A 56,861-nucleotide genomic window follows, 5' to 3' on the forward strand; every position below is an offset into this window, starting at 1 on the left:
AGAACAACTTCCACGGACGCACCATCAGCATCATCAGCTTCTCCACGGAAGCCCAGTACAAGGATGGCTTTGGGCCCTTTACTCCCGGCTTTAAAATCGTGCCCTACGATGACGTGGAGGCGGTCAAACAGGCCATCACTCCCAACACCTGCGCCGTGTTTATGGAACCCATTCAGGCCGAAGCGGGCATTTTGATCCCGCATGCCGGTTACCTCAAGCAGGTGGCCGAGCTGTGCCAGCAAAACAACGTGCTGTTTATCGCCGATGAAATTCAGACGGGTCTGGGGCGTACCGGCAAAATGTTTGCCTTCCAGCACGAGGGCATTCAGCCCGATGTGATCGTGGTGGGCAAGGCCCTCTCCGGTGGCTTCTATCCGGTGTCTGCAGTGATGGCCAACGATGAAGTGATGGGCGTGTTCAACCCCGGCGATCACGGCAGTACTTATGGCGGAAACCCCCTGGGGTGCGCCGTGGCCCGCACCGCGCTGGATGTCATTCGGGAGGAGAATCTGGTGGAGCGTTCCGCCACCCTGGGCGAAAAATTCCTGAACCAGCTGAAAACCATTCACAGCCCTCACATCAAGGAAGTTCGGGGTCGGGGCCTGCTGATTGGCATCGAGTTGACCACCAAGGCCCGCCCCTTCTGCGAAGCCCTGAAAGCCGAAGGCGTGTTGTGCAAGGAAACCCACGATTTCGTCATCCGCTTTGCCCCGCCGCTGGTGGTCAGCGAAGCCGATCTGAACTGGGCCTTCGAGCGCATCAAGAAGGTGATTGAAAGTTTTGCATAATTTTGATTTCTTATGCCCCAAAAATCGGCCCCTAACATTGGACTAGACCGCCCGCATGACCCATTCCTGTCAAGGACACCACCATCATCACCCCGATGATGAGAAAAACCCGCCCCACGGCCCTGATCACAGCCACAAGGCCCCGGATCAGGCCCATGGCCCTCATGCGCATGATCGTCATGGACACGAACATCACGGACACCACGATCATGGGCACCATCACGGGCACAGCCACCATTTGGGGGTGATCCTGTCCGAGCGGCACTTTAAGATTCTGCGCTGGGTGTTTGCGCTCACCTTTTTGTACCTGATGGTGGAAGTGGCGGGCGGCATCCTGTCCGGCAGTCTGGCCCTGCTGGCCGATGGGTTTCATATGTTCGCCGACTCGGCGGCCATTGGCCTGTCCCTGTTCGCGGCCTGGTTGTCCCATCGTCCGGCCCCCCGGCATCGTACCTTTGGCTACCAGCGGGTGGAAATTCTGGCCGCCTTCGCCAACGCCCTGCTGCTGGTGGGCATGGGACTGTTTATTTTATGGGAGGGCTACGAGCGTTTCTCACATCCGGAACCCATCAAGGCCAGCCTGATGCTGTGGGTGGCGCTGGGTGGCTTGATCGTCAACATGATTTCGGCCAAGTTGCTGCACGCCGATCACGATCACAACCTGAACATCAAGGGCGCTTACCTCCATGTGCTGGGCGATTTACTGGGCTCGGTGGGGGCCATGATTGCCGGTGGGCTGATTTGGGCCTTTGACTGGCGTTGGGCCGATCCGGTGATGAGCTGCCTGATTGCCCTGCTGATTTTGTTCAGCGCCTGGGGTCTGCTGCGGGATTCGGTCAATGTGCTGCTGGAGAGCTGCCCCAGTCACATCGATATTGAGGAAGTGCGCACGGCGATTCTGTCGTTTGAGGGCGTGCAGTCCGTCCATAATTTGCACGTGTGGAACATCAACATGCAGCGCATGCTGCTGGCCGCTCACATCGAAGTCTCGGCGGACGCCTACAGCGGGGAGACTCTCAATCGGGTGCAAAACGCCCTGAAGGAGCAATTCGGCCTGTCCCATGTCACCCTGCAACTGGAAGTGATTCCGGCCTCAGCGGCCTAACACCGAACTAGCCTGCGGGAACGGACGCAATTTTCAGGCTGGAGAAACTTTTTTAATACAGCGTTGATTAAAGCGTCTATTTTTTGTCGTTTGCCCATAATTTTCAGGACCGTTTTTTGTATGAATACCCTCAGTAGCCCCCTTACCTTTTCCTCCGCGCTCCGGTTTGGTCGAAAGGATCACGGGGCTTTGGTTCCCCCGGACGCTTCCCCCCGCCGTGCGGAGAATCGGCGATCCCGCTTAAACGAACCGGAGACGGAAGGGCTGGCTCGCAACCTGTTTGAGGATCGTTTTGTCCACATGCCCGCGGATAGAAATGCGGCTGAAGGGAACACCGCTCCTGACGCGCGGGCGACCTTGCGGGCCCGGCTGGAAGCGCTGGTGCGTAACGCGAGCATTCCGAATGGGGTGGTAATCCTGAACGACACAGGAACGGGCGTCGTCTCCCCGGCCTATGAGCTGTGCTAGGCTAGGCTCGTTCCTATCGACCCTCCGTCGGCAATTGTGTTAAGCAAAGGACAGACTTTCGACATGCAAGCACTCGGCAATATGGCAGCACGGCCCGTGGCCCTGCGGTTTGGGCGACGGGATCATAGCCAGCCTGCCCATTCTGGCGATGAGCCAGCCAGCGGTCCCCCGGCTTTGACTATCTCTCCTTCTACCCTCCCGCCTTCCACCCTCCCGCCTTCGCCCCCGCCCTACCCGCCGGACGAACCCCCCGGGACCAATCAAGGCGTGCCCTTGAACTTTTTTTATCAGCATCCCGACACCGGTGAATTTCACCATTCCCACGGGCTGGTGGCCTTACTGGAACTGGCCCGGGCGGGCGAGCGCCCCATGCCCATGGACGCCACTCCGTCCGAATCGTCAGAGTACGAGGAAGGGGAATTGCCGGACTCTCCTGACACGGCGGTGACCAGCAGGCCCATTCCGTCCCGCCCGGTACCATCCAGCATGGAACCAGACGCCGGTTTTTCGCTGCCGTTCATTCCCCTTTCCCGGCGGCGAACGGCTCATTCGAACCCTGAACGCCCCGCAGTTGACGGAGATCAATCGACCGGCGTTCCTTCATCCTCCCCTACGGGCGGGGGTGCTGCAAGCGGTCAGGACGCCGGGTATCCCCCTGCCTTTTATGAGCTGGCCTGAGGCACACAACGAGCTTCTGCGCTGGGGATGGCCTTGACGCTGGTTTCCGTGTTACCCATGGGGCTGCCTCTTCTAACGTTATTACCCGGGACGCTTTTTCCGGCTCGCTGCCTTGCTGGCTACTCAGTGGCCGCTTTGCCTTGAGTGTCCCGCAGGTAGCCGTAAAGGGCGTGAACGTCCTCATCGCTCAGGGCCTCCGGCCCAAAGGCAGGCATCATGGGAGAAAAGGGCTTGCGGAGCAGGGTTTTGAAATCGCTTTCCGCGGCCAATGTTCTGGAATTCAGGACGACGGCATTGGGGCTGGGCGTTTGGCCCATGCCCTGGTGGCAACTGGCGCAGTGGGTGATGAAAAGTTGCTGGCCGCGGGAGCCCGCTTGGGGGGCGGCGCTTGATGCGCTGCTCGGGGTGGCCGAGGGGGAGGCGGCCGGGAGCTGGCCACAGCCGCCCAGTGTGAAAATGGTTATCAGCAGCACCGGCAAAATGAAGGTATTCATCACGTCTGGGTCTCCCGTTCTTGGCACAGTTTGGCAGGTTGACCCAGCATAGTACAGCCGGTGCGGGGATGCAAACGGGCCGGTGGACTACACTCTCAGGAGCCGGGGCCAGCTCGACTGCAGCCGGTTTGAGTCTCCCCGTTTGAATTGCCTGAGCCTTGGCATATAATAATTGAAGGATGACATGGCGGAGAGATTGAGAGGTAAACTGGTATGCCCATGCTGATCGGAATTTTGGTGGCCATGGCGGTGATGTACCAGTTGTATTTTCGCTTTGATACATGGTCCAGTGAGGATAAGCCCGGGGTGCGCTATGAGCATGATAATCTGACCGGGGAAACCCGCATGTTGCAGCCGGGAGCGAAGGTCAACGTGTTTGCCCGCATTCTGGGCTCCGGCGGGCGAAGTGAAGGTACCTCAGAGCGGTTTTTGGAGCCGCTGGACGACGATTTGCGGGATGCGGACACCTCGGCCCAATCGGTATCGGTGGAAAAGAAGGCCTCCGAGAGTCCCCGCATTGATTTGAAAAATCCGGTTCAACTTGAAAAAGTGGCCCGTCCGGTGCCCATTCCAAGGGAAGTGGTGGTGGCCAGCTCCGCCCCGCCAGTGCCCGGGGGAAACCCTTCTGCTGAGCGGGAGGAGAATCCTTTCGCCGTGAGACAAGTGGATCTGGATCAGGACGGGGTCAGCGAGGAAATTATTCAGAACGCCAAGCAGTCCGATGGGCTGCTGGATATTTCCATTGTCAAAAACGGTCGGGAAATTTTCTTTGGGCGAGGGCGTCAAATCGCCTTGCTGCCCACCCGCAACCGGGGCTGGGCCGATATTGCCCTGAAGGCGGGGTCTGAGACCTTGCAGGTTTTTCGCTACGATGTGCGGGCCTCTGCCTACAAGTCCCTGGACAATCTCTAGCGAACACTTTTTGGGGTGAAGCCGCCTCACCCATTATTCAATCGGCAGAAAAGGAGCTTGGTCATGCCCGGTCATCCCAATACCACTCAGGCCCTCAGTCCGGCTGAAATTGAAGCCGCCCTGCAAACGTTGCCCCACTGGCAATATCATCAGAATGCCTTGCAGCGGGTATACGTGGGGGCCAATTACCTGCAGGCGCTGGAGACCCTGAACGCCGTGGCCCGCCATGCCGAGGCCGCCGATCATCACCCCGATTTGCAACTGAACTGGAAAACTCTGGTCATTCGCTACTGGACGCATACCCTCAATGGGGTCAGCGCCCTGGATGTGGCCCTGGCGCATCAGGTGGAGGCCTTGCTGTCGGTGCCGAACGCGGATTCGGGACACTAACCAGCGCTTTGGGTTGGGGCCGGATGTTGATGCTTCCGGTCGGATACGCCCCGCTTTTTGGGAATCCGCTTCGGGCAGGCTTGTCCTGATGGACAATGATGGGAAGGGCCTCGCTGTTATATAATAGGCTTTGTCCGCTTGCTTCGGCTGGCTTGTCCTGTTAGAGAGGCTGCTTTTGATGATGATGTTCTTTGTACGAACGCCCGCTGTGACCAAGCGTCTGCTGTGTCTGGCCCTGTTGGCCGCCATGATGGGGGTGCCCCTGCTTTCCACTTCGGGTGGGGCTTTTGCCCAGCCTGCGGTGCCGCCTTCCTACACCCCGCCGGATGATTACAGCAGCACCGGCAATCTGGATGAATACGCCCAGTTTTCCCAGCAGGGCAGTGATGCCTTCAACAAGGGCCAGCTGACGCAGGCCATTGAAGCCTTTGAACGGGCCCTGACCGTGGCCCCCGAGCCCAGCCTCCCAGTGGTTTACAACAATCTGGCCGTGGTCTACATCAAGCGGGGCAACTATTTCCACGACAAGTTGCGGCAGGATCAAAACGCCCTGAATGATTTTCGCAAGGCCTATTTTTACCTTAATTCCGCATGGCCGGAGGGGGCCGAGCGCAAGCCCCTGCACGAAAAAAACCGGCAAGTGGCCAAAGAGAATCTAAACATCGCCTATCGCAATCTGGGCATTAACGGCTCGGATAAAAACAAGCATTTGGAAATGGCCAAGCAACTGCGCCTACAGGGTAAATTCCCGGAAGCCATTGTGGAATACGAGCTGACCCTGGAAGTGGACAAGAAGGATGCGGTGGCGGCCAAGGCGCTGGGCGACTTGTTTACGGTGGTCAACCTGCCGGAAAAATCCAAAAAATATTACGCGCTGGTGGTGAATGATGTGGCCAGTCCCGGCGGGGCCAAGGCCGTGGCAGGCATCTCTCAGGCCGATACGCTGGTGCAACTGGGCAACGCCCAGTATAAAACCGGAGAAATCGACAAGGCCGTGGTCAACTTTGACAAGGCCCTGACCATCGATCCCACCAATGTCAGCGCCCTGAACATGCTGGAAAAAATCTGGCAGAACGAGATTAAATTCAACCCCAACAGTGTGTTGGGTCACGCCAACCTGGGCAGTGTTTTCCAGAAAAAGAAGCAGTTCGAGCAGGCCTATCAGCAGTACAACGCCGCCGAGCATTTCGCGGAGATGGATCGCAACACCCCGTTTGAAGTCAAAAAAATGATTCGGCTGAACATGGGCACCCTGTTTCAGCAGCAAAAGGATTATCAAAAGGCCTTAAGCGCCTACAACACCGTGTTACAGGTGGACCCCCGCAATTTGCTGGCCAGCTTTTACAAGGCCACTGTCTTTCAGGAATCCGGCAATGTGGACGGGGCCATTCAGGGCTACAACCAGGTGCTGACCATCGATCCCAACTACGCACCGGCTCAGGAAAAACTGCTGGCCCTCATCAAGCAACAAAGCGATCCGGCCCGTTTGGCCGCAGGCCTCAAACAATACGCCGATCGTTTCCCCGGGAACGCCACCGTGCAAGCGCAAATTGGGGAAGAGTTTCATAACCGCAAGGACTTGGACAACGCCGCGTTTTTCTATCAGCGGGCTTTAAAGCTGGATCCCAAGCTGGCGGGCACCTGGGCCAATTTAGGGGCCATTTATCAAACGCAGGGCAAGCCTGATCTCAGCGCCGATGCCTTCCAAAAAGCACAGGCTCTGGACCCGGCCAACGAAACGTTTAAGCAACTGGCCCAATCGGCCCGACAAGGGTTGGGATACGAGGCCTATCAACAGGCCGTGCAACTGCAGCAGCAGGGCAAGTCCAAAGAGGCCCTGCCGCTGTTCCAAAAGGCCCTGAGCTTTGATGATACCCCGGAGATCCACGCCGCCTATGGTATCAGTTTGCAATCCGCGGGCGAGCTGGACGCCGCCATTGCCGAGTACCAGAAGGCTATGGCTCAGGACGCCAGGGAGCCGGATTACGCCTACTATCTGGGCACGGCTTATCATCAGAAGAAGGATTTAGCCAAGGCTCAGGCCGCCTACCAGAAGGCCTTGAGCCTGAAACCCGGCTACCCGGAGGCCAAACAGGCGCTGACTTCCATTGAGCAGCAGGCCGCCTCTCAGGATTTGGAAAAGGCCATTGAGGCCTACAATCAGCAACGGTATCCGCAGGCCTTGGCGCTGGTGGATCAGGCTTTGGCCAAAAACGGCAAGGACGCCATGGCCCACTATTACAAGGGCCTCATTCTGGATGGGCAGAAAAAACCGTCACTGGCCGCCCAGAGTTACCGGCAGGCCATTCAGTACAACCCCGATTTTACCGATGCCTACTATGCGTTGGGTGTGGCGCTGGATACGGCCCGGGATACCCCCGGCGCCAAAACCGCTTTTGAGCGCTTTTTGGCCTTGTCCGGCAGTAACGAGGATGATTTTGTGAAATACGCCCGGGAGCGGGTCAAGGCCCTCCCCTAGGCGACTGTCGGAATGGGATGAAAGCGCGGTCAGTCCCTTGAAAGCTGGACTGAAGCAGGGCGTTTCTCAAGGCGCTGAATATTTTCAGGAGAAAATTCAGTATCGGTTCGGGTTTGTTTTCATTACAATAGTCTCCAAGGGAAAACTGAAGAACCGCCGTCAATAAGAACCGCCGTGAAAGAGATCCATCCCCATGTTCACAGGACTGATTGAAGAAGTGGGCTGTATTGCCCAGGTGGAAACCAACGCCGCAGGCAGCCGCATTCGGGTGCAAGCCCGGCGCATTCTGGAAAACGTCGCTCTGGGCGATAGCATTGCCGTGGACGGGGCCTGCATGACCGTCATCGCCTTTGATGATGGGAGCTTTAGCTTTGAGGCCTCCCCAGAAAGCCTGTCCAAGACCAATTTTTCCAGCTTTCAGCCCGGCAAGCGGGTCAATCTGGAACGTCCTCTGACCCCCAGCAGTCGCATTGGCGGCCATTACGTGACCGGACACGTGGACGGGCTGGCTAAAGTCCTCTCCCGGGAGGTGCAGGGCAACAGCATTGTGTTTACCTTTGAAGTGCCGTCTGAGGCCATGGCCGCCCTGCTGGTACCCAAGGGTTCTGTGGCCATACTGGGCATCAGCCTGACGGTTAACACGGTCAGCGAGAATCGCTTTACGGTGGCCATCATTCCCCATACCCTCAGTCACACCAACCTGGGGGATTATCAACCCGGTAATGCGGTGAACATTGAAACGGATCTATTGGGCAAGTACGTGCAACGCCTGATGAGCGGCCAGCAGGCCGGAGAAAACCCCTACTGCGCCCCGCCGCAGGATGGCCTGAGCGCGCCAGCCTTACAGCCAGAGTTGACCTCGGTGTACCCCACCCACGCCACGGTAGAAGAGAACATCTCCATTGATGCGCCTTCGTTGGCCCCGGCGATGAATTCCATTGGCTTAACCCGTAAGCCGCCCGCCACCGCTCAAATTCACACGGGTAGCTGGTTCAATCACGATCCGGAATAGGTTCCCCACCCCCGTTATCCGGCTCCCGGTATCGCTTTCAAGGAGTGCCCCATGACAGAACACCATTCCGACCCGCTGCCATCCGATGACAGCCACAGCATTTTCAGCACGGTGGAAGAGGCCATCGAGGCCATTCGCAACGGGGAAGTGGTTATTGTGGCCGATGACGAGGACCGGGAAAACGAAGGCGACTTTATTTGCGCCGCCGAAAAAATCACCCCGGACATCATCAATTTAATGGCCGCCGAGGGCCGGGGCCTGATTTGCCTGACCCTGACCCCGGAAACCTGTGACAAGCTGGCCTTGAGCCAGATGATTTCCCCCTCGCAGGACCCCTTGGGCACCGCCTTTACCGTCAGCATCGACGCTTCCACCAAGTACGGGGTCACTACGGGCATTTCCGCCAGTGATCGGGCCGTGACCATTCAGGTCGCCGTGGCCCCGGACGCCACGCCCTCCGACTTGCGCCGACCGGGCCATATATTCCCCTTGCGGGCTCGACCGGGCGGAGTGCTGGAGCGGGTGGGCCAAACCGAGGCCAGCGTGGATCTGGCCCGACTGGCTGGTCTGCAACCGGCCGGGGTCATTTGCGAGATTCTGAACCCGGATGGCACCATGGCCCGCCGCAACGAACTGGCCGAGATCGCCCAGCGGCTGAACATGAAATTTATTACGGTGGCCCAGCTGATTAATTACCGCCTGCGTAAGGAAAGCATGGTCACCCGGGAGGCGGTGGCCGAGATGCCCACCCGCTACGGTGATTTTAAAGTGTACGCCTACCGCAACCACATCGATGGCTCGGAGCATTTGGCCCTGGTCAAGGGGGATGTCAGTCAGAGTGGCGATGAAAGCCCTGCTGATGAACCGCTACCACTGGTGCGGGTGCATAGCGAGTGCCTGACCGGGGATGTGCTGGGCAGCCTGCGCTGCGATTGTGGCGATCAGTTGCATGCGGCCATGGCCGCCATTGAGGCCCACGGCAAAGGCGCTTTGGTCTACATGCGCAGCCACGAGGGCCGGGGCATCGGGCTGCTCAATAAAATCAAGGCCTACGCCCTGCAGGAGCAAGGGCTGGATACGGTGGAAGCCAATCTGGAAATGGGCTTCTCCGCCGATTTGCGCAGCTATGGCGTGGGGGCTCAGATTCTGCTGGATTTGGGCATTCAGTCTTTCAAACTGCTGACCAACAACCCCCGCAAAATCCGGGGACTGGATGGGTACGGGCTGGAAATCGTGGATCGGGTGCCCATTCCCAGCATTCCGCACAGCCATAACCAGCAATACTTAAAAACCAAGCAGGAAAAGCTGGGTCATTGGCTGAATCTGGATTCCGCCAATCGCGCCGCTAACCCGGAATAAAGAACGACTCCAGAACGAGAGAACCGCTGAACGCAGAAGGATTTGCATCAATGCCAAACGTGTTTGAAGGGAAATTGATAGGCACCGGTCTGAAGGTCGGCATTGTGGTGTCCCGCTTTAATGATGTGATCACCGAAAAACTGCTCAGCGGGTCCATCGGGGCGTTAACTGCCCACGACGTGGCTGATGCCGATATCACGGTGGCCTGGGTGCCGGGGGCCTTTGAATTGCCGCTGGTGGCTTCCAAACTGGCTTTATCCGGTCAGTTTGACGCCGTGATCACCCTGGGTTGCGTGATTCGGGGAGCCACCACCCACTACGACTACGTGTGCAACGAGGCGGCCAAAGGCATTGCCGTGGCCAGCCAGAAAAGCGGTATTCCGGTGATTTTTGGGGTGATTACCACGGAAAACATTGAGCAGGCCATTGAACGAGCCGGTTGCAAGGCGGGCAACAAGGGTGTAGACGCTGCCATGGCCGCTCTGGAGACCGTGAACCTGCTGAAGCGCCTGAAGGGCCAGCAACTGGTTTTGTCCTGAATTCCCGCATCCAGAGTTCCTGACAGATTTGCCGCGGCGTGGTACGGCGTGTTTCGCCTTACCTGCCGCAGGTATTCTCATCGTTGGAGAGATCCAGCCCGTATCGATCCGCGGTGCTGAGCAGGGCCAGTTTCTGGATTTCATAGGCCACACTGTCGAAAATGGGCCCGAGGGAAGCAATGTCTCTAGCGAAAAAGCTTTGCCCGTTGGGGGTGGCATCGGCCATATCCCTTGTCAGTGCTTCATCGGCTTGAATTAACCCGACGGCAAACAGGGTAGTACGCTGGTTTTTGGGGGCACCACAGCCCAACTGGCTTTGGGCAAAGTCCCGCAGTCCCCCGGAGCCGAACGGGCCGTTAGAATTGGGGGCTTGATTGGGGGCGGGCTCTCCATCGGTCATCAGCACGATAATGCGTCGCTGAATGCTGGGGTCTGCCAGCAATTGCTGTTGGGCTTCCTTCAGAGCAAGGTGGATATTGGTTGCCCCTTCCATACCGACCGCAAAGGAACTGTTTTTGGTGGCGGGATCCGCGCGATTGAGCCACAGCATTTTTTCACGGATGCGGTCAAATACCACGTGCGGTTTTCCCTGTCGATCGGTTCTGACCACTGCCGGTTGCAGTGGCCCCCCATAAAGCAGAGCGGGGGCGAAGGCCCAGGGAAAATAGCCGATCTTGATGGCCTTCACCACGCTGGGACGCTCTTCCAGCTTGAGCAACAGTGATAAGGCCGCGGTTCTGGCCGCTTCAAACCGGGAGAATTTGTTATTAACCACTTGAGACCACTGTTGTAGATTTTGCTTTTCCTGGCAGAATGGGACAATATAATTTTGCCGGGCGTACTTAGATTCAGCGTCGCCTTCCAGCACCCAATCCCGGTCAAAAATATAGGCCAGGCGCTTGTCAAAGAAGGGGGAAGCGGCAAGCCAGGCCGCAGAGTCTGCCGGCATGTCACATTTGAACAGGTTGTTGCTCCCCAGATAGGATTCATTGAAGGGGGTGGCCGGATTGGGATCGCTTCCGTTCTGGCCGGCCATATTCTGCAGGCTGACCAGGTCCAGGGTTGCGTTATTCCACATATCCAGGGGCTGGGCAACCGGATCCGAGATTGCCGGAAAATCGTAGCCCCAATCGGTGACAGTGCCCGGGGTGGGGAAAGGCTTGTATCGGTACCACAGGAAGGGTAGAGCAAAACTTAGAGATTTTTGGGTTTTCTGATCGCCACTGATATTGGGTGGCATTCCTTCTTTTGTGGCACTGTTGGCCATGGAGCCCGATCGGTCCAGGGCGATTAATACCCCGGTTTTTTGTTGGGGTTGATTGGCCAGGCCTGTAAATTTGTAAAAGTTGACCGGCATGGACAACAGCGGCTCGTTGGTTGGGGATGCCCCCTTTTCATAAATATTCAGTACGCCTTTAAAAAAGGAATAGCCATCCGGCGGTTTGTTGCCACTGTTGGCCTGATTAATGGGCATCGCGGACCATTGATAGGTCAGGTTGTCCTGGGTGGCCTCACATCGATTGTAGGACCGCACACTGCTGGGCAGGGCAATGTTTGTGCCGGTCCCGGCGGGCAGGCAATTAAAGCTGGAATAATCCCCGGAAAGCACCTGATTGGCCAGATTGGTGGCCAGAATGCTCTCCTTGTTTTTAAAACCGGTTGTTTGGGCGGCAGAGCCCTTCCCGTTGGGGCTCATGGGCCCACCAATGGATTTAACCATGGGCACCAGCGCCAGTGCCACAATGGCCATCACCAATCCCAGCTCCAACAGGCTGAGACCCGTGGAGGCATCCAGTCGAAGGCTGCTATTTCGGCGGAGGCTGCTATTCAGCTTGTGTGGGCGCATGGGGCAACACTCTTCTTTCACTGCCTTCCTACCGGTTTTGTGGAGATTGATTTAATATCGGCGCGTTTGACATAAACTTGAGTCTGGAATGAAGTTTTGTAAAATTCGTTAAACTTTAGCCCGTCCCGGGCCGATAAACACCCAATAATATCCAACACTCCAGCACAGTGCTGCATTCAGTTTGTCGTATCCCGCCACCACTTTTGATCCTCCAGATGAAGGTTTTTGGACCATGGGCATTTTTTTATGATGGGATTTATGAATGCTAAATTCAAATTGATGTGGTCAAAGCGCGCCAAAATTCGGGCCTTTTCGGCGGAAGCCGGGCAGGGCGGGCTGATTGCCATTGCCGTGGTGCTGTTGATCACCCTGACGGTGGGGGGCGGCTTGTTGGGTAGTATGACCCAGCAGAACGCCAATCAGGCCATTTTAACCGCCCAGAACGCCCAGGCGTACTACGCCGCCCAGGCGGGCGTTCAGGAAGCCATTGCCACCCGCATGCTGCCTCGCAGTAACTACCTCAATTTTGACAGCAACATTGATCCTGTGGACGGGATTCCCTATTTCCAGAAGGCTTATTTTGCCACGTCCGGGCGTATTTCGCTGGACCTGAACAACGATAACCGGGTGATTGCCAAATACCGCTACATGGTACTGGGCGGGGATAGCGCCCGCGTCTCCAGAAATCAGTATTTTTCGGGGACGGTTCCCAACAAGGAAGATCCTTATTTACTGAGTGTGAACAAGATACCAAGCCCCTTTCTGGTGGTCAGCGAGGGCATCATCTGCCATGCGGACGCCCAAATTGGCAAGGCGCTGGTCAATAAATTTGAAGGGATGGGCGCTTCCAAACTGCTGGACGGCGCTTGCGCCGCTGGCGCGAGGCGTGATCAGGTGATTGTGGTGGCTCAGATCAACCTGCAGAATCCGGACGGGGTGACCCCGGACAAAGTGGTGGGTCAGCAGGTGTTTAAAAACCCTCAAAAAATTAAATTACCGGCGGGCACTTTTGTCCCCGGTTACGGCTGGATGGACGCCAATTCTGAAATTAATTTTGACACCATGTGGCGGGCCAACCATCAGGCCAACAACACGGGCGATAAAAACCCGTTAACCCTGAAAAAAATTGTGATTTACAACTTTACCGAAAATCAGGTGATTCAGGATTGCGACGTAACAGCCCCGAATACAACCAGTTGTGGTGCCACCATCACCAATATTCCAAAGCAAGCGCTGGCTTTTCGGCTTTATTTCAACGGGCCCTTTGACTTTCGTTCCATCTCGCCCCGAACCAATTTGCGGGACAATTCCCTGCAGGATTGCAAGGGGGCCAATGCCATTAACTGCCACGTCCGCATCATGAAAAACAACACGGCTTATTCCTCCAATATCGTGCTGCCCCTCTATCCCGGTGGAACCCAGGTCATTGTGCTACCCCCGCTGAGAGCCTACAGCAGCAACGAGATGTTCACCCTGAACGTTGACACCACCCAAATGCGCTCCTTTAACGGAGAACGTGGAAAAGTGGATTACAGGATTCGGTTCAGGGCCTCTAACTAACCCATCCTGACCCGTCCGGCCTAACCCACCCGAATCGATGAACCGCTGTCCAGACCCCGAATTGCCATACTGACAGCCAGGTCCCGTGAAATGCCATGAAAAAAAATTCCGAACCGCATGAAGTTGCCCGCTACTTTTTCCAGACCCTGCTACAAAGCCAAGTGCAAGTGTGCTGGGGCTTGTTCACGGATCACTCCCAAAAAGAGTTTGTGCAGTGGACGATGAAAGATATTTACCAGCAAAATCCCAAGGCTGCCCAGGCGGCTAAGTTGGGCCCCCCTGAAGTCAAGCTGATGTTTGAAACCAACAACCTGGATCTGGTGCTGCGCTTCTGGCGGCGATTTGTCCGGCAAAGTCAGGCCGCCCAGTTCGCCCGGTACGGGTATTTTTCCACCTTGTCCATTCAGGGCAAAACGGCCACCGTGGAAGCGCACCTGGTCTTTCCCAATGGTCAGGAGCAGCGGGTCAACCTGATCATGGTGAACGAGCGTGGCGATTGGCGCTTGGGTTATCTGGAATCGAATATGCCGTTTTAACAGGCCATCCGGTTCCCGGGTTTTGGCGCTGTCAATATTACCAAGTATGAAGTTGTGGTGGCCGCTGGCAATTGAATGCTTTGAGAAGCATTTACAATAGAGTCACACAATGTCCGGCCCCTTGGAGGGCTTCTGTTCCATAAGCCCTGTTGCGTGGATATCCATGATTTCGCTTCCGCCCAGCCTGTTTCGTCAAGCCAGCTCACCCCGCCGCCCCGATGGCGCACCGAAGCTGTTGTTTCAGGGCGCTTCCAGTGCCCCCAAAAAGTCGTCGCCGCCACAAGATACGTTTCAGTCCAGCCGGGGGGACGAGCCCCACGAGGGCTCCCGGGCTACCTCTCCGGCGCCGGATCGGGAGTCGCTGGACAATGCGGCCTGTGACCGTGACAATGACTCCCTCTCCCGTTTTTTGCAGACCATGGGCTACCTGCCCCCGCAGCTCGGCCACGGAAATAATAAAGCGGCGGGACTAAACCCCAATTTCTCCAATGAGTTCGGGGATACCTTGCTGATGCTGGCCGCCGGTATGGGCAATGCCGAGGTGACCCGGCAGCTGGTGGCTCTGGGCGGACAGGTGAATGCTCAAAACGCCTCTTTCAAGAACTACACCCCGCTGATTATGGCTGTTCTGGCCAAGGCCCCGGACTGTGTCGAAGCGTTAATGCAATCCCCCGAGCTGGATTTGAATCTGGCGGATACGGAGGGGAACCCGCCGCTGGCCTATGCGGTGGTGGTCAATCAGCCCGAGATTGTGGACATTTTGCTCCAAAAGGGGGCCAATCCCAATCAGGCCAACTACGATGGCCTGACCCCACTGGCGCAGGCCTGTGGGCTTGAAAGCCTGAGTATTCTTGAAAAACTGCTGGCGGCCAAAGCCGATCCCAATCGGGTTGACCTGGACGGGGATACCCCCCTGTTGATTGCCACGGCCCGAGGCAATCACAAGATGGTAGAGGCCCTGTTAAAGGCCAAGGCCAACCCCAATCACTGGAATGACTTTGGCATGGGCCCCCTTGGTTTCGCCATGATTCAGCAGAATGAGAGCCTGGCCCGGCTTTTGCTGGAACACGGCGCCCAGCCGGATGCCATGAGCAATCTGGGACATACCCTGCTGACGGAATTATGCCGGATGGACGTCCCGGAGGCCGTGGCGTTGTCGCTATCCCTGGGGGTGGATGTCAACCAGCCGGATTTCTATGGCGTGACCCCCTTGAAGCAGGCCATTCTGCACAATCAGCCCCGGGTGGTGGCCAAATTACTGGCAGCGCCCGATTTGACAGAACGGAGTGATATTGAACGAGGCTGGCAGGCCTTAAAAGGCCAGGACGCTCTCTCCGAGCAGGCCTGTGAGGCTTTGTCCAGCTACCTGACCGCCCCTTTCTTTGTGAACCCTTTGAGAGAGAACCCCGGGCTCAATCTGGGCCCCCTCTTCAGCCGGTTCGCCCGGGTCAGCCACAATTTTCGAACCAATCCACAGCTGATGGCCTTCCGGCAGCAATCTCCCGAGGGGTACAGGCAATACTGCGCCCAGTACCTGATTGATTTGATGCACCCCCCGGACGCGGATGAGCATGAGACTGCTGAAAGCTCTTCTGGTCATTTTCAGGGCCCCTTGCCCCCCACCACCCCCACGACCCCCACGGCACAGGCGGAATCTCGCCAGACGCTCCCCCGGATGGTGGCAGGCACTCACGCCCTGCAGACTCCGTTGAATTCCCGCCGAATCCGGGAGAATCTGGAGCGCCGTCTTTCCGAGCTGAAGCAGGAGCGACCGGCTTACTGGCGGCAAATGCGCGCGGATGAACTTTACCGGCTGTTTAATAATCATGAGGCCATTCAGGCGGCCCGACAGGATCATCCCCAGGATTACCTGCTGGCCAGCAAGGCCTTTTTGGGCTTGATGATGCACTGCTTTGCGGAGATGGATGAAAATCCGCTGTTGACCCGCAGATTAACCCCAAAGAGCTATCAACGGTTTTTCAGGGCGGAGCTGACCCATATGCTGAACAAGAAACAGTTGCATCCCTTGTTGAGCGATTTTGAGCTGCATAGCCTGTTGACGCTGCCCTGAGGCATACTGTTTGCGTCGTCTTTGAGTGTGGGCTTGCGTTTCTTTATTCAGTCGATGGCGGAGCGCGCAATTTTATCTTTGCGATGTTTTGTTTACACTGTCCGGTAACTGTGTGCAAAGCCTCGGCGTTGGCTCTCCGCATGGTTTTGAGACGGCTCCTGAACGCACCCGTCTGAGCAGTCCTCTGAATACGCCTTAGAACAAAAGGCTGGAATCCTGATTCACGGTTTGTCGCCGCCAATGCCCTTGCCTGACTGACTTGCCTGTCCTTGAATGAAGCCTCTGTCTCTGAAAGAAGTCCCTCTCCCTGAATGAAGTCCCTCTCTCTCTCTCATGGATGACCCCTTGATGCTTGAACCTGCTTCACCCCGGAAAACCGGTACCCCTCCCATTCCCCCAAAAACGCCAGAAAAGCTGGGGCCATTGGGCGAAAAGCTGCTGAAAGGTAAATCGCTTCAAAAAAGCGCCAGCCTGAAGGGGCAATTAAATTTTGACCAGTTCATCCGCACCGCAAAGCCACTCCCTCACGCCGGGCCGGTGGCGTCTGCCGGGCCGGACAGGGTGCCGCTGGATGTGGAAAAGTCCGTTGAGCCGGGTCAGGTGGCCGAAGCCCTGTCGATTCTGGAGCGTGGCAACCGGCATTTAACCAAAAGTTCAAATATAAACAGTTTGCGGGCTCCGCTGGAGAGCCCGGAGCTTCAGCTGTTTGCCCAGCAACGGCACGGGGCCCTGACCCTGTTGGCTCAAGCCGGAAACTGGGCCCCTCGGGAGTCCTTAAACCTGTATGAGCAGGCCGGACAGCTGGCCTGGGCCTGTTTGAAGAATTTGACCGATCCCCAGTATTTTGAGCCCCCTGAAAATATCGCTCCCATCCTGGATTTTTACATTCAGACCCACCCACAGGTAACTTACGGGGACCTTCAGGAGACCATGAACTATCTGGAAACCTGTTATGAAGGCGGTCTGGAACGCTATGCCAATTATCGTGAACTGAAGCAAGCCGTTGCGGCCAGGTTGCGCCCCGTCCGCAGGGGGCAGACCGGGCCCGGTCCGGCGGAAGGTTGACCCGGATGGAGGCACAAGCACTGCCATCTGGCGCGCCACGAAGGGCCACCGCCTCGCCCCGGCCCCAACCCCAACCTTTGGCCCCGGATGCCCAGTGGCCCGAGGTGGTGAACCACACGGATGTGTTTGTGCGCTGTTTCGGCAGGGATCTGGGACGCCATCCCCAGCTTAGGGATGTGTTTTCCCGCAGTCCAGAAATTGGCAACGCCTTAAGCGATCATTATCAGGCACGGTTGAAAAAAGCCGCTGGACAAGGGCTAACCCAGCTGGTTCAAAACATGGTGGACTGCCTTAGCGGCGTCGATCGGCCCGCCTTCTGGGGGCATCCGCTGGTGGCGGCTGCCGAAAACGGGCATTGGCGTATTGTGAACAAACTGCTGGGTCAAATTCCTGCGGGACAAAATCCGGCTCACATCGCCGATGCTTTGGAGAATGCCGCCGCCCGGGGGCATCAGCAGGTGGTGACTGCCTTGCTGAAACAGACGGACATCAAGGACGACACCGTGGCCCTGGCCGTGGCCTTGAGACGCGCCGCCGGTGGAGGGGCTGAGCCTGTGGTGACCACGCTGCTAAGGGAGACTCCGGTTCGGGACGATGAACGGGCCATTGCTGCCGCCTTGAAAGAGGCTGCCCAGTATGGCCACCCGGCTGTGGTTTCGGAATTACTGACCGCCAGCCCTGTGGCCCGGCAGGAAGCACTGGTGAATGAGGCCTTGACCCGGGCGGCCAGCTACGGACACCGCTCGGTGGTGCGTATCCTGCGGCCTCATGCTCGGCAACCGGGACTGGAAACCTTGCTGGAGCAGCTTTATATCAGCAGGCGCTCTAACCGCTTTTCCCGATAAGGGGCCAATAGCGCCCCACCGGCGATGGGGTGAGACAGGCTGCCGGAGTACCGGCAATAGCCCGGCCACTGATCCTGCTTAGGCACGCTGAGCGGCGGTTTGGTTTTAATGTTTATGAATCAGGGGGGCGCCCTGATGGCAGTAGGCCCATGAAGGCGTCCTGAAAAAATTCCGCACGCAAAAATTCCTGCACGAAAAAAGGTTTTTTTAACATGTTTTCAAACGTTGATTCCAGAGTCGGTAGCGGTTGGTTGCGCCCTGCCTCGGCTCCTCGTATTTCTGCCCCGGTTTCTCTCACGGTTTCTCCATCCGCCACTTTTCCACCAGCCTCGGGAGATTCCAGAACTTCCGCCCTACTACGGTTTGCCGGGCCATCGGAAGCGCTTTGCCTTGCCGCCCAAAATGGGGATTTTCGTCGACTGAGGTCGTGCCTGCGGGCAGGGTTTAATCCTGATTTTGCGGACTCTCTGGGAAACCGAATCCTGCACTATGCCGCCGAATATCAAGACAGAGAGGCGGTGCAGGCATTGATCGGGGCAGGGGCTCAGGTGGATGCGCTGGATGGCAGTTTTCACCGCAGAAGTCCGCTGATGATTGCCGCTCGCCGGGGGGCGTTGGATCTGGTGAATCCCCTGCTTCAGGCTGGCGCCAACCTGGAATTGCCGGATAAGGTGTATGGCTGCCGTCCCCTGCATCATGCCGCTATTGGCGGGCATGTGGCGGTGGTGAAAGCGTTGCTGGATGCCGGTGCGCTGGTTACCGCCAAGGATTACAAAGGGGCCACGCCGTTGCAATTGGCCCAGCGGAAGGGGCATACCGAAGTCGCTCAACTGCTGACTCAGGCCGAAGCCGCTAGTCTACCGTCTTTTCCGGTGCCTTTTCCGGGGTTTCCCCTGCTGCCCCTTGTTTTCCCTGAGTCTATTTTTGGGGCCAAGCGCCCCCGACCTGGTGATGAATGAAATCTGGCGGCGCTTCCTCGTTTTTGGGCCCGAAGGTAGGAGTCCGTTACAGCATATGGATGCTCTCTTCCAATCACTCTTTCTATCTCAAAATCTTTTCTAGGTAAGATCTTTTTAGTCTATCTCTGCCAACAAAAAAGCCTTCCGGTTCAAAACTCGGAAAGCCTTCTGGTGTCTGTGTTGCCAACTTTTATAGTTTTTTTGTGAAAAGTGGCGGGGTGGACGGGGCTCGAACCCGCGACATCCTGCGTGACAGGCAGGTACTCTAACCAACTGAGCTACCACCCCGCGTGGGGAGTTCGTTTGAGACAACAGGAAATTTATAACATAGCCGTCGGGGGGACACAAGCGAAAATCTTTCAGATTGACTGTAAATTACGGTTAAAATCTGGAAACTCAGGCTAATTCATTTTGTGACCTAAAGGTAAAAAAAAGGCCGCATAAAGCGGCAGACTAAAAGAGGGGGGATGTAGGAGTTATTATAAGAGAACTTTCTGGAATGTCAGCACGAGGTTATGGCACTTTGGCCCGTAAAAGCGCCTTAAAGTCAGGCTAAAAGCGAACTTAACAAATATTTGTTTATTTATTTTTATGTTTCAATGACTATTGAAATGTGGTGGGGAAGTCGAACACAGCCATAGTCTGCCTGAACCTGAATGGGTGCTTCCCCAAAGCAAGCCCTGCCTAGCACAGCCATAGCGTTTTAATATCCCGTGTAGCGATTGCCGGGCCGATACTGGGGCGAACGTCGGGATTTGACCGATACGGGCAAAGAACACTTCTGCATGACCGCATAGCGCAGGCAGTCCATCACATCTTCGTACGGATGCTCCTGCAACGGGGTCTCCGACTCGGCAGAACTGTATCGATACCCCCCTTCAAACGCCTCGATCAGTTTTTCGCAGCCATAGTCTACCCGCAGGGCCGGGGTATTGCCCATCAGTCGAGACAGTTGAACCCGCATTAGTTCCAGTCCGTCCTTGATGGGAGAGCGATCGAAAAACGGAAAAATACCCATGCTGTTTAAAATCTCAATGCTGGTGCGGACGTTTTTATCGGATCGTTGGGCCCCTGCCGGGTCGCAAATATCCTCCACCGGGACACCGGCATAGTGGGCCTCGGTGACAGCCTTCACCTGCTGGGCGAAATCGGTCAACAACACCTGAGCGCCCACCACCTCTCGCAGCACCAGTAGCCGATCCTCACTATCAAAAGCCAGAAACAAACAGGCCGGGCAATGATAGCCAAAGTCCCAACTGCGAATGAGCCTGGTGGGTTGGAAATCCTGAAAATCTCCCTTGTTGGCCTCGTTGAAGTTGGAAAAAACCCGGTTCTTCAGGGACAAATGGTAGTTGATATCCAGCTCCCGGGCCAGCTCATCCTCGCTGAGCCGCTGCGCTTGGGTGGCGTACCAGCTTTCATCCCGTTCCGGGTGGTCTCGCCAATGCATCCGCAACACCTTGATTTGCCCGGAAAAACGCAGTTCGGCAAAGCGGTTGTGCCTGCCATAGGGGGTGCCCACCACAATGCGGCTGGGGGTGGACTGCCCGGCGGAGGCGTAAGCGGCGTCCTGGGTGGGCCAAAAGGGGAACTCATCGAACAGCACCGCCTTGTAGCGTCCCCCCCGCCCGAAGTTCTCGTTGCTGCTCTCCCCGGTGATGGTGTTGCCGTTGGTGGGGTTCAACAAGCGCAGCACGTTATCGTGAACGCTGTCCTGAAAGCCCGCCGGACGCATCCAATGGGGTAACCAGCTAAGGTTGTAGCGCAGTTTCTCCATCAGGGTGGATAAATCCCCCTTGCGATCCACGGCCTCCTGTTTGCGGGAGCCCAAGTGGAAGTTGGCCCCCTCCCGAAACAGCCAGAAATACTGGAAGGCCAATAATACCAGCCAACTGAGGCCCATGTCCCGGCTCTTTTCAATCAGCATGTCCTCTCCGGTCTCAATGGCCCGCACCAGTGCCACCAGCGCCCGTTCCTGAAAGGCGTAAGGCACAAACGGCAAGTGGGGCTGTTCCTTGCGGGGATCGAACGTCCAGCAAAAATGACGAAACCAGAAGCGCACGTCCCGCTTGCACCAGGCGAGCAGTACATCCTGCAATTCCGGGTGGCGCTCCGCCGCCTGGTACAAGACCAGACGACGGGCTATCCACTGGCGGGGGGCTTCTTGAGTCGTGTCTAAAGGAGTTGAAGGGTCTGAATGGACTGACGAGGGCACGGCTTGATGCTCCACGCTCAAATGCCCATCAGGGCCATGGCGATTTGGCTGCTGGCCCGCAGGGCGTTTTCCCGATCAACGCGATTTTGCTCGGACTGGGCCAGGGCATCCTGACGGCTGGCCTGCAATGCCAGATTGGCCTTTTGCACCGCCAGATCGGTGGCCCGCTGGCTTTCATTCAGCAACACCCCGCTGCCGTTGCTCTGCAAGCCCCGGGCCTGATTGTTCAAGTCGGCCAGATAGTTTTGAAACAGGGCAAAGCGACGCACCCGGCTGTCCTCATCGGCCCGAAACAGATCCTCGCCCAGCAGGGCCGCCTGTTTGCTGGCATCGGCCAGTTGCCCCAGCCGATTGCCTTCCATCTGGGCCAGTAAATTGGTGCCAAAGGTGGCGTTATAAGCGCCGCCAAAGCGCTTGGCCAGACTGGATCGGGCCTTGGCCAGTTGAGCGTCGGCCTGGGCGTTGATATCGGATGACTGCAAATCGAAAAAATCACGGGAGCGTTGATTGATGGCCTGTTGCCGCACCGGATCGGGCTGGTTCAGCTCCTTAGCCAGTTGTTGCAGGCCCTTCAGGCTTTCCTCCACGGTTTGCCTGGTGGTGGGGTTCAGGTAGCTCTGAAACGTTTGCTGACCGTTCTGGGTGGTGGTCACATAGCGATCGCCGGTGGGGCTGTTGAATTCCACCCGGGTGATGGGCGGCGGGGCAGACACTTTAACCACCTTGGTGGTACTCTTTTTTTTGCGTCCGAGTGACATGGTTGGCTTCCTTCTCTAATTAATCAGTACGACTTATATAGGACTTAATGCGGCTGATGATTTCGGGGATCAGCGCGTTTGGGCGATTGGGATAACATCCGGGGCCGCATCATCTCCCGGTAGCGCGTGGCGCTAAGGCTGTAAACGGCCACGTCTCGCAGCAGGCCGCTCACGGCAATATCCTGCCGGAACAGAGCCTCCCGCTGAAAGCCAAAGCGTCTGCAAAAGCCCGTGGCCCCCCGGTTGTGGGTCTCCACTTCGGCCTTCACCTTGATCAGCGCCAACTCGTCAAAAGCGGTTTGCAGCAGGGGACCCAGGGTTTGGGCCACGCAGCCCGCTCCTCGAAAAGCCGGATGGCTGATCCCGTGCAAAAAGGCGTGCCGTCCCGGTTGTATATCGGACAGCGCTCCAATGGCGCTGATGCTGCCATCGGGTTGCACGAACACCCACAGCCAGGGCATGCAGGCCGCCGTGTTCTGCCACAGGAGTTCCACATCCTCCGTCAGACTGTCACTGCGGCTGGCGTCATCCAGCAAGGTGTCCCGGTGCAGGCGCAGCAAGTGGCGAATGCCCGGGGCGTGGCGGGCCAGTGCTTCGGGTGTGGTCAACTGACAAACCGGGCTCATGGGGGCTAGGGCTCCCAGTCCTGAATGTAAGTGCGCACCCGGTTCAGCAGTTCCTGCTCGCTCAGTTGTTCCAGATCGGCTGGATTGAGTGGGGCGTCTGTTTTTTTGCCCTTCCCGCTGGCAGGCCCGCTGGGACTCTCGGTGGGGGTGCGCTTTAAAATCAAGTCCACCGCCCAGATTTTGTCTTTCATGCTGTCAGAATCCAGCGCCTCATCGATGACGCCCAACACCCGCTGGTAGCGATCAGAGAGGGCCTCCAGCAGGTTTTTGAGCTTGGGCAGTAATCCGGTTTGCGGAAGGATCTTTTTCGGTTTCATAAAATTTCATTCCTGTGTTTGGGCGCGGGCCAGTCGGCTCAGGTAGTCCAGCGGGGGCTCCTTGCTCTGGCTGATGCGCGCGGTGTACTCACTGACCAGAATCCTGGAGGTGCTGGGGCCTTGCGCACCTTGCACCCTGTGGGCCTGTTGCCAGTCGGCAAGGGTGGTCGGCGTCAGGCTGCCCTGAAGGCTGTTGCGTTGTACCAGGCATTTGAACTTGCACCGTTTGCAGCGTTTTTTATACAGCAAAGCCTTTTGGGTACTGTGGATGCGGATTTCCAGCGTCTTGAAAAACAGACTTTGGCAGTGGGCGCATTGGTACGGCATGGTCGTTCCCCCGGTTGGTTCTGGTGCCGCCTGCGCGGAGGCGGGTGGTTTTAGTATGCCCTTGCTTGTTTTGTTTTCCCAGCGAAGCAAATTTATGAATTTAGGATGTGCATCCTAAAAACCTTTTTTATTCATTTATTTTTCCCTTTGAAAGGGGGCCAGCCCCCTTTGCATCCCCCGCTGGGGTCGCCTGCGCCCCCAGCCCCCTCCAGAAAAGGCCGCAAGTAAAACGTAATGATGAGGTGTAACAGATTAAGACGTGTTAAGGCGTGATCTTCGAATGGGGCAGACCCCATTCGAAACCGAGGCAAGAAAACGAGATGTTATTCAATGTTCAGAGAGAATGCTCCCTTGAATTCTGGAGGGGTTTGGGGGCGCAGGCGACCCCAACAGGGGTTCATAAGGGGACGGCGTCCCCCTGGGAAAAATTTTATTCCGCCACCACAGGGCTGAGCGTCTTATCATTCTCTAAATGATAAACACGCTTGCACTCAATACAGCGGGTTGTATGTTCTGCGTCAACGGCGGGTAAGGTTTCTCCGCAATAACAGGCCCAGCCGTGTTGACGGGCGGGATTCCCATATACCAGCGCGTAATCCGGGACATCCCTTGTCACCACGGAACCCGCGCCAATCAGGGCATAGCGCCCCACCGTCACGCCACAGACAATGGTGGCATTGGCCCCAATAGAGGCCCCTCGTTTGACGTGCGTTGGCTTGTAGAACTCTTCGCTGTTGCGAGTAATGGCGCTACGCGGGTTAATAATGTTGGTAAACACCATGCTGGGCCCGCAAAAAACATCGTCCTCCAGCGTTACACCGGCATAAACGGAAACATTGTTCTGGATTTTGACGTTATTGCCGAGTGCCACTTTCGGGCCAATTACCACGTTCTGGCCAATCTTGCACCGCTTGCCAATTGTGACATGGGAAAGAATATGCGAAAAATGCCAGATAGCCGTTCCTTCCCCAATCTGGCTGGGTTCATCCACGTAGCTGGACTCATGTACAAAATAAGGCAAGTCTGTTTTCAACATATACTGCTTCTTCTTAAATCATTTTAAACGGGTATTCGGGTGGGCATTGTTTGATCCAACAGGGCTTGAACGGCATTGAGATGCCGAACAACCTCCAAACCATTCTGGCCACTGTTAGGCAAAGTCACCGAACGATCCCGGATCCCGGCCAAAAACGCTCTGGCCTCTAAAGTCAGAAGCTCATCCGGCATTCCGTATGCAATAAATTTCAGGTTACCCCGTTGGATGTGATGGATTAAACCGCCTTGGCCTTCCATTGCGTAATCCAGAATCGCCAGTTTTTGACCAGCGGGTTTGGCATCGTCAAAAATGGCTATTTTTTGGGTGCCAATAACCACGGTCTCATGTTTTTTCTCCGGGGCCAGCCAACTGACCTGAATACTGGCCTGCCGCCCACTGTCTGTCTGATACCAGGCGGACACCGTGTCCGGCAAATGGGGACGGCCCAGCACCGGCATCCCGATGGCGGTGCTTAGATGAAACGGTTCATTGAGCAACAGGCTCAAAATGGATAAGTCATGGGGGGCCAAGCTCCACCAGCTATTTTCCTCATTACGAATTTTTCCTAAATTGGTGCGGGTACACTGAACAGAAAGAATATCGCCCAGTGCGCCTTCGTCCATCAAGGCCTTGAGTCGTAACAAGCCGGGGTGATACATCAGCAGATGGCCGACCGCCAGCGTGAGTCCCTTGTTCTCGGCCGCCTGTACCACGTGTTCGGCATCTTCTGTGCTAAGCGCCAACGGTTTTTCAATCAGCACATGGCGGTTGGCTTGCAGGCACTCTAAAGCCACTTCCGCATGGGTAACTGCCGGACTGGCAATGATGACCGCTGGGGCAGGACAGTGATTCAGGGCCTCTTCCAGATTGCTATATACCGGAATCTCCGGATAATTTTGTTTCAAAAAATCCTGATTGGGCAAAAAAGGTTCGCAAACGCCCGCCAAAGCGTCCATCTGGTTCAATGTTCTGGCCCAGTTGCGCCCCCAGTAACCGCAGCCTACCAATAGCGCCTTCATAGCAGCACTATTTTCTCACGGGGACTTAACACTGTTGCGCAAGCGTTGCGGGTGTCCACCACAATGGGGCTGTGCGTGACAATCCACTCCCAGTCATAAACGCTGTGACTGGTAATGATGACTACGCAATCAACCGCCTGCAATAACGCTTCGGTCAACGGTTGCGATACGTGCGTTTTACCGTGTTTATCCTGAATTTCAGGGACATGGGGATCGTTGTACAGTACTTTCGCCTCATCGCCTTGCAGAATATGGAGCAGATCTAACCCTGGAGAATGCCGCCAGTCGCTCAAATCCTGTTTGTAAGCCATCCCTAAAATCAGGACTTTGGCCTTAAAAAGCGGCTTTCCCTGTTTACCCAGAGCCTTGATAATTTTTTCCCACACAAAATGGGGCATATGCGAATTAATCTCACCGGCCAGCTCAATAAAGCGGGTGTGAAAATTATATTCCCGAGCCTTCCAGGTCAGATAATAAGGATCAATGGGGATGCAGTGCCCACCCACTCCGGGCCCCGGATGAAAGGAAAGCATTCCGAAAGGTTTGGTGGCCGCCGCCTCAACCACTTCCCAGATATTGAGGCCCATCTTATCGCACAAGAGGGCCAATTCATTGACCAAGGCAATATTCACCGCCCGAAACGTATTTTCAAATACCTTGACCATTTCAGCGCAGCCCGGCGAGCTGACCGAAATAATATCTAAAATGCTCTTTCTGTAAAAAGCCGCGGCTACCGACTGACACGCTGGCGTGTAGCCCCCCACGACCTTGTTGGTATTGTGGGTGGTGTAGCGAGCATTGCCCGGGTCTACCCGCTCTGGGGAATGGGCCAGAAAAAAGTCCCGACCTACTATCAATCCACTGGTTTCCAGGATGGGCAGCATCACCTCTTCTGTGGTTCCCGGAAAAGTGGTGCTTTCCAGGGTGACAAATTGTCCCGGGCGAAGTCTTTGAGCGATTTCTCGGGTGGCATTTTCAATATAAGAAATATCCGGTTCGTGGTTTTTGGTCAGGGGGGTGGGCACGCAAATGATGATGACATCGGCCTTTGCCAGCAAGTCAAAATCGCTGGAGGCGGATAACCGACCGGATGCCACCAGTGGTGCCAGATCCCTGAAATCGACATCGCTGATATAACTTTCTCCGCGGCTTAGTTGAAGAACACGGTCTACATTGATATCCAGACCCATCACCCGAAAACCGATTTTGGACACGCAAACCGAGAGCGGTAACCCCACATAGCCCAGGCCAATTATGGCCACTTCCGCCTCCAGGGCATTAATTTTTTTAATTAGTTTTTCTTGAATTAAACAATTTTTAGAGTCGGAAGAGGGTTGGACGTCAATCGGTGTGTGACTATTTAAAGAATCTTGAATGCCGGAATTTAATTGAGATTCTATCCAGTCTGGGGTCATCTGGGCTTTACCTGCTTGAGCTTTCCGCATCAGGGATCGAGAATTGTTCTAGTGCAAGTGAGCAGTCATCATACCACACCCGGGGTGACCTAGTTAAGCAAAGTTATGAGTTACAGGATGTAAATCCTATAGACCTTTTTTTCATTATTTCTTGCATTCAATTTTTCCTTCTTTTCAAAGCAGAGGGATTTTTCTTTTTGAAAGAGGTATTTCCCTTTGAAAGGGGGCCAGCCCCCTTTGCATCCCCCGCTGGGAGCGCCTGCGCCCCCAGACCCCGCAGAATTGAGAGCGGCATTTTCTTTCATAGTTTAAAAAGTATTATGCTTTGTTGGTTCGCTTTCGAATGGGCATTGCCCATTCGAAGACCACAGCCTTCAAACAGCCAGGAAGCTAGATATCAAGCGTATTGTGCTGGCGAATTTTCTGGAGGGGTTTGGGGGCGCAGGCGACCCCAACAGGGGTTTTTAAGGGGACAGCGTCCCCTTTGGGAAAAGATAGGCAAAGAACCTCACTTTTCACAAAAACGCTACTGCAAGACTACCCCCAACAGGGGGCATAAGGGGACAGCGTCCCCTTGGAAATAACAAGAAAATTTCAAAGGTTATCCGTTATTGGCAGAGGCTGGAATCTTACCCCGCCGTTTTAACCACCGCAACCAGGTGGGTCGGGTATCTGGCTGCTTTCGCTGTTCCTGCAACACCGTCCAGATGCGATCAAAATTACGGCCATCCATCATGCCCCATTCCGGGCCACAGGCCTTTACCTGCAAGGCGGCTTCATGGTAAGCGGCCTCACTGGCCAATATGGCGTTTAATCGGGTCATGGCCTCTTGCAAAACGGGCGTGGTAAAAACACAAATGGCCGTATCGTAAGTGGGCAGTTCAAACCGATACATATCGTAATTGACAATGGGCTTGCCACACATCAACCCCCACCGGATGGTGCTGGAGAACACGGAAACAAACACATCACACTTGGGGATCAGCCGTATCAGCCATTCATCGGTGACCTCATCGGCCAACGTCCGAATCATCTCCAAATCAGAGTTTTTAACCGCCGGATGCACGGATACCGTAATGCGGGCCTTGGGATGGGCGGCCCGGCAACCGGCAAACAGGGTTGCAATGGCCTCACGGTAGGTGGAAAACTCCGACTTGCCGGGGTACTCCTGATGGTAACTGGGGGGCAGGGCAACCAGAATCGCTGGCTTTTCCGGGTCAATGAAAGAAGCCTTTTCATAAGCGGTTTGCAAGGCCGGGTTCCCGGTCAGTTCATCATAAACGGCATCGGCATAGCAGGAGCCGGTCATGATGCGTTTGGCGGCGGGTACTTGCTCTCGCTTGTAAATACGCTCCATGGCTTCCGACTCCACCAGCAACACATCGGCCACCCCGCCATGCACAGCCCAGGGCACCGGTAAGTCCATGCCGGTGGCCAGTCGGGCCAACACAAATTCCGTCGGAAGCAGGGTGATATCGCCGTAAGGCGTTGATTTAATCCAGTGCTGGGCATGCGCCCTCAGAAACGCGCCGTTCTCGTTGTCGGGCACCCGATTCAGGGCGTTTTCCCGGGCCTTGTTTTCAATAAATATATCGTAATCGCGCATTTCCCCAATGCCAAAGGGCATTTCAATGACCTGAATATCACACCGTTTGGCCGCCGCAATCAGTGGCCCACAGCCCCCCGGACCATCCTCGCAAACCACCACCAGATCCACCGCTTTTTCGGTTAGTAACCGATGACAGGCAACCGCTTGCCTTAGCAGCAAGTCCCGGTAACTGGCGTTGACGGTGACTTTTTTTAAATGGTAGGCGGACGTAAAATGGCCACGCCATTTTTTCCAAAACCTGTTTGCGGAATAAGACGCTTCGGTCTGAAGTTGATCACTGAGGTCCTTCAGGATTTCAAATTTGGCGTTCAGAGTCAGCGCGGATTGTCGCAGCCTGCTGTTGACCGCTTCCGTGTCGTTAAAAGAAACGATCAGTACCTGTTCGCCGGTGGGCATTCGCCGGACAAATTCCTCCACAATTCGAACCTGTGAAACCGAATAAACAGCAAATAAAATCATGGGGAACGTACGGTCTCTCTTATTGCTTAATTGAACTGTAAGCCGTGTCCAACGGTCAGAATGCTTGAGGCTTTCCCGAAAGACAAACCATTTTGAGCCTCTTTAGCAAAGCGTATCAAAATAGTTTTAACCCGCTTTTGGCATTAGAATTTGAGAGTTCCGCTGCCTTCCTGCATAATAGAGCAAATTGTGTCAGTGATAAAGGGTGACGGCATGAAAGTATTACTGGTTGCTTTGGGGCGCATGGGCTGCCGTTATCGGGATGTCCTGCAAAAACATTTTGGTGACGGGTTGTCCCTTGTCACCGTGGATCCCCGGCTGGCCACCGATACGGCCACCAACCATTACAACCGGCTTGAAGAGATTCCAGAGACCCTGCGCTTTGATCTGGCCATAGACGCTTGCCCCAATGAGAATCGCCTGTCCCGCTTTCAGGAATTTCTGAAACGAAACATTCCCTATCTGGTCATTGAAAAACCGCATGCGGCGTCCCTTCTGGAGTCCTCCCAGATGATTGCCCTGCTGGAAGCACATCCTAGTCCGCCCAAGATATTAATGCCCTTTTATGAGCGCTACGGTCAGCACTACGCCCCTGACACACTGGCTCAATTGAACGCTGGCCCCCTAAAGTCTGTGGTTATTTCCTCCGGGGCCATTGGGCTGGGATGCAACGGTATCCATTATATCGATTTGGCCAATGCCCTGTTTGCTCAGGAGCCAACAGAAATTTACGCCCGGCTGCTGACCGATTCCGTGCCCAGCCCCCGTGGACCGCAATTTATGGATCACGCGGGCACCATACTGGTTAATTACCCGGCGGGGGAGTTCATTCTGCACATGCGACCGGATTCCTCGGTGGGCTCCAACATCACCTTGATCTACGAGCATGGCAAAATCCAGCTGCTGGAGCAAATTGAAATGGCCTGGCACTGGTATCGACAACCGGACGCTACCTGGGACGATCCCTTTTACCGCACCCACCGGGAGCTGAGCATGACTCCGCCCTGCGCCTTTGAAAAGGATCTGGTGGATCGCATGATGCCACAAGCCATTCAGGATCTTTTAAACGATCGTGTCGTCCCGGATATTTACGATGGCCATCGGGCCTTGCGGGTGATAGCGCTGGCCATGGCCTCTCATCTGGACAAGCGTCCTTTGTCCTGGAATACCGAGGACAGCCCGGTGAATGCCTTGACCTTTCAGTTTACCTAGTGATCAAGTTTGTCGGGAGTACCGAGATGACCGTAAAAGTTGCCTTTATTGGGGCGGGTAGTATCGCCCAAAGCCATCTGGATGCCGTTCGACTGGCGGGTGGGGATGTGGCGGGCGTTTGCACCCGTTCAGAGGGTGGGCAGCGCTTTGCTCAAGCCAATGGGATTCCTCACTATGCGTCCTCTCCGACCCAGCTGATAGAGGCCTGCCAACCGGACGCCGTGTTCCTGCTGACCCAGCCGGCAGCCTATTATGACATCCTGAAAGAACTGCAGCCCTTTAACCTGCCGGTACTGATTGAAAAACCCTTGGGCAACCGGGTGGCGGACGCCGAGCAACTTCGCCCGGTTTTGCCGGATAAAGTGTTTGTGGGCTTAAACCGGCGCTTTTACGGCAATATTTTGCCCCTTGCGGATATGATTGCCGATGAGCCGCCTTTTATGGCTCAGGTCATTATGCCGGAGCGGGAAAAAGATTATGGGCAGTACGCCGATGCCGATATTCGTAACCACTGGGATATGTTGCAGGGCATTCATCTGGTGGATCTCATCACCCACCTGGCAGGCGGTTGTGAAAGTGTATTGTCTGGCCTGCAGTGGGGCGCTTTACCCCTGACCGAAACGCCGCAGTACACCCTGGCCTTGTATCGCACTAACCGGCAGCATCATGTGTCTTTTCTGTCCAATTTTGATTCTCCCGGCGGGTGGCGAGTTCACCTGTTCCTGAGCAAAAAAGAAATCATGATTTCCCCCCTGGAGAAAACCGTGATCCGTTCCCTCAGTGGGTTTGAGGAACTCCCGGTGGATGTGCGGGATCAGCAGGCCAAGCCGGGTTTTCTGGCCCAGACCGAATGCTTTTTTGAAGGGGTGCAAGGCACTCTGCCCGCCAACTGGGTGTCTTTTGACACGGCTTTGGAATCCATGAAAACGCTGGAGCAACTCTTTCAAATCAAGGCTCCGGCTTTAACCCATTTTTAATCCCTTCATTTTTCCCCTTAAAGACTGACTGAAGCCTTGCGAGTCGTTTGAATTTCCGCCTCTAGAATATCTGCGATGCGTTGTGAGGATGGGGCTCCCAGACAGTCCTCACGTAAGGCGGTCATGCTTTGGCGCACCGAGGTTTTGAATTCAGGGTCGTTGGCCATTCGGGCCAGCCATGCCAAGGCTTCTTCGTGGCTATCGGTGGCCAGGCCGCCCGTTTCAGCGATGAAATCATACAGGGGCACATAATCCGGGTATTTGTACATGGACACCACCGGCACCCCATGGGCCAAGGCATGCGAGACCATGGTGGAATGAATGGAAATGGCCGCGTCAATGCGCTGGTACAATAATTTGTTGGGGGTTTCCTTGGGCAGCACCAGAATCCGGTCGTTTTTGGGCAGGTAGGCTTTTAACTGCTCCAGATTGTCCCGGGGGTGCGGCTTGATGAGGATGCAGGCCGTGGGGTTCTGGGCCAGAAAACGCTCGTAAATATCCAGAAAATTGACGGTTAGGTTGTTGTATATGGTTTGCCCATGCATGGTCACAAAAATGGGTTGATGCAGCACCCCCAACACAAATTGACTGCTGGCAGCCAGTTTTTCCGCTTTGTGGGGAAAGCGGGTCGCTTGCACTTCCGGTTCTTCCCATTCCTGACTGCCCACCACGTGCAAATGGGCGGCGTTGGTATTTTGTTCGGCAAAAATGCGTTTGACAAAAGGCAAGGCCACCGATAAATGGTCGACACTCACGCAGTCGTAGCAAACCGAATATTCCGGCAAGCAGGAGGGAATGATAAAAGTGGTGTACTGCCGCCCTAGCACCGGCTTTAATAGGTTGAGGATACTAATGTATTCAATATCCTCCTCCACCCCCACCACGGTATGAAAATCCAGATTTTTAGCGTAAAAATGAATTAAAGCGGTTGTGTACTTCATACTGTTGATGCTGCCCAATGTGTTTTTCACCAGTGCGGTGGTTTGCCCATTCGCATCGTCAAACAGGGTGGTTGTCGTGGCATCGGCTAAAAACAGTGCTTCACGCTCCTTGTAAAGCTCAATTAAGCTGGTGACCGATAAAAAATAGGATTTACTCTTTGAAAAAACGGAACCCTGTTTGGGAGAGAGGGCTTGAGAAAATATCTTGCAAGCCTTTCGGTCATCGTTCCACAACATGAGGATCAAATCGTTTTCTCGTTTTAGCAACTCGTGGGCCAAAGGCTTGAATAGACGCTTGTAGTAACCCTGATTTCGACTGTTTATGGAAGGCGAAAGGATCAGAATGTGTTCTCGTTGTTTTCCGCTAAAAATGGTAATTAGCCACTTGTTAAACCGCATCAATGTAATGAGCTTGAGTTTATTGAGGCGAACCCGAAATTTTTTAAATTTTTTCACTGGTTTTCTGGACTCATGTCTAATCTTTTGCTCCAGCTTTCTCAGCGTCGGAAAAGGAGGAGATTGTTGCAGGGCGTTATAAAAGGATTCGGCCTGTTCCAGTTTTTGTAACAATTGCCGCTGCAATGCTTTTCCCTGTTCCTTGCCCAATATTACCGTGAATTTGGACGCCACTTTTCTAAAAGACTCTGTCAGTTTTTGCGCTCTGGTAAGGGCCGGAAGCTCTCCCACAAAATGAGGCGTCACGGAGATAAAGGGGGACAGAGTAACAGGCGGGGCAAAGGCTTCCACGTCGCCTTTATCAAAAAAGTTCGATAAAAAAATGAGTGGAGTGCCTTCATCCACAGGCACTTGTTGTTGCAGGGCAAAAAAGACGGACAGCTCATAATACAGCCGGGACAAACTGACCCGACGAATGGCCAGTTTCTCAAAACTGACCGCCGGGAACTGCCTCAGTCGTAATACATCGGGGGCCAGGGCCAGCACCTCGGCAACACGCCGCTCGGCGATTTTTCGGGACAGCTCAAAAAGCCACCGCTCCGAGTATACGCCCTCGACCAGGTGCGGAATAATCACTTTACCCGCAATCTGCAACTTCTGGAGGGCTTTGGAGACACTGAGCGACGGGGTGTAAACGTGAATGGTCTGGTGTGGCATGGCCCCAATGACCTTGACCAGATAGGGCAACTTTTCAATGGTTGTTCCCACATGGCACACCTGCTGGGCTTTCGACACCTCCTGCAAGCCTGCCGGTTTTACGGCTTCTTCCACAAGGTTTGGCATTACAGGGCCGGGGCCAGCGATTGATTCAAGGTGCCCACGGAGGCCACTTCAAGCGATGGCGTTTGCCGGAACTGGGTTTGGTACAAATTGGCGTAACGTCCTTCCGCGGCCAGCAATTCTTCGTGCGTGCCCTGCTCGGCCACTTGCCCCTCTTCCAGTACAATAATGCGATCGGCGTTGCGGATGGTGGAAAGGCGGTGGGCAATGACCAGCACGGTTCGCTCCACCATTAAGGCATCCATGGCCTTTTGCACGATGGCTTCCGACTGACTATCCAGAGCGCTGGTGGCCTCATCCAGAATAACAATGGGGGCATCCTTGAGAATGGCCCGGGCAATGGCCATACGCTGGCGCTGCCCGCCGGACATCATGACCCCACGTTCGCCGATTCGTGTATCCAGCCCCTCGGGAAGGGACTCTATAAAATCTGTCAGATAAGCCTTTTCCAGGGCTTCATGGAGCTGATCGTCGGTGGCCTTGGGGTTCCCCATCAACAGGTTTTCCCGAATCGTTCCATCAAACAGGAAATTATCCTGGGCCACAATGGCAATATTCTTGCGTAAGGATTCCTGGGTTAAGTCACGAATGTCGGTATCATCAATGCGAATGGCGCCTGCCAAGACATCGTAAAAACGGGGGATCAGGTTGGCAATGGTGGTTTTCCCACTGCCGGACGCGCCTACCAGTGCCGTGGTTTTGCCTTTGGGGAAGTGCAGGGTGATGTCCTGCAACACGGGTTTATCGGAACGATAAGAGAAGCGCACGTTCTCAAAGGTAATCCCCTGTCGAATGTCTTCCAGCACCTTGGCATCCGGCTTGTCCACAATGGTTGGCATCTGATCCAGCAGGGTGAAAATACGACCCGCCGCCAGTAGAGACATCTGGGCGGTCAGAATGGAACTGCCCAGGTTCTTGATGGGGTTGTACAGCATCAGCATGGCGGCGATAAAAGATACAAAGCCGCCCGTGGTTATTTCCTTGCTAACCACCATAATGCTGCCTTGCCAGATAATCAGGGCAATGCCCACCGAGGCGATAATATGCATGGACGGAGTGAGCCAGCCCTGGGCCTGAGTGCCTTTAATGGCCATCTGGAAGAGATTGCGCTGGTATTCCTCAAATTTTTTCTCACGGAATTCGCACAGGTTGTAGCCGTAAACCACCCGAATCCCCCCCACGGTTTCGGTGTAGAAGGACAACACATTACCGGTGGCCGCGGCCGTGGCCCGGGCAATATGCTTGATGACCTTGCGGATTTGGGTGGAGGGAAACAGCACTAGCAACAGGATGCTGATAGCAATGATGGACAGCTTCCAGGAAGTGGCGATCAACACGGTCATCAAGCCCAGAGAGGAGAATAAACGGGTGAGCATGGACTTGGTGTTATTGAGGATGTTGGTGTTAATGGATTGGGGATCCTGGAAATAAGCCTGAATAATGGTGCCGGTGGCTGTGTTATCGAAGAAGCGCACATCCCGGGTTTGCAATTTTTTAAACAATTCGTATTGCAAATCACACATAATTCGGTAGCCCAGCCAACCGTTCATGTAAATAGAAGTATAGTTAAGCAGTCCCTGCAAAAAGGTAAACCCCACAATAACCAGCGGCACGTATGAAACGGAAGCGGCTGATTTTTCGACCTGCATGGCATCCACATAAGGCTTCAAGGCCAGGGCCACGGCGCCATCCAGCGCCCCAATGGGAATGGTCAGTAAAACTGCCAGAATCGCCCGAAACCAGTACGGTTTAAAGTAATGCAACAAGCGTTTATAAAGATAGGCCGTACTATGCGTGCCATCTGCATTGGGTTTCATCAGGGATTCAATGAACTGCTTCACCATTATTTTCCTATGGATTGGGGTACTTCCCGAGAATGTTACTGATCTTATCGCAAGAAGCGAAGGGACGAGAAAATTATTTACCGAACTTTCAATGAAACTTAATAGGTCAATTGCTTTTGTAGCAGCCTCGCGTCAATAGGGGTGCTAGCCAAGACCTCCCGAACCCGCTCGGCACACTGGCCTTCTCCAAAAGGGTGGCTATCCATATTGAGGTCGGGTAGGGTGTGGGGTGCCCACAGCACAGCGGCAAGACCTTGCTGGATGGCTGCATCCTCTTGAGCGACGTCCAGCACGTTTTCGCCTCGCTCACGGCCTTTCTGGCGTTCCCCAATGTTGAGGCAAGGCACTTTGAAATGGGCTGTTTCCAGCAAGCCGCTGCTGGAGTTTCCCACCACCAGAGACACATAGCGTAACATGTTCAGGTAATTTACCCGTCCCAGGCTTTGTACCACCCGAAATTGAGGCAAGTGCCGGTAGTCGGTTTCCAGTGCCTCGATGATTTGCTCAGATCCCTCATCGTGGTTGGGATAGGTGGCGATGATTTGAACCCGATCCCCCAGCTGGCACAATGCGGACAGGGTTTGTCGGGCTTGCTGGCCAGCCAGCGTGGCCTGGGTGGTAATGGGGTGCTGGGTGAACAGAACCCAGGGCTTGTTCATGTCCAGATTGTATTTTTCAGCCAGTTCCGCTTTTTCCAGTTTGGGAATCAATCGGATGTTATCCAGCACCGGGGAACCGGCCACGGTCACCCGCCACGGTTCCTCTCCCATAGCCAGAATGCGTTGGGCGCTGGCTGGGGTGGCCGGGAAATGCAGGTGGGCCAGTTTGGTAATGGCATGGCGAATGGGATCATCCAGCATGCCTCCCCGCACCACGTCTCCCCCATGTACATGGGCCAATGGAATATTGCTTAGAAAGGCGGCCAGAGCCGCTCCCATTGTTTCATAGCGGTCGCCCAGCACCAACAGCCAGTTGGGGCGATTGGCCGCAATGCCAAAGTATTCCCCCATGGTTTGGGTTAAAAAACCGCAATCGGCGGCCATGTTTTGCCCCAGCTGTGGCAATGACGGCTTGAACGTTACCGAAAAGCCATCCTGCTCAATTTCTTTCAGGGTCTGGCCATAGCGGTCATCCAGATGCGAGCCGGAGACATACAGGCAAACCTCAAAGCGCTCGTCCTGCTGAAGTCGTTTGGCAATGGGGTACATCAAGCCGTATTCCGCCCGAGTCCCTGTGAATATGCCAACTTTGAGGCTTATGGCCATTTTAATTAATGTAGTCCGAATTTTTTATTTAACTAATTAAGCCGAGGTTTAAAATATGAGATTTTATTCTTTGGGTCTTTATACTAGAATCTTCCAAGCTACCTGTAAAGTGTTGTGGAGGTGACTCAATGGAAGCGTTTCGGCGCTGTTTTCTGATTTCGAGCCTGACACTCTCGGATGCGCTTCGCAACATGAATGATACGGGGTTTCGGGCCGCCATTGTGGTTGACGACAAAGACCGCATGCTGGGTCTGGTGACGGATGGAGATGTTCGAAAAAGCCTCTTGAAGGGAATTTCCCTGAACGCGCCCTTGACCGATGTGATGAACCCCCAGCCGCTGGTGGGTCAGGCCGGTCTGTCCCGAGAAGAATATCTGCCGCTGATGGTGGAAAACGGAAACGAGTGCTTGCCCATTGTGGACACAAAGGGTCGGGTGGTGGATCTGGTTTTTATGCGGGACTTTGTGCAGCCAGAGCTTCTGAAATCTTCCATGGTCATTATGGCCGGTGGGGCGGGAAAACGTCTTTGGCCACTGACCCGAATCACCCCGAAGCCCTTGTTGCCAGTGGCCAACAAGCCGATTTTACAGCATATTCTCATCCATGCCCGCTCCCAGGGCTTTAAAAACGTTTGGGTCTCCACCCATTACAAGGCGGAACAGGTTGAAAATTTTTTGCACACCTCCACGCCGTCGGGTATGCAGGCCAATATCCTGCGGGAAGAAAGCCCATTGGGGACGGCGGGTTGCCTGAAGGCTTTGGAAACCCACGAAGACGACAAGCCCTTGTTTATTATGAATGGCGATATTTTAACCCAGCTTGACTTTCAGGCCATGCTGGACTGGCATCGTTCTCATGGTAACCTTTTGACGGTCGCTTGTCGGCAGTTTTCCCATCAGGTGCCTTACGGGGTGCTGGAAACCGACGGGCAGCGTTTGATTTCGGTGCAGGAAAAACCGACGCATTATTACAACATCAACGCCGGCATTTACCTGCTGGAACGGCAGGCTTTGCGTTATATTCCAGAAAACGTTCATTTTGATATGACCGATTTAATTGATGCCCTGATTCACGCCGAGCGTCCTGTGGGTACGTTTCCCATCTCCGAATCGTGGATCGATATTGGGCAGCACGAGGATTACGAGAGGGTCAACCGGGACTCTCACCAGTTTTTGTCGCCGGTGGGAGGCCTTGCGTAATTGATGTCAGCCACTTTTTTAGCCGCTTCAACTTCCTCATCCGCTTCTCACATTCCGTTATCGGAACCGACTCTGGAGACCAACGCCTGGACCTATGTGAAAGACGCCCTGGATTCGGGTTGGGTGTCATCGGTGGGGCCCTATGTGGATCGCTTTGAGCGGGCCTTTGCCGATTATTTTCAGGTGCCGCGTACCGTGGCCACGGTTAATGGCACGGCGGCTTTGCACATTGCCCTCTTGCTGGCCGGGGTTCAGCCGGGGGATGAGGTTATCGTTCCCAGCCTCACTTTTATCGCCAGTATCAATGTTATTCGTTATATCGGGGCCATCCCGGTTTTTTGGGATTCCCAATCGGATCACTGGAACGCCGATCCGGCTTTACTGCACGGCCTCATTACGCCGAAAACCAAAGCCATTATGGCCGTTCATCTTTATGGGGATGCCATGGACATGGGGCCTATTTTGGCCTTGGCCGAAGCGTATAACCTGAAAGTGATCGAAGATGCCGCTGAAGCATTGGGCGCTGACTGGAACGGTCAACCCTGTGGCGCCATTGGCGATGTGGGTTGCCTGAGTTTTAATGGCAATAAAACCCTGACCACCGGCGGCGGTGGACTGATTGTCAGCAAGCATGCGGACTTGTTAAGCCGAGCCCATTACCTGATTAATCAGGCCAAGGATGATGGCTTGACCTTTACCCACAACGAGGTGGGCTATAATTACCGCCTGACCAACCTGCAGGCGGCTTTGGGCGTGGCCCAGCTGGAGTGCCTGCCCCGGTTTCTGGAAAACCGTCGCCGTATCTGGCAACGGTATCAAGCGGCGTTTGCCGGTCATCCTCAGCTCACTCTCTTTGAAGCGTTACCGAATACCACTCGTTCCGCCTGGCTGTATGGGGTGGCTATCAACCCCCAGACCCTTCCCGATATGGAAGCCATGGATATGGTCAACGCCTTGAGTCAGCGGCAAATCCAGTCTCGCCCCTTTTTCAAGCCGGGTCATCAACAAAAACCATTTCAACCGTTTGTGAGTGATTCTTTGCCCAACGCTGATCGTTGGCACCAGCTGGGTTTTAATCTGCCCAGCTCCTCTTCGCTCTCTCCAGCGGATCAGGAACGGGTGATTGAAGCGGTACTGGATATTCTGAATCACAGGAAAACCCAGTCATGAGCGCTAAAACAATCGCCTTGATTCCGGCCCGGGGTGGTTCCAAAGGGTTACCGGGAAAAAACATTCGGCCCTTGTTGGGTAAGCCGCTACTGCATTACTCGGTTGAAGCGGCTCTGGGGTGTCACCGGGTGGATGCCGTGTATGTGTCCAGCGATGATCCCCGGATTCTGGAGGTGGCCCGTGATGCAGGCGCCCTGACCGCTCCACCCCGTTCCTCTGAATTGGCCAACGATACCGCATCCTCACTGGATGTGACTTGCGATTTTTTGACCTGGTATGAGCGGGCCTTTTCCGAGCGTATCGACACCCTCATTCTGTTGCAGCCCACCTCGCCCCTGCGAACCGCCGCCCATTTGCAAGCGGCCCTGCAATTGTACGACTTTCATCGGTCGGAAGCACCGACTATTGTGAGTGTTACCCCGGCCAAGCCGTTGGCATGGCAAGGGCAAATTGCCCCGGACGCCGGGCATTTCCAGCCTCATCAGCAGGCCAGCGCCAACACCAATCGACAAATCGAACCGGCCAATTATCAGCTCAACGGGGCCATTTATATCGCCCCGGCCAGTCGATACCTGAATCGAACCTTTATGCAAGCGCCGGTATACCCTTACATCATGTCGGCACAAGCCTCCGTAGATATTGATACCCTGAGCGATTTCCTGTTGGCCGAGGCCCTGCTGAGGGCTCAATCGACCGTATCGGGCACAGCCCTGAGAGGGTGTTGACATGCGGGTTATGGATATAGAGGCTGACAGACCGAAAGCGGTCATTGTGGGAACCGGCGGACACGCCCAAGTGCTGTGGGCTGCCTGGCAGACCCTTCAAAACACACCGGGTCAGGTCTCCCCTTTATTGATGGGTTGGCTGGAGCATGCAGGCTACCAAGGCCCGACCCATTTAATGGATTTGCCGGTTTATCCTGAAACGGAGGCTGGCCTGTTGGCCTTGTCTGAGCAAGGTGTATGGGCTTTTTATTTTGGCATCGGCATGGTCACTGCCAACCCGAAGCGTTGGGATATTTTTCAGCGAGTGCAAGGGTATGGATTTACGCCAAAAACCCTGATTCATCCCACCGCCGTTGTGGATTCCTCCGCTATCATTGGTCCGGGCTGCTTTATCGGGGCCCGATCCGTGATTCAGCCGTTTGTTAAATTAGGGGCCGCTGCCATTGTGAATACCGGCAGTATTGTGGAACATCACGCCGATATGGGGCAAAATGTACATGTGGCCCCCGGTAGTATATTGTGCGGTCATTCCCAGGTGGGCGATCATAGCCTGATTGGGGCCGGGGCCATTGTGCTACAGCAAGTGAGCGTGGGCCGTCTGGCTGCCGTGGGGGCGGGTAGCGTGGTGCTGCAATCGGTAGCCGAAGGCGCTACGGTTGTGGGCAATCCGGCCCGACCTGTTTTACAAGGTCATAATCGCAATCAAATGGGTCAGGAGTCCGTTGTTTCATGAAGCCTTTTTCGGCCAGTCCTTTCTCTTCAAAAACGCAAGGTACTTTCATTATCGCGGAGGCCGGTGTGAACCATAATGGGGATTTGGCCATGGCCAGGGCCCTGATCGATGGGGCCGCCCAGGCGGGGGCTGACGCGGTCAAGTTTCAGATGTTTGAACCGGCCCTGCTGGCTTCTGCGGCAACCCCGCTGGCAGCCTATCAGGAAGCCGGTGAGGCCAACGGCAATCGGCCCCTTAAAACCCAAATTGATCTGCTGGAAGCGCTGGCCTTGCCCAAAGCGGATTTTCTGGCATTGCAAGCATATGCGGAACAGGCTGGCATTCAATTTCTGTGTACGCCGTTTGATGACGCCTCTGCCGTTTTTTTGCACGAGACTATGGGGTTGCCGCTGCTGAAAATTTCGTCCGGGGAATTGACCAACCTGCCTTTCCTTCGTTTTTTGGGAGAAATGAATACCCCCTTAATTCTTTCCACGGGCATGGCCACTCTGGCCGAAGTGGAGGCGGCGGTGCAAGCGGTATGGCAGAAACACCGTCCGTCATTGGCGCTTTTGCATTGTGTCAGTGCCTATCCGGCGGCGGCGGAAACCATTAACCTGCGGGCCATGCGGACGCTTCAAAAGGCCTTCCCCGATTGTGCCATTGGCTATTCAGACCACACCCTGGGCATACACATTCCGGTGGCCGCCGTGGCTTTGGGCGCTGGCATCATTGAAAAGCATTTTACGCTGGACAAAACCTTGCCCGGCCCTGATCACAAGGCGTCCCTGAGTCTTGAGGAACTGACCGACATGGTTCGGGCCATTCGGGAGACCGAAGCGGCTCTGGGGGACGGGATCAAGCAACCGAATCCCATTGAGGCCGACTGCATTCGGGTGGCTCGCAAAAGTCTGGTGGCTCGGCACGCTTTACCTGCGGATCACCGTTTGACGCTGGAGGATTTAATGGCCAAGCGGCCTGGAACGGGTATTTCTCCAGCCGATCTGCATCTGGTGTTGGGGCGACGCTTGAAGCGGGCCATCGCACAAGATGAGCTATTACAGCCGCAAATGCTGGAGAGCTAATGCGTTTGAAAGGGTGCATCACACGTCACTTTTTGCTGTTCAAGCCTTCCCAAAGAGCCTTGAAGCTGGCCCGGCGAAGCTGGATTGGCCCCATTCACTGTTATTACCCCGATAACATAAAGCCTAACTGGAAAAAGCCGCCCTTTGCCTGCACAGTGATTGGACAACCACTCCAAATCCCGGCGGGGCAGAATATCTACCATGTCGCTTACACTTATGCCAATGCCATTCTGGATGAGATTGACCGGCTGTTGCCGTCGTTTTTTCATGTGGGCGACTGGGATTTTCGCTTTGCATTCCGGTTTAATTTGCAATTTCATCTGGCCTATCAGGGGTTGCCGATGCTTTACAGCATGCTGCACGACAGAACACAGGCCCGCCCATCGGGCTTGACTCTCATTGATAGCCATTTAACCCCTGATCTCGTTTGTGAATTTTCTTCAACGTTTGGGCTGGGTCAACCGCAGTGCCCCATTCAGTGCCGAAGTACACTGGGTTCTGATCGCTTGATGCGAAAGCTGCGTCAATGGCAAGAACAAGCGCTACTCGCTGGCACAATGGATGGCGTAGAACTTGCGCCTGAGACGGGCGGGCTTTTGGCGGTCATTCCCCATCAGGAGCATTTGGCCCTGTTGGCCCCGGTACTGGACGGTTTGCAGGGGGACGAGGGGGTGCGGGTATTGGCGCTGACTGCCAAAATCGCCATTCCAGCAGAGGGATTGAGGAAGATAAAAGGCACCCTGTGTCAATTGTCCGGCTTGTCTCAAAATCGGCACTTTGAGAGCGCTCTGGCTCATTTTGAATCTCTGCGGATGCAAATCGGAAAGCTGGCTCAAGGGCAACGTCAGTTTTGTTACACGCAGATCGATCTCTTATCGGATCTGGTTGAGAAATTTCTGGCCTTTGAGGCCACCATGGCCCGTCTGCAACCCGCCACCGTGCTGGGCTGTCTGGAGTTCAATCTGTATGGGGCGTTTTTAAGCATGATGAAGCAACAAGTGCCGCAGGCGTTTCAGCTCATCAATGCTCAGCATGGTATTGTGGGGCCCTCCTGGACTGTGGACGGGTTGTGGTTTGACGACTATTTTTTATGGAACCGGCAAACCGCGGAATCATTGCGGGAAAATGGCTATCCCGTCACCGGGCGGCTGCACGTTATGGGCAATCCCAAGTGGGAAACATTGGCTCAACAAGTCGCTTCAGAACCTCCCTCCTCAGAATATGAGAACCTGATGGCCTGGAAAGGAAGCGCCCCCTTGATTGGTGTTTACACCCAATCCTTGCACGGCTATTCTACGGGGCGCATTAAAAAAGCGTATCTGCTCAGTTTATTGAATTACTTACGGCACAATCCTCAGTGCAAGTTGCTCATCAAACGTCATCCTCTGGAAACTGATGACATAGTGGAAACAGTGGTAAAAGCCTCGGTTTTTGCCGATCGCGTTTATGTGTGTGAACCCGAAGCACTGCCCCTGTGGGAAACCTTGAAAGCGGTGGATGTGGTCACCTCTGTGTTTTCTGCCACCCTGTGCGAGGGCTTGTACCTGCAAAAGCCCACACTGGCCATCGATTTTGATCAGGTCATGGCCATCCAGCAGATTCCCTGGCCGGATGACCCCGCCTTCATCGTAACCGAGCCACAGGCCCTGAATGTGGCACTGGATGCTGCTTTGGCGATGGCCCTGACGATGTCTGACGCATCTTCTTCAGGACAAAATGCCGCGGATGTGTCCCGGTGGGACTCGATTGTTCCTCGTTTTCAATTTCCCCACACACAATCTACGTATGCCCAGCGCGTTCAATCGTGGGCAGAAAGCCAGAAAGCGAAAGCCCAGTCAGCGCACGAAGGCACCGCTGTCAGTTGAGATTAATGAAGTTCTCAATAATTTTTAAGCCCCACGGACCGCTTTTTTCCGGGTGAAACTGACAGCCAAACAGATTGCCAGAATGAACGACCGCTGAAATGCGCTGGCCGTTGTAATCGGCATCCGCCAACCGGTTTTCCTCATGAGTGGGAAATGCCGTGTAGGAATGCACAAAATACATGCGGGTTTGCTCGGGAATCCCGGCCAAAATGGTCCGCTCCCAGGCAGGTTGTTGTGGCGGAAGGGAAAGGCTATTCCAGCCAATGTGCGGGATTTTATGGGGAATCTGATCGGTGCCAACCTTGGGAATGGCGGTGACTTTACCCCGCAACAGGCCGAGTCCTTGATGTAGGCCAAACTCTTCGTTGGTTTCCAGTAACATTTGCATGCCCAGACAAATTCCCAGTAACGGTTTTCCACTGAGATGATAGGCTCGCAGCGCTTCCACCAGACCTCGTTCTTTCAGACCGGCCATACCATCGGCAAAAGCGCCCACACCGGGAAGAATCAGGCGCTCAGCCTGCGCTACCTGCACTGGCGTAGTCACAAAAACAGGGTCGGCCCCGCAATGTTCCAGCGCGCGGGAAACGCTGAACAGGTTTCCCATTCCATAATCGACAATGCTGACCCGGCGTTTCATGAAACGGCTAACTCCCGCTTTGACTGTATTCTGTCTCGCATGTCGGATAAGCTCAGTCGGTTGTAGTGCAGCACGTCGGCCATGGCCACAGCATCCGCCCCGCCCGCAATGACTTCCTCTAAATGCTCCAGCGTTCCCATGCCGCCGCTGGCGATTACAGGCACATCCACCAGCTTGGCCATTTCACGAACCAGCGCCATGTCAAAGCCTTTGCGGGTGCCCTCCTGATCCACGGAAGTCAGAAGCACTTCACCGGCGCCCAGTTCCACACCACGTTGCAGCCATTCCCTGACATCCAGCCCGGTTTTTTCACGGCCGTTATCCGTGTACACTTCCCACTTGCCGGGAGCCACCTGCTTGGCCTCAATGGATAACACCATGCACTGCGAACCAAAGCGGCGGGCCACTTCACGAATCAACTCAGGCCGCTTGGTGGCCGCCGTGTTAATGGCCACTTTGTCGGCCCCGGCCCGTAGCAGTTCAGTCACGTCATCCACTGAGCGAATACCGCCACCCACCGTGATTGGAATAAACACGTTCCGTGCTGTGCGGCTGACGATGTCCCGCAGGTTGTTGCGTCCGTATAAACTGGCCACAATATCAATGTACAGCAGCTCATCCGCGCCTTGCTCGTAGTAGCGGGTGGCAAATTCCTGCGGATCGCCCATGACCCGCAACCCTTCCAGATGGATGCCTTTGACCAGATTGGGGGCCTTGATATCCAGCCGGGGAATCAGCCGGACCTCAGGACGCACAGGCGGTCTCCCGAGAAGGACCCGCAGTGGCCGATTCCTGCCAGACGGTATGGCGCAGTTCCCACTGACCATCCCGGTACTGCCAGAGGTGGGGGGAGCGGAAGGTATCGGTTAACAAATCATAGTAAGCCCGATCCATAATGGGTTGCTCAAAATGCCGGGAGGCTTGGGGGAACTCCGAGGCTGGAATGCTGAGGTATCGGAAAATCTCCTCGGCAAAGCGTACCGGGAATTCTCCGTCAAACCGCTTGACCAACGCTTCGCCTTCCGGGCGGGTAATATCCCCGGAGCGAATCTCCTGGGCCGCGTCATAGGTGGCCCGGCCAATTCCGAATTTGATGAAGGTGGTGTGGTAATGAAAGTCATCAATGCGATCATCAATGCTGTTGTACTTGCTATAGGTACCGGGGGTGCGCTCCGGGGAGGCCTGGAAGCCGCCGTGTTCCACCGAGTAGTAGTAACAGCTCTGCGGGTGCCATTTCAGGTAATAACCCAGATAGTGAACTTCCACGTTTTGCCGCTCAATCTGTTCCGGGTCAGCAGGCATGTAAGGCTCTAAATCCGCTTTGCTTAAACCGTAATCGCTCAGTAACTCCTCAACCGAGGTACCACCCAGAAAAACCTTGGATTTATCGTCTGCCGTAAAGTAAGACCAGTCCCGTTTGGCCGTGTCTGTGTCGGCAATCGGGTTGCCGTACTCGGCCTCGTTCTCCCCGTAAAATACCAGCGGAATTTGATGCAGCAGAGCCATTTTGGGGGCCAGCGACTTCTGTCCGAACATAAAGGCCTGAAAGGGGTGAAACAATTGATCCACAGCCAGACGGGTCAACAGTCGGTGGACACGCCCGTTGGGGGTGTGCAGGAAGTTATCGAAACCCGCGTGAATCCAGGCCTGAAAGTTTTTCCAACCCCAGTCGGTGTAGATGTGCGGCGCCCAGGTTACGGTCAAGGGATTCATACCATATTGGTAGCGCAGCATGTGGGCGGCATAAAAGGAATCCTTCCCACCAGAGCCCGGCACGATGCAATCGTAGGAACCGTCTTTGCTGCGGTGCCGATCGCACAATTCCCGCAGGTGGGCTTCCCGCTCAGTCCAGTCGATTACCTGATGCTTTTGCCGGGCCACCTTGCATGCATCGCAAATGCCCTTGTCATCGAAGTGGATGGTCGCTTTTTTACTTTCTTTGGTGTGTTTATACTCAACCGCTGAATTGGGCCGTTGGTTGGAAATGACGCACGATTTGCAAAATTTGACTTCCTGAGGCAGGCCATACTTGGTCTGGCTTGTCACAGCGTCAGGAGAAAACTGGCCATAGTCAACCGCTTGTGGCGCGGAGATTTTGTAAGTCATGCGGATTTCCTTTTTAATACGAGACAAGCTCAAAACCCAGTTTTAGATCACTGGAAATCATAGTACAAGATTCACGGAGAAAGCAAACGACTTGGGAACAATGGGGACTTCCCGCTCAGCCATTTAATGATTTGTAATGATTAGGGCCTCAATTTTTTTGTGTGCTTAAATAGGATGACGATGGACAAGGTGTTTATTCATGTGTGGCATTGCAGGTGTTTTTCAGGCGGAATCAGGGGTTAACGTCAGTGATGACCTGATTTGGCGTATGGTTAGCACTATTCGTCACCGGGGTCCGGATGCCTTGCAAATCTGGACGCAACCGGGCATTGCCCTGGGACATGCCCGCCTGAGCATTATTGATCTGGACAGTCGGGCCAACCAGCCCATGGTTGATCCCGGCACGGGCCGGGTCATTGTGTTCAATGGCGAAATTTATAATTATCTGGAATTAAAAGAACAGTTACTGGCGGCGGGTTACCCGTTTCAAACCGGTAGCGACACGGAAGTGATCTTAAAGGCCTACGACCATTGGGGTGTCGATTGTCTGAACCGTTTTAACGGTATGTGGGCCTTTGCCTTGTACGATCCCGCTCAGCGAACCCTGTTTTGCGCCCGGGATCGCTTTGGCGTCAAGCCGTTTATTTACGGGATGAACGGACAGCAATTGGTTTTCGCCAGCGAGGCCAAGGCCATATTGAGTCTGGATGCTTTTTGGCGTGAGCCCAACTTGCCCTTTCTGCAAGATTTTATTCACCATGCCGATTTTGCCGGTTATGAGGAAACATTTTACGCCCGTTTAAAAAATTTGCTGCCCGGCCATTATTTTGTGGTGCGTCCCGGGGAAACCCCTGCGCCACGGCGTTACTGGGACTGGCAACCGTCTGTTCGGTCTGGTCTGATTAGTGACATCGAGGCGCTGGAAGAATTTCAGGCCTTGTTCAAGGATGCCATTCGGCTGCGCTTTCGCAGCGATGTGCCGGTGGGCGCTTGTATGAGTGGCGGACTGGATTCCACCACCATGGTGGGTATGGCCACCCGGCTGTTTGATCGGCCCTTGTCCACCTTCTCCTGCGTTTATCCTGACCTGCCTCAGGTGGATGAGTCCGCCTACATTCGGGAGGCGGTGGTCCGGTTTGACAGCGAGGCCCACTTTGTAACCCCGGTGTTTGAGAACTTGCTGGATGCTGTGAAGCAATCCATTTATGAGCAGGATGGCCCAACCGGTGGACCGTCGGTGCTTTCGCAACGCGCCGTCATGCGTCTGGCCCAGGGCAAAGTCACCGTATTGCTGGATGGTCAGGGCGGGGATGAGGTGATGGGCGGCTATCACTCGTATTTTCCGTTTACTATTTATCACCATATGCGGGTGTTACGGCAAAAGCCGGGGTTGGCCAGCCTTCAGAATTATGTTCAAAGCCGCTCGGCCATTCTGGATCGGGTGGGCCGGGGCTATGTTCCCAAATGGCGCAAGGCATGGAAGAAAACCAGCCAGCCCGTTCAGTATCAGCGCCCCCGGCAAGGGCATACCGTTCTGGACAAGTTGCCCGCCGGTCAGTGGGATGATTTAACCACCCGTATGCTGGAAGATTTGCTGTTTACCCTGTGCAATTTGCTGCATTATGAAGACCGCAATTCCATGGCCTTTTCTCTGGAATCCCGCTTGCCGTTTCTGGATTACCGGCTGGTTCAGTTTATGTTCTCCCTGCCGCCGCAATTTAAAATTCGGGGGGCCAGAACCAAGCACTTGTTGTATGAAACCGCTCAGGATCTGATTCCGCCCGCCATCCTCAACCGTAGAGATAAAATGGGGTTTTCCACCCCCGGTCAGGTGTGGTTTCGTCGGGATCCGCAAATGGCCCAGCGCATCAGCCAGTTGTTATCCGTCGTCCCTGAAGCCTTGCGGGATTTAGCGCCTGCCCATCTGGCCCGACTGCGAAGGGTCTGGCAGGCCTGTCTGCAGGGGCAACCCATTCGGGTGCAGGACGAAATGGCCCTTTGGCGCTATGTAACCGCTTGTCTTTGGCTGGAAGAAGTGGCCGATTACAAAACGCCACAGCCCCTGCACGGCAGCAACGCACACAGCCCCACAGCGGAGGTTCAACCGGCATGAAAAAGATTTTAACGGTGATTGGGGCCAGACCGCAGTTTATTAAAGCGGCCCCGGTTAGTCTGGCCTTGCAGGAGGTGGGGCTGGAAGAGGTGTTGGTGCATACCGGGCAGCATTATGACGCCAATATGTCCGCCATTTTTTTCGAGCAGTTGGGGCTGAAGCCGCCGAATTATCATTTGGGCATCGGCTCTGGCAGCCATGGCTATCAAACCGGGGAGGCGCTCATTCAGCTGGAGCCCATTCTGGAAACGGTTGCGCCCGATGTGGTGCTGGTTTACGGTGATACCAACGCCACGCTGGCTGGGGCCCTGGCAGCGGCCAAGCTGCACATTCCGGTAGCTCATGTGGAGGCCGGGTTGCGCAGTTTCAACCGGCGCATGCCGGAAGAGATCAATCGGGTGATGACCGATCATCTGGCCCAGTGGCTGTTTGCCCCCACGCAAACGGCGGTGAATAATCTGGCTAATGAAGGCATTCGGCAGGGAGTTTACCTGAGCGGGGATGTCATGATGGATGCCATTGCCCTGTATCTGGAGGTCGCCCGGGCTCAGTTTCCAACCTTGTTGGAATCCTTGGGGGTCAAGGCCCAATCTTATATTTTGCTGACCATGCACCGGGCGGAAACCACGGCACGCCCCGAGCAAGCCCTCGCTGTCCTTCAATCGTTGGATACCTTGAATATGGATATTGTGTTCCCGGTGCATCCCCGTCTGCGCCCTTTGCTGAAGTCCACGGAATTCCGGCATATTCACTGTATCGATCCGCTCAGTTATTTTGAGATGCTGTTAATGGAGGAAAGCGCTTATTGCGTGGTCACCGATTCCGGTGGCGTGCAAAAAGAAGCCGCTTTTTTTGGGGTGCCTTGTGTGACCCTGCGACCGGAAACGGAGTGGGTTGAAACCGTTGAGGCGGGTTGGAACCAGTTGGTGGATCTCTTTCCGGATCGGATGTTGGCTGCCATTCAGTCTCTTCAAACACCGGAGACCTCTATGGCGCAATATTACGGCAAGGGCACGGCGCGTCATCTCATTGCCCAAAGCCTGAAACAGGCGCTAAGCCCTTCTGAACCTTTTGCCCACATGGTTAATTGACAGGTGGCAAAGCCTTTGAAGATACTGATAACAAGATTGGCTGATGGTTTAAAATCGGCTGAATTGAAAAATGTGAATTGTATTAAGCCTGTTATGATTCGGGCACAAGCGTGGTAATGCCTCATTGAAAAAAGTTTGCGTTCTGCTTAACAAAGATTTATCGCATCAAACCCGTTTATTTCGTGAAAATGAAACGCTGGTAAAGGCTGGTTATGACGTTTCGGTGGTTTGTGTCTCGGAAATTCCCGGAAAACCGAAACAGGAAAAACAAAACGGTTATGCGGTTTGCCGCTTGCTCAAAAAACGCCTCTACAAGTATCATCTGGTCAGTTTACGATTGTTGAAGAGCTTTCTGAAAGTACTGACTTCACATCCCCGTGCCGATTACGTGCATGTCCACGATCCGCCGGTTTTACTGTTGGGTTTTTTATTGGCCAAATTCTGGAAGGCCCGTCTGGTTTATGATTCCCATGAGTGGTGGGATGCCTTGTTTCAGGAAGAGCAGGATCGCCTGAACAACGGCACCAACATGACGCCTGCTCAGCGGCGTAAGAAGTTGGGGCAATTATCCTGGATGCGTCGCTTTGAATCCTGGGTGCTGCCCCATTGCGACGCGGTGATTGCCGTGAATGATTCCATTGGTCAGCATATGCAAGCGCAGGCCCCAAAGCCCCTGAAGTATTACGCCACCATTCGCAATTTTTCGCCCTATCAGCAAATTGAGCGTAGCAACCGACTCCATGATCATTTCAATTTGCCAGCGCCCACCAAGGTCATTTTGTATCAGGGGCAAATTGCCCGAAAACGGGGTATCGACAAAGCCGTGGAAGCCATAGAGCATCTGGCCGATGTGGACGTGGTACTGGTTTTGATAGGGCCGGTTTTACCTGCGGATGAACAGTTTTTGCAAACTTTGCTGACCCGAATTGAAGCGTCAGAGACGCTGAGAGATCGGGTCTTTTATAAAGGCTTCATTCCCTCCAGTGAATTGCTGCAATGGACGGCTTCGGCGGATTTGGGGTTGCAACCCATTATCAATACCTGCATGAATCACTATTTATGTTTGCCCAACAAAATTTTTGAATACATTCAGGCCAACATTCCCATTGCCGCCTCCGAGTTTCCTGAGCTTCGCAATATTGTGGAAAATTACAAAATCGGCTTTGTGTTTGATCCGGAAAATCCCCGGCAAATCGCTCAAAAAATTCGGCAATTCTTCGATTCTCCCGAATTAAAGCAAGCCTACCTGAGCAATTTGCAGCGGGCCAAACAAGAGCTTTGCTGGGAAACGGAAGAGCAAAAGCTACTGGATCTGTATGCGGCCATCGGTTAATTCTGAAATTGAGGTCATGTTTGCTGAGGTTTTTTAGAGGAGCGCGGCAATCTGAATTTCAACCGGCCAGCGTCCGGCAAACCGAAAGTGACGGGCCTGAGGCCACGGATTGTTTTCCAGGGTGTGTTCATTGTCTTTGCTTGAGTGTGCTGATGAGTCCTCCAGGGCTGTGCTTTCCGCGATTTCAGCCCTGTCAAAGCGATTAAAAATAGTATAGGCCCGGGTCAAATTCTCAAGCTCCCATTGTCCGGTGGCGCTGTTAGTGGCTGGTGGTGTGGGCCATAAGATGGGCCCGGTTTCCACCTGAAACTGGCCGGTTACCGGCTGCACGTTAATGTGTTTTACCGGAAATATTAATTCCGCGCGCAGCCCATCTGGGCCATGGTAGGTCATATGGGTCACCAGTGGGCGGTTGGCTTGCGTGGCGACAATGACCCCCTGAGCGTTTTGGTGGGCGATGGCCGGGGCCGGATGAATGACTGTTTCAATGGCCCTGAAGCGATCCGGAATGGGGGAGACGCTATCTTGATGGGGCTGAAAGGGGTAGTGGGTTCGAAATACCCTGTAATGTGTTGACCCGAATAGGGCCGCAAACTGGTAAACAGGTTCAATCACAAGCTGTTGCTGTCCATAGACGTTGCCCGCCACCACCTGAGACAGCAACACATATTCTTCCTGAATGGCGGACTGGGAGACTTGATGGTTCCTGATTCTCAAGACCGCTTCGATGGAGAATCTTCCGTAACCGGTTTGCTCCTGTAATAGCCAGGTACAAAAGCTCCTTGAAAAATCGACCGACTCAACGTGGGATGACCGCATGGGGTCTCTCCTGCCTTTGCTTACGATTCATCTGGATACTGTCTGTCCTATTCTTCCATTATGAATCAAAATGATTTTTGGGAATGCTTTGCTGCCGCGTGATGGGCCACTCCCACACAGCTGGGCGGGAATGACCCGAGTGCCGAACATAATGGGATTGCAGGGTAAAGGGCAAGATAAAAAGAATGTATCAAACCCTGATTGTACCCTGCGGAGTGCGTTGCCGGAATAACCCCAGCTTGAAATAGTCACGGGATTGTCTAAAACGCTTGTGCAGGCTTGCTAATCAACGTCGGACTCCAGCTTGCCCTGCAGGGCCTGAGCCAGATAGCTCAAAGCATACTGGGTGAACCAGTGCTTGATGTCCTGCCGACTGTTTCGACCGTTGACCAGTACCTTTTTGATCCATATAGAGTTTCCCGGGCCTGACTTTTGTTGGACTGATTTTTTGGGGCCGAGCATGCCCTGGGCAATGCCAATATAGGCCAGACCCACCGGCTTTTCCTCGCTGCCGCCGTCCGGCCCGGCAATGCCCGTGATCGACAAAGCCACATCGGCCCCGCTGGAAGCCAACAAGCCTTCCGCCATCGCCCTGGCGACCTCGGCACTGACCGCCCCGTGCGTTGCCAATGTTTCCTTCGAAACGCCCAGCACGCGCGTTTTTTCCGCGTTGCTGTAAGTCACCACATTCAGATGGGTATACGCGCTACTACCCGGCACATCGGTCAAACGACTGCTGAGCAGCCCCCCGGTGCAGGATTCGGCTACGGCCAGCCGCCAGTTCCTCTCCCGCAGCAAATGGCTCACATGCGCCTCCATGGTAGCCTCATCGTCTCCAAAGTAATACTCGGGACAGCGTTGCACGATCTGCTGACTCATGCCCGCTACCAGCGCTTCCGCCGCCGCGGGACTATCGGCCTTGGCCGCCACCCGGATTGTAACCTCCGCCCGGCCCACATACGGGGCCACCGTGGGATTGGCCGATTGCATCAAATCGCTGAGCAATTCCCCCAGCCGGGATTCTCCAATGCCGAAAAAGTGCAAGTGCCGGGTCAGCAGCACGGCGGGGGCCTCCCCGGCCTGCCTTTGCCAGTGGCGAATCCGCTCCGCCCCCGCTGCCCACATGGCATACAGCTCCTTGGGCACGCCGGGGAAGGTCAGCAACCGAATGGGCTTACCGGCCTCGGTGTTTACTTCCCATGCGATGCCCGGCGCCGTGCCCACGGGGTTTTTGACCGTTTCCGCCCCCTCCGGTTTTTGAGCCTGCTTGAGATTGCTGGGCGATAGGGGCATGCCCCGGGCCATAAACCGCTTGCGAATGGTCTCTGCCGATTCAGGATCGACCACCACCGGCGTCCTGAAAAAGTCGGCAATGGTGGCAATGGTCAAATCATCATCGGTGGGGCCCAAACCGCCGGTAAAAATTAGCAAATCGGAGCGCTCACAGGCCTGGGCCATAATGCCCTGAATGCGGGCCGTGTTATCTCCCACCGTGAGGTGATAATGCACATCCACGCCCAGAGCGGCCAGTTCTTTGGAAATCCAGGCGGCGTTGGAGTTGATCACGTCTCCCAGCAGCAGCTCGCTACCCACAGCGATAATTTCAGCCTTCATACAGCTCAATCCTCAAGCAGTCCGACAACCCGTCCATTATCTCGCAGAGGCACACCGCCTGTCATATCCCGTGGAGCATCGGGGGGTATCGCCCTTGAAGCCAGCCTGCTTTTAACCCGGCGCAATTGTGGAACAGGGAGCCGTTTTATAAAATAAAGCAAAATGCCCAACACACAGTTTGACCACGACTTTAAGAATTTTTATTTTCCATGACCCACATTGCCCTGTCCGATCAGAAACCGCCGCCACTCAACCCCAGGGCGCACCGTGCTTTCCCAGGGCCGGTAGCCCAACCGCCTGCCGCAGCCAAGGGATCCGAACGTCCAACAGAGAATAAAAAGCGTTCGCTGAAAGCGGATTTGGCTGAAGTGGGGGTGCTGGTGGTGGGCATTTTCTCGGACGCTGTGCTTTTCATCGGCTATCCCCTGATTTTACTGTGCCAGAAATTCAAAAAGTGGTTGTGGAAACAATAGAAAACAGGTCGCAAGAGAATAGTTCGCAAAAGAACAGTGGGCAAAAGAATAGTTCCCCAATGCCGCTCCGAGCGCACCACTTTTGCGGGACACCCGCTTGGTCGTCAGGTTTGTAATTATTTGTTAGGGGCTGGCAATTCGCCCTGATTGATTGTTTTTATTTAAGTGTTGGGTGACCCGTCAATGGGTCGAACGCGATTTTCGGGGCGCTATGCCCGGTAATGGCTTGGCAGAGAGAGGCTTTGTAACATGGATACCGCATGATTTCGAACGGGTGTGGCAAGCGTCCGCAACAGGGTGGGCTTGTTCACTCATTCCGCTGCAACCACGCCAGCATTCTTACTGAAAGACAAGACTCAGGATTCCTCCTGTGCATTGACTTCGGCAGACTGGGCACGGCAGGGCCATAGCGCTTAATCGTTGTGCTTCAGGGGCGAACTCAGTGCGTAAGACAGGTTTTTGAGTCGTGTCGGGTAGAGTGATGTTGGGCTGGGATCAGTGGAACGCTGAAAGCCGGGACCGCATGGTTCCGGCTTTCGCCATTATCGGGTGCTGCGCAACCAGTTCAGCAGATACCCCAATGTGGCCAGTTGGGTTACATTGACCAGCGGACGAATGAGGCCTTGCAGCACGCTGCCGGACATTCCGCTGCCCAGCAGAAACCCCGCCCCCAGCGCAAAACCAAAACTGCGCAGGGGAGAATCCTTGACCCGCTCCTGCCAGTCCCTGTAAAAATCCAGCCGATCTTCAATCTTGTGGGCAAGCTCGGTAATTTCCTGTTCCTTGATGTGGCGCTTTGAACGCAATTCGCCCATGGTGGTCATGCCGAACTCCTTCTTGTATGTTCTCAGGCTTTTAGGCTCTCAGGCTGGTGTGTCCACCTGCATTCGCTCACTGTTTTTGCGCAACTCCAGCACCATGCCCATCAGCAGCAGGCCGGTGACCAGCAGGTAAAGGCCCGTGGTAATCAGTGAAGCCCAAACCACATTCAGCCATTGGGAAAGTAGCAGTACAATACTGATACCCCCCAGCAGCAGGCCGGTAAACCCTGCCAGCAAGGCCACCACACCAAGCAGGGCGGCGATCATCAGTTTTTGACTTTCAGCCTTCAGTTCCGCTTTGGTCAGGGCGATTTGGGTGGTCATTAATTCGCCCACCTTGGTTATTAAATCGCGGACCAGTTGGCTGAACGTCAGTGGATCAGGGCGATCGGATGACAAGGATGCACTCATGCCTGAAATCACCTCCGTTTGGATTGGGCGTCTGGGTTTGGCGTCTGAATGGGGCCGTGGCAATGGGTCACAGGAGCCCTTTATCAGAGCCTCTGAGCAAAGTCAGGCTGAACATTGCCGATCAGTTGCCTGAATTCTGAAAGGCCCTGAACAGTGGGTAACGGGGGGCCCGCTCTCCGGAAAGTAAACGACCCAGGAAGATTCCGGCCAGTAGCCCAATAATCAGGCTTTTGCCGGGATGTTGACGAATCAGTTCACGAGACGAACGCAACAGATCGTCGGACATGTCCTTGGCGTCCTTACTTTCCACATAGGAGGCCCAATGGCCAATCCGTTGGGAGGTATTGCGGAGCTGGGCGGAGGTTTTACCCCGGGCGCTGTCGATTTTTTGTCCCAGTTGGTTGCCCAGGCTGGAGGCCTGCTCCTTTAATTTGCCCTTAATCTCGTTGGCCTGTTCGCTGACCCGTTCCTTGACGGCGGTCAAGCCTTCCTTGCTCTTGGCGGAGGTATCGGTACCGTAGCTGTTCTCACTCCCATATTCTGAAGAATACTCTTGATCGCTCATGATTGCTTCTCCTTTGGTTGTTATCAGCTGCTTCCGTGGAACTTTGAGTGGCTGTAATGGCCCCAGGTTCGTTGATTAAAAAAGTATCCGGTCCGGTGTCTGCCAGCCCGGGGTCGGCAGCGCTTTTTCGGGCCGATTTGGATATGGGGCTGATTCGGACATTCAAAACAAAAGCCGGACTTTCTGATTCATCCATCCATTAGATAGAAATCGATAGAAATTAATTAGAAATCAATCCGATGAAAATGGCCCTGCGCAAGCCCATGTTGTGCGCAAGCAGATGCTTATTGTGGCAAGTCAGCCCACACTCGGCAATTCACCGATTGTCTACACTGACCTAGCCGACCAGCTAGCTTTGCAGGCTAGTGATTCAGGATGAAGACAGCCTAGACCCACGGGTAATTGTCCGACCGGTGGCAAGACCGATACATTGGCGGTACGAACAAAATGGTCGTGAGAAAAGGAGTCTGCTGATGAAAACCACCTATGTCCTGTCTCTGGATAACGACACGGCCTTGTTTATTGAGCAAGTGCGAAAGCAGTCGGGGAACGAGGATCCCAGCGTCCTGATCAATCGCCTGTTGCGTCAGGAGCGGGACCGGATGGGGTTGCCAGCCCGTCAGAACAATCAGCAATCCGGCAATTATGAAATGGAGCAGATGATTAACGATGAAATTCCCAGCGCCGGATAACCCTGCCGGGGGCGGACAAACCGCCAGGGGGGCTTCCGTTCAATTTTTGGGATCACTGATTGCCATTCATGGAGCGCCATTCAACAGTTTTATAAAACAGTTTTCAGTAAGTAGTTTCATCAAGCAGTTGTATCCATAAAACACCATTCATCGGGTCACCGGGCCTTAATCTGGAGCGGCATTGGCATGAAAAAAGTTTCTTATCAGCGCTACGAACACGCCGCCATGAGCCTTCCCGATCGGGCCTTTCCCCATCGGGTCACGGAAGGGGTGTGGCTGTGGTCCACTTATGAGGAAACCCGGGCACTGGACTGCAACGGCTACCTCATTCAAACGCCGGGCCAGCAAGCCTTTATCGTGGATCCGCCGTGTGCCGGGCCCGAAGTACTGGATGCCTTTTTGGCCCTGCCCACCCCGCACAGCGTTATTGTAACCAGCGCCCGTCACCAGCGGGCCAGTCAGCGCTTTCGGGAGGCTTTCGGCCTTCCCGTGTTCGCCCCGGAAGGGGAGGCCGCCTTGCTGGAAACCCCGCCGGATCATGTGTACCGGGCCGGAACCGTTTTTCCCAACGGATGGCAGGCCATTGCCCTTCAGGATCAGCAAGCGCCCGGCGAATGCGCCTTGTATCACGCTGAACTCCGGATGTTGATGGTGGGCGACGCGTTGATTGGCCATCCTTTTCAGCGGCTGTCCGTTTCGTGGCTGTCTCAGGAAGAAGCCCCCGCCAGCGCTGCGCTTTACACCCGTTGCCGCAATGCCCTTCAGGGCCTTCAGCCCCTGCGAGGGCTGGAGGTGGACGTGGTGTTGCCCGCCCACGGCGATCCGGTTTTACGGCGCGGGTCCGGGCTGGTGGAGGAGGCTTTGCTGGAGGCCGGGCGCGCCCTGATGGCTCTTGAGGACCCCACTGGGTTCAGTGGCTGAAAGGCCGGGGCTTGGGTTGCAGGGTTTCAAAATGGCGCAGGGTTTTCAGTTTAAGTTTTAAACCCGCTTTTAAGCGACGGGAAAAGCGTTCACAGCGCTCTTCCAGCAATTCTCGCTGGCGGCTGGAACCCAGTCCATCCACCC

53 protein-coding genes and 1 tRNA gene (2 of these 54 cut by a window edge) are annotated in these 56,861 nt (G+C 54.9%); 30 read left to right on the plus strand and 24 right to left on the minus strand.

From position 1 onward, the window contains the following. From rocD to DF283_RS04835, 4 genes are all read left to right on the plus strand, one after another. On the plus strand, nt 1-788 hold the 3' portion of the coding sequence (gene rocD, locus DF283_RS04820; RefSeq protein WP_303673592.1) for an ornithine--oxo-acid transaminase. 433 nt of this gene lie to the left of the window's left edge; only the last 788 of its 1,221 coding nucleotides appear in the window; its start codon lies off the left edge, out of view; the stop codon is at nt 786-788. 55 nt (nt 789-843) lie between these two features. Next, on the plus strand, nt 844-1,893 hold the full coding sequence (locus tag DF283_RS04825; protein WP_303673594.1) for a cation diffusion facilitator family transporter: 1,050 nt from the start codon (nt 844-846) through the stop codon (nt 1,891-1,893). A 120-nt stretch (nt 1,894-2,013) separates the two neighbouring features. Next, nucleotides 2,014-2,361, plus strand: a complete 348-nt coding sequence (locus DF283_RS04830) for a hypothetical protein (protein ID WP_303673595.1) — start codon at nt 2,014-2,016, stop codon at nt 2,359-2,361. 63 nt (nt 2,362-2,424) lie between these two features. Next, complete coding sequence (locus DF283_RS04835; RefSeq protein WP_303673596.1) at nt 2,425-3,039, plus strand: hypothetical protein; 615 nt, start codon at nt 2,425-2,427, stop codon at nt 3,037-3,039. A 119-nt stretch (nt 3,040-3,158) separates the two neighbouring features. Here DF283_RS04835 and DF283_RS04840 read toward each other — a convergent pair whose 3' ends face one another. Further along, entirely contained in the window at nt 3,159-3,533 is a 375-nt protein-coding gene (locus DF283_RS04840; RefSeq protein ID WP_303673854.1) for a c-type cytochrome, read from the minus strand. Nucleotides 3,534-3,746: 213 nt separating this feature from the next. On the opposite strand from DF283_RS04840, the gene DF283_RS04845 reads away from it, so the two are divergent. From DF283_RS04845 to ribH, 6 genes are all read left to right on the plus strand, one after another. Further along, nucleotides 3,747-4,445, plus strand: coding sequence for a hypothetical protein (locus DF283_RS04845; RefSeq protein WP_303673597.1), 699 nt, complete (start codon nt 3,747-3,749; stop codon nt 4,443-4,445). Between the two features lie 63 nt (nt 4,446-4,508). Next, complete coding sequence (locus tag DF283_RS04850) at nt 4,509-4,835, plus strand: 4a-hydroxytetrahydrobiopterin dehydratase (protein WP_303673599.1); 327 nt, start codon at nt 4,509-4,511, stop codon at nt 4,833-4,835. A 178-nt stretch (nt 4,836-5,013) separates the two neighbouring features. Next, a complete protein-coding gene (locus DF283_RS04855) occupies nt 5,014-7,314 on the plus strand; it encodes a tetratricopeptide repeat protein (protein WP_303673600.1) in 2,301 nt (766 codons plus the stop codon). 193 nt (nt 7,315-7,507) lie between these two features. Then, complete coding sequence (locus tag DF283_RS04860) at nt 7,508-8,326, plus strand: riboflavin synthase (RefSeq protein ID WP_303673601.1); 819 nt, start codon at nt 7,508-7,510, stop codon at nt 8,324-8,326. Between the two features lie 51 nt (nt 8,327-8,377). Continuing rightward, a complete protein-coding gene (locus DF283_RS04865; RefSeq protein WP_303673602.1) occupies nt 8,378-9,685 on the plus strand; it encodes a bifunctional 3,4-dihydroxy-2-butanone-4-phosphate synthase/GTP cyclohydrolase II in 1,308 nt (435 codons plus the stop codon). Between the two features lie 50 nt (nt 9,686-9,735). Further along, on the plus strand, nt 9,736-10,224 hold the full coding sequence (gene ribH, locus DF283_RS04870; RefSeq protein WP_303673603.1) for a 6,7-dimethyl-8-ribityllumazine synthase: 489 nt from the start codon (nt 9,736-9,738) through the stop codon (nt 10,222-10,224). Between the two features lie 58 nt (nt 10,225-10,282). Here ribH and DF283_RS04875 read toward each other — a convergent pair whose 3' ends face one another. Then, nucleotides 10,283-12,070 carry a vWA domain-containing protein gene (locus tag DF283_RS04875; protein ID WP_303673604.1) on the minus strand — a complete coding sequence of 596 codons (1,788 nt, stop codon included), beginning with the start codon at nt 12,068-12,070 and terminating at the stop codon, nt 10,283-10,285. A 258-nt stretch (nt 12,071-12,328) separates the two neighbouring features. Between DF283_RS04875 and DF283_RS04880 the strand changes: the two genes are divergently transcribed. From DF283_RS04880 to DF283_RS04905, 6 genes are all read left to right on the plus strand, one after another. Then, complete coding sequence (locus tag DF283_RS04880; RefSeq protein WP_303673605.1) at nt 12,329-13,630, plus strand: hypothetical protein; 1,302 nt, start codon at nt 12,329-12,331, stop codon at nt 13,628-13,630. 95 nt (nt 13,631-13,725) lie between these two features. Next, entirely contained in the window at nt 13,726-14,166 is a 441-nt protein-coding gene (locus DF283_RS04885) for a hypothetical protein (protein ID WP_303673606.1), read from the plus strand. Nucleotides 14,167-14,329: 163 nt separating this feature from the next. Continuing rightward, nucleotides 14,330-16,237, plus strand: a complete 1,908-nt coding sequence (locus DF283_RS04890) for an ankyrin repeat domain-containing protein (RefSeq protein WP_303673607.1) — start codon at nt 14,330-14,332, stop codon at nt 16,235-16,237. A gap of 348 nt (nt 16,238-16,585) precedes the next feature. Beyond that, on the plus strand, nt 16,586-17,302 hold the full coding sequence (locus tag DF283_RS04895; protein WP_303673608.1) for a hypothetical protein: 717 nt from the start codon (nt 16,586-16,588) through the stop codon (nt 17,300-17,302). 5 nt (nt 17,303-17,307) lie between these two features. Then, on the plus strand, nt 17,308-18,147 hold the full coding sequence (locus DF283_RS04900) for an ankyrin repeat domain-containing protein (RefSeq protein WP_303673609.1): 840 nt from the start codon (nt 17,308-17,310) through the stop codon (nt 18,145-18,147). Between the two features lie 212 nt (nt 18,148-18,359). Further along, nucleotides 18,360-19,106, plus strand: a complete 747-nt coding sequence (locus DF283_RS04905) for an ankyrin repeat domain-containing protein (protein ID WP_303673610.1) — start codon at nt 18,360-18,362, stop codon at nt 19,104-19,106. Between the two features lie 211 nt (nt 19,107-19,317). Here the strand turns inward: DF283_RS04905 and DF283_RS04910 are convergent. The 10 genes from DF283_RS04910 to DF283_RS04955 all read right to left on the minus strand — a co-directional run bounded on the left by DF283_RS04910 (nt 19,318) and on the right by DF283_RS04955 (nt 28,824). Continuing rightward, nucleotides 19,318-19,394 (minus strand) — tRNA-Asp (locus DF283_RS04910). Nucleotides 19,395-19,809: 415 nt separating this feature from the next. After that, a complete protein-coding gene (locus tag DF283_RS04915; protein WP_303673611.1) occupies nt 19,810-21,321 on the minus strand; it encodes a hypothetical protein in 1,512 nt (503 codons plus the stop codon). Nucleotides 21,322-21,338: 17 nt separating this feature from the next. After that, entirely contained in the window at nt 21,339-22,079 is a 741-nt protein-coding gene (locus tag DF283_RS04920; RefSeq protein WP_303673612.1) for a hypothetical protein, read from the minus strand. Between the two features lie 44 nt (nt 22,080-22,123). Continuing rightward, complete coding sequence (locus DF283_RS04925; protein ID WP_303673613.1) at nt 22,124-22,705, minus strand: GNAT family N-acetyltransferase; 582 nt, start codon at nt 22,703-22,705, stop codon at nt 22,124-22,126. A 5-nt stretch (nt 22,706-22,710) separates the two neighbouring features. After that, nucleotides 22,711-23,022, minus strand: coding sequence for a hypothetical protein (locus DF283_RS04930; protein WP_303673614.1), 312 nt, complete (start codon nt 23,020-23,022; stop codon nt 22,711-22,713). 6 nt (nt 23,023-23,028) lie between these two features. Beyond that, complete coding sequence (locus tag DF283_RS04935) at nt 23,029-23,349, minus strand: hypothetical protein (RefSeq protein ID WP_303673615.1); 321 nt, start codon at nt 23,347-23,349, stop codon at nt 23,029-23,031. A 430-nt stretch (nt 23,350-23,779) separates the two neighbouring features. Continuing rightward, nucleotides 23,780-24,385: an acyltransferase gene (locus DF283_RS04940; RefSeq protein WP_303673616.1), complete on the minus strand. Its 606-nt coding sequence runs from the start codon at nt 24,383-24,385 to the stop codon at nt 23,780-23,782. Between the two features lie 23 nt (nt 24,386-24,408). After that, nucleotides 24,409-25,404: a Gfo/Idh/MocA family protein gene (locus DF283_RS04945; RefSeq protein WP_303673617.1), complete on the minus strand. Its 996-nt coding sequence runs from the start codon at nt 25,402-25,404 to the stop codon at nt 24,409-24,411. Then, nucleotides 25,401-26,666, minus strand: a complete 1,266-nt coding sequence (locus DF283_RS04950; RefSeq protein WP_303673618.1) for a nucleotide sugar dehydrogenase — start codon at nt 26,664-26,666, stop codon at nt 25,401-25,403. The genes DF283_RS04945 and DF283_RS04950 overlap by 4 nt, the downstream gene beginning before the upstream one ends. Before the next feature lie 754 nt (nt 26,667-27,420). After that, nucleotides 27,421-28,824: a hypothetical protein gene (locus DF283_RS04955; protein WP_303673619.1), complete on the minus strand. Its 1,404-nt coding sequence runs from the start codon at nt 28,822-28,824 to the stop codon at nt 27,421-27,423. A 276-nt stretch (nt 28,825-29,100) separates the two neighbouring features. Between DF283_RS04955 and DF283_RS04960 the strand changes: the two genes are divergently transcribed. Together DF283_RS04960 and DF283_RS04965 are read left to right on the plus strand one after the other, a co-directional pair. After that, nucleotides 29,101-30,099 (plus strand): Gfo/Idh/MocA family oxidoreductase, encoded by a 999-nt coding sequence (locus DF283_RS04960; RefSeq protein ID WP_303673620.1) that lies wholly within the window; start codon nt 29,101-29,103, stop codon nt 30,097-30,099. Between the two features lie 26 nt (nt 30,100-30,125). Next, entirely contained in the window at nt 30,126-31,076 is a 951-nt protein-coding gene (locus tag DF283_RS04965) for a Gfo/Idh/MocA family protein (RefSeq protein WP_303673621.1), read from the plus strand. A gap of 17 nt (nt 31,077-31,093) precedes the next feature. Here the strand turns inward: DF283_RS04965 and DF283_RS04970 are convergent, their stop codons facing one another. From DF283_RS04970 to neuC, 3 genes are all read right to left on the minus strand, one after another. After that, on the minus strand, nt 31,094-33,256 hold the full coding sequence (locus DF283_RS04970; protein WP_303673622.1) for a capsular polysaccharide export protein, LipB/KpsS family: 2,163 nt from the start codon (nt 33,254-33,256) through the stop codon (nt 31,094-31,096). Beyond that, entirely contained in the window at nt 33,256-35,070 is a 1,815-nt protein-coding gene (locus tag DF283_RS04975) for an ABC transporter ATP-binding protein (protein ID WP_303673623.1), read from the minus strand. The genes DF283_RS04970 and DF283_RS04975 overlap by 1 nt, the downstream gene beginning before the upstream one ends. Nucleotides 35,071-35,195: 125 nt before the next feature. Continuing rightward, nucleotides 35,196-36,362: a UDP-N-acetylglucosamine 2-epimerase gene (neuC, locus tag DF283_RS04980; protein ID WP_303673624.1), complete on the minus strand. Its 1,167-nt coding sequence runs from the start codon at nt 36,360-36,362 to the stop codon at nt 35,196-35,198. A gap of 128 nt (nt 36,363-36,490) precedes the next feature. Between neuC and DF283_RS04985 the strand changes: the two genes are divergently transcribed. From DF283_RS04985 to DF283_RS05010, 6 genes are read left to right on the plus strand one after another with little or no spacing between them, the layout of a single operon-like run. After that, nucleotides 36,491-37,561 (plus strand): nucleotidyltransferase family protein, encoded by a 1,071-nt coding sequence (locus tag DF283_RS04985; protein WP_303673625.1) that lies wholly within the window; start codon nt 36,491-36,493, stop codon nt 37,559-37,561. 3 nt (nt 37,562-37,564) lie between these two features. Continuing rightward, complete coding sequence (locus tag DF283_RS04990) at nt 37,565-38,731, plus strand: aminotransferase class I/II-fold pyridoxal phosphate-dependent enzyme (protein WP_303673626.1); 1,167 nt, start codon at nt 37,565-37,567, stop codon at nt 38,729-38,731. After that, nucleotides 38,728-39,456 carry an acylneuraminate cytidylyltransferase family protein gene (locus DF283_RS04995; protein ID WP_303673627.1) on the plus strand — a complete coding sequence of 243 codons (729 nt, stop codon included), beginning with the start codon at nt 38,728-38,730 and terminating at the stop codon, nt 39,454-39,456. Before DF283_RS04990 ends, DF283_RS04995 begins: the two co-directional genes overlap by 4 nt. Nucleotide 39,457: 1 nt before the next feature. Further along, nucleotides 39,458-40,189 carry an acetyltransferase gene (locus DF283_RS05000; RefSeq protein WP_303673628.1) on the plus strand — a complete coding sequence of 244 codons (732 nt, stop codon included), beginning with the start codon at nt 39,458-39,460 and terminating at the stop codon, nt 40,187-40,189. Then, nucleotides 40,186-41,253 (plus strand): N-acetylneuraminate synthase, encoded by a 1,068-nt coding sequence (neuB, locus tag DF283_RS05005; RefSeq protein WP_303673629.1) that lies wholly within the window; start codon nt 40,186-40,188, stop codon nt 41,251-41,253. The genes DF283_RS05000 and neuB overlap by 4 nt, the downstream gene beginning before the upstream one ends. Then, nucleotides 41,253-43,118: a hypothetical protein gene (locus DF283_RS05010; protein ID WP_303673630.1), complete on the plus strand. Its 1,866-nt coding sequence runs from the start codon at nt 41,253-41,255 to the stop codon at nt 43,116-43,118. The genes neuB and DF283_RS05010 overlap by 1 nt, the downstream gene beginning before the upstream one ends. Here the strand turns inward: DF283_RS05010 and hisH are convergent. Genes hisH through DF283_RS05025 form a run of 3 tightly spaced genes read right to left on the minus strand, consistent with a single transcriptional unit; the run spans nt 43,111 to nt 45,864 of the window. Further along, nucleotides 43,111-43,758, minus strand: coding sequence for an imidazole glycerol phosphate synthase subunit HisH (gene hisH, locus DF283_RS05015; protein WP_303673631.1), 648 nt, complete (start codon nt 43,756-43,758; stop codon nt 43,111-43,113). The genes DF283_RS05010 and hisH overlap by 8 nt on opposite strands. After that, a complete protein-coding gene (gene hisF, locus DF283_RS05020) occupies nt 43,755-44,513 on the minus strand; it encodes an imidazole glycerol phosphate synthase subunit HisF (RefSeq protein WP_303673632.1) in 759 nt (252 codons plus the stop codon). Before hisF ends, hisH begins: the two co-directional genes overlap by 4 nt. Then, nucleotides 44,503-45,864 (minus strand): N-acetyl sugar amidotransferase, encoded by a 1,362-nt coding sequence (locus DF283_RS05025; RefSeq protein WP_303673633.1) that lies wholly within the window; start codon nt 45,862-45,864, stop codon nt 44,503-44,505. The genes hisF and DF283_RS05025 overlap by 11 nt, the downstream gene beginning before the upstream one ends. Before the next feature lie 199 nt (nt 45,865-46,063). Between DF283_RS05025 and asnB the strand changes: the two genes are divergently transcribed. From asnB to DF283_RS05040, 3 genes are all read left to right on the plus strand, one after another. Further along, complete coding sequence (asnB, locus tag DF283_RS05030; RefSeq protein WP_303673634.1) at nt 46,064-47,977, plus strand: asparagine synthase (glutamine-hydrolyzing); 1,914 nt, start codon at nt 46,064-46,066, stop codon at nt 47,975-47,977. Beyond that, nucleotides 47,974-49,068: a non-hydrolyzing UDP-N-acetylglucosamine 2-epimerase gene (wecB, locus tag DF283_RS05035; RefSeq protein ID WP_303673635.1), complete on the plus strand. Its 1,095-nt coding sequence runs from the start codon at nt 47,974-47,976 to the stop codon at nt 49,066-49,068. The genes asnB and wecB overlap by 4 nt, the downstream gene beginning before the upstream one ends. Nucleotides 49,069-49,192: 124 nt before the next feature. Next, on the plus strand, nt 49,193-50,401 hold the full coding sequence (locus DF283_RS05040) for a glycosyltransferase family 4 protein (RefSeq protein ID WP_303673636.1): 1,209 nt from the start codon (nt 49,193-49,195) through the stop codon (nt 50,399-50,401). Between the two features lie 33 nt (nt 50,402-50,434). Here the strand turns inward: DF283_RS05040 and DF283_RS05045 are convergent, their stop codons facing one another. Both DF283_RS05045 and DF283_RS05050 read right to left on the minus strand, forming a co-directional pair. Next, nucleotides 50,435-51,220 (minus strand): hypothetical protein, encoded by a 786-nt coding sequence (locus tag DF283_RS05045; RefSeq protein ID WP_303673637.1) that lies wholly within the window; start codon nt 51,218-51,220, stop codon nt 50,435-50,437. Between the two features lie 282 nt (nt 51,221-51,502). After that, nucleotides 51,503-52,834: a competence/damage-inducible protein A gene (locus tag DF283_RS05050; protein WP_303673638.1), complete on the minus strand. Its 1,332-nt coding sequence runs from the start codon at nt 52,832-52,834 to the stop codon at nt 51,503-51,505. A 209-nt stretch (nt 52,835-53,043) separates the two neighbouring features. Here DF283_RS05050 and DF283_RS05055 point away from each other — a divergent pair, with 209 nt between their 5' ends. Then, nucleotides 53,044-53,307, plus strand: a complete 264-nt coding sequence (locus tag DF283_RS05055) for a hypothetical protein (RefSeq protein ID WP_303673639.1) — start codon at nt 53,044-53,046, stop codon at nt 53,305-53,307. A 542-nt stretch (nt 53,308-53,849) separates the two neighbouring features. Here the strand turns inward: DF283_RS05055 and DF283_RS05060 are convergent. The 3 genes from DF283_RS05060 to DF283_RS05070 form a co-directional block, all read right to left on the minus strand. After that, complete coding sequence (locus DF283_RS05060; protein ID WP_303673640.1) at nt 53,850-54,131, minus strand: hypothetical protein; 282 nt, start codon at nt 54,129-54,131, stop codon at nt 53,850-53,852. A gap of 39 nt (nt 54,132-54,170) precedes the next feature. Continuing rightward, nucleotides 54,171-54,539 carry a phage holin family protein gene (locus DF283_RS05065; RefSeq protein WP_303673641.1) on the minus strand — a complete coding sequence of 123 codons (369 nt, stop codon included), beginning with the start codon at nt 54,537-54,539 and terminating at the stop codon, nt 54,171-54,173. Between the two features lie 121 nt (nt 54,540-54,660). Beyond that, entirely contained in the window at nt 54,661-55,104 is a 444-nt protein-coding gene (locus DF283_RS05070; protein ID WP_303673642.1) for an ElaB/YgaM/YqjD family protein, read from the minus strand. A gap of 473 nt (nt 55,105-55,577) precedes the next feature. Between DF283_RS05070 and DF283_RS05075 the strand changes: the two genes are divergently transcribed. Both DF283_RS05075 and DF283_RS05080 read left to right on the plus strand, forming a co-directional pair. Further along, the gene (locus DF283_RS05075) at nt 55,578-55,796 is read left to right on the plus strand and encodes a hypothetical protein (protein ID WP_303673643.1); all 219 of its coding nucleotides are present in this window, start codon (nt 55,578-55,580) and stop codon (nt 55,794-55,796) included. Nucleotides 55,797-55,982: 186 nt separating this feature from the next. Next, complete coding sequence (locus DF283_RS05080) at nt 55,983-56,717, plus strand: MBL fold metallo-hydrolase (protein WP_303673644.1); 735 nt, start codon at nt 55,983-55,985, stop codon at nt 56,715-56,717. Here the strand turns inward: DF283_RS05080 and DF283_RS05085 are convergent. Next, nucleotides 56,707-56,861: the final stretch of a hypothetical protein gene (locus DF283_RS05085; protein WP_303673645.1), read on the minus strand. Its footprint extends 175 nt past the window's final position; the window shows 155 of its 330 coding nt (coding positions 176-330); its start codon lies beyond the right edge, outside the window; it ends in the stop codon at nt 56,707-56,709. The two genes, DF283_RS05080 and DF283_RS05085, sit on opposite strands and share 11 nt — an antisense overlap.

Source organism: Vampirovibrio chlorellavorus (assembly GCF_003149375.1).
In the GTDB taxonomy this organism is placed as follows: domain Bacteria; phylum Cyanobacteriota; class Vampirovibrionia; order Vampirovibrionales; family Vampirovibrionaceae; genus Vampirovibrio; species Vampirovibrio chlorellavorus_B.

What these genes read in the sequence shown, in the direction of transcription:
- DF283_RS05075 (WP_303673643.1), top strand. Translation starts at nt 55,578, where the DNA reads ATGAAAACCACCTATGTCCTGTCTCTGGATAACGACACGGCCTTGTTT.
- DF283_RS04935 (WP_303673615.1), bottom strand. Translation starts at nt 23,349, where the DNA reads ATGCCGTACCAATGCGCCCACTGCCAAAGTCTGTTTTTCAAGACGCTG.
- DF283_RS04975 (WP_303673623.1), bottom strand. Translation starts at nt 35,070, where the DNA reads ATGAAACCCAATGCAGATGGCACGCATAGTACGGCCTATCTTTATAAA.
- DF283_RS05060 (WP_303673640.1), bottom strand. Translation starts at nt 54,131, where the DNA reads ATGACCACCATGGGCGAATTGCGTTCAAAGCGCCACATCAAGGAACAG.
- DF283_RS04835 (WP_303673596.1), top strand. Translation starts at nt 2,425, where the DNA reads ATGCAAGCACTCGGCAATATGGCAGCACGGCCCGTGGCCCTGCGGTTT.
- DF283_RS05080 (WP_303673644.1), top strand. Translation starts at nt 55,983, where the DNA reads ATGAAAAAAGTTTCTTATCAGCGCTACGAACACGCCGCCATGAGCCTT.
- DF283_RS04830 (WP_303673595.1), top strand. Translation starts at nt 2,014, where the DNA reads ATGAATACCCTCAGTAGCCCCCTTACCTTTTCCTCCGCGCTCCGGTTT.
- hisH (WP_303673631.1), bottom strand. Translation starts at nt 43,758, where the DNA reads ATGAAACGCCGGGTCAGCATTGTCGATTATGGAATGGGAAACCTGTTC.
- DF283_RS04900 (WP_303673609.1), top strand. Translation starts at nt 17,308, where the DNA reads ATGGAGGCACAAGCACTGCCATCTGGCGCGCCACGAAGGGCCACCGCC.
- DF283_RS04850 (WP_303673599.1), top strand. Translation starts at nt 4,509, where the DNA reads ATGCCCGGTCATCCCAATACCACTCAGGCCCTCAGTCCGGCTGAAATT.
- DF283_RS04855 (WP_303673600.1), top strand. Translation starts at nt 5,014, where the DNA reads ATGATGATGTTCTTTGTACGAACGCCCGCTGTGACCAAGCGTCTGCTG.
- DF283_RS04920 (WP_303673612.1), bottom strand. Translation starts at nt 22,079, where the DNA reads ATGTCACTCGGACGCAAAAAAAAGAGTACCACCAAGGTGGTTAAAGTG.
- DF283_RS04995 (WP_303673627.1), top strand. Translation starts at nt 38,728, where the DNA reads ATGAGCGCTAAAACAATCGCCTTGATTCCGGCCCGGGGTGGTTCCAAA.
- DF283_RS04960 (WP_303673620.1), top strand. Translation starts at nt 29,101, where the DNA reads ATGAAAGTATTACTGGTTGCTTTGGGGCGCATGGGCTGCCGTTATCGG.
- DF283_RS04845 (WP_303673597.1), top strand. Translation starts at nt 3,747, where the DNA reads ATGCCCATGCTGATCGGAATTTTGGTGGCCATGGCGGTGATGTACCAG.
- DF283_RS04905 (WP_303673610.1), top strand. Translation starts at nt 18,360, where the DNA reads ATGTTTTCAAACGTTGATTCCAGAGTCGGTAGCGGTTGGTTGCGCCCT.
- DF283_RS05065 (WP_303673641.1), bottom strand. Translation starts at nt 54,539, where the DNA reads ATGAGTGCATCCTTGTCATCCGATCGCCCTGATCCACTGACGTTCAGC.
- DF283_RS05055 (WP_303673639.1), top strand. Translation starts at nt 53,044, where the DNA reads ATGACCCACATTGCCCTGTCCGATCAGAAACCGCCGCCACTCAACCCC.
- DF283_RS05000 (WP_303673628.1), top strand. Translation starts at nt 39,458, where the DNA reads ATGCGGGTTATGGATATAGAGGCTGACAGACCGAAAGCGGTCATTGTG.
- DF283_RS04990 (WP_303673626.1), top strand. Translation starts at nt 37,565, where the DNA reads ATGTCAGCCACTTTTTTAGCCGCTTCAACTTCCTCATCCGCTTCTCAC.
- DF283_RS05070 (WP_303673642.1), bottom strand. Translation starts at nt 55,104, where the DNA reads ATGAGCGATCAAGAGTATTCTTCAGAATATGGGAGTGAGAACAGCTAC.
- DF283_RS04965 (WP_303673621.1), top strand. Translation starts at nt 30,126, where the DNA reads ATGACCGTAAAAGTTGCCTTTATTGGGGCGGGTAGTATCGCCCAAAGC.
- DF283_RS04875 (WP_303673604.1), bottom strand. Translation starts at nt 12,070, where the DNA reads ATGCGCCCACACAAGCTGAATAGCAGCCTCCGCCGAAATAGCAGCCTT.
- DF283_RS04985 (WP_303673625.1), top strand. Translation starts at nt 36,491, where the DNA reads ATGGAAGCGTTTCGGCGCTGTTTTCTGATTTCGAGCCTGACACTCTCG.
- neuB (WP_303673629.1), top strand. Translation starts at nt 40,186, where the DNA reads ATGAAGCCTTTTTCGGCCAGTCCTTTCTCTTCAAAAACGCAAGGTACT.
- DF283_RS05045 (WP_303673637.1), bottom strand. Translation starts at nt 51,220, where the DNA reads ATGCGGTCATCCCACGTTGAGTCGGTCGATTTTTCAAGGAGCTTTTGT.
- wecB (WP_303673635.1), top strand. Translation starts at nt 47,974, where the DNA reads ATGAAAAAGATTTTAACGGTGATTGGGGCCAGACCGCAGTTTATTAAA.
- DF283_RS04840 (WP_303673854.1), bottom strand. Translation starts at nt 3,533, where the DNA reads ATGAATACCTTCATTTTGCCGGTGCTGCTGATAACCATTTTCACACTG.
- DF283_RS04930 (WP_303673614.1), bottom strand. Translation starts at nt 23,022, where the DNA reads ATGAAACCGAAAAAGATCCTTCCGCAAACCGGATTACTGCCCAAGCTC.
- DF283_RS04955 (WP_303673619.1), bottom strand. Translation starts at nt 28,824, where the DNA reads ATGCCCACCGGCGAACAGGTACTGATCGTTTCTTTTAACGACACGGAA.
- DF283_RS05025 (WP_303673633.1), bottom strand. Translation starts at nt 45,864, where the DNA reads ATGACTTACAAAATCTCCGCGCCACAAGCGGTTGACTATGGCCAGTTT.
- ribH (WP_303673603.1), top strand. Translation starts at nt 9,736, where the DNA reads ATGCCAAACGTGTTTGAAGGGAAATTGATAGGCACCGGTCTGAAGGTC.
- DF283_RS05010 (WP_303673630.1), top strand. Translation starts at nt 41,253, where the DNA reads ATGCGTTTGAAAGGGTGCATCACACGTCACTTTTTGCTGTTCAAGCCT.
- DF283_RS04880 (WP_303673605.1), top strand. Translation starts at nt 12,329, where the DNA reads ATGAATGCTAAATTCAAATTGATGTGGTCAAAGCGCGCCAAAATTCGG.
- DF283_RS04945 (WP_303673617.1), bottom strand. Translation starts at nt 25,404, where the DNA reads ATGAAGGCGCTATTGGTAGGCTGCGGTTACTGGGGGCGCAACTGGGCC.
- DF283_RS04825 (WP_303673594.1), top strand. Translation starts at nt 844, where the DNA reads ATGACCCATTCCTGTCAAGGACACCACCATCATCACCCCGATGATGAG.
- DF283_RS04865 (WP_303673602.1), top strand. Translation starts at nt 8,378, where the DNA reads ATGACAGAACACCATTCCGACCCGCTGCCATCCGATGACAGCCACAGC.
- asnB (WP_303673634.1), top strand. Translation starts at nt 46,064, where the DNA reads ATGTGTGGCATTGCAGGTGTTTTTCAGGCGGAATCAGGGGTTAACGTC.
- DF283_RS04885 (WP_303673606.1), top strand. Translation starts at nt 13,726, where the DNA reads ATGAAAAAAAATTCCGAACCGCATGAAGTTGCCCGCTACTTTTTCCAG.
- DF283_RS04890 (WP_303673607.1), top strand. Translation starts at nt 14,330, where the DNA reads ATGATTTCGCTTCCGCCCAGCCTGTTTCGTCAAGCCAGCTCACCCCGC.
- DF283_RS04860 (WP_303673601.1), top strand. Translation starts at nt 7,508, where the DNA reads ATGTTCACAGGACTGATTGAAGAAGTGGGCTGTATTGCCCAGGTGGAA.
- DF283_RS04925 (WP_303673613.1), bottom strand. Translation starts at nt 22,705, where the DNA reads ATGAGCCCGGTTTGTCAGTTGACCACACCCGAAGCACTGGCCCGCCAC.
- DF283_RS04970 (WP_303673622.1), bottom strand. Translation starts at nt 33,256, where the DNA reads ATGCCAAACCTTGTGGAAGAAGCCGTAAAACCGGCAGGCTTGCAGGAG.
- DF283_RS04895 (WP_303673608.1), top strand. Translation starts at nt 16,586, where the DNA reads ATGCTTGAACCTGCTTCACCCCGGAAAACCGGTACCCCTCCCATTCCC.
- neuC (WP_303673624.1), bottom strand. Translation starts at nt 36,362, where the DNA reads ATGGCCATAAGCCTCAAAGTTGGCATATTCACAGGGACTCGGGCGGAA.
- DF283_RS04940 (WP_303673616.1), bottom strand. Translation starts at nt 24,385, where the DNA reads ATGTTGAAAACAGACTTGCCTTATTTTGTACATGAGTCCAGCTACGTG.
- DF283_RS05050 (WP_303673638.1), bottom strand. Translation starts at nt 52,834, where the DNA reads ATGAAGGCTGAAATTATCGCTGTGGGTAGCGAGCTGCTGCTGGGAGAC.